Source organism: Arthrobacter bussei (assembly GCF_009377195.2).
GTDB lineage: Bacteria > Actinomycetota > Actinomycetes > Actinomycetales > Micrococcaceae > Arthrobacter_D > Arthrobacter_D bussei.
In genome coordinates this window covers 398,558-455,719 of record NZ_VJXX01000001.1, presented here as the reverse complement: position 1 = coordinate 455,719, position 57,162 = coordinate 398,558, and the positions used below count along the sequence as shown (strand labels likewise).

At 67.8% G+C, this 57,162-nt stretch carries 52 protein-coding genes, 1 other RNA gene and 1 pseudogene (1 of these 54 running past the window's edge); 29 read left to right on the top strand and 25 right to left on the bottom strand.

Annotation, left to right across the window (positions count from 1 at the left end; all coding sequences use genetic code 11):
• On the bottom strand, positions 1-102 hold the beginning of the coding sequence (locus FNH21_RS17250) for an FtsK/SpoIIIE domain-containing protein (RefSeq protein WP_152811973.1). Its footprint begins 2,502 nt before the window's first position; 102 of the gene's 2,604 nt are visible here — the first part of the coding sequence; the start codon lies at positions 100-102; the stop codon falls past the left edge of the window.
• Positions 103-104: 2 nt separating this feature from the next.
• Complete coding sequence (locus tag FNH21_RS17245; protein ID WP_152811971.1) at positions 105-1,946, bottom strand: FHA domain-containing protein; 1,842 nt, start codon at positions 1,944-1,946, stop codon at positions 105-107.
• Between the two features lie 193 nt (positions 1,947-2,139).
• On the opposite strand from FNH21_RS17245, the gene FNH21_RS02130 reads away from it, so the two are divergent.
• The 5 genes from FNH21_RS02130 to FNH21_RS02110 all read left to right on the top strand — a co-directional run bounded on the left by FNH21_RS02130 (position 2,140) and on the right by FNH21_RS02110 (position 9,208).
• Positions 2,140-4,200: an acyltransferase family protein gene (locus tag FNH21_RS02130; protein ID WP_152811969.1), complete on the top strand. Its 2,061-nt coding sequence runs from the start codon at positions 2,140-2,142 to the stop codon at positions 4,198-4,200.
• 186 nt (positions 4,201-4,386) lie between these two features.
• Positions 4,387-5,574 (top strand): UDP-galactopyranose mutase, encoded by a 1,188-nt coding sequence (gene glf, locus FNH21_RS02125; RefSeq protein ID WP_152811967.1) that lies wholly within the window; start codon positions 4,387-4,389, stop codon positions 5,572-5,574.
• Positions 5,571-7,586 (top strand): glycosyltransferase, encoded by a 2,016-nt coding sequence (locus tag FNH21_RS02120; RefSeq protein WP_152811965.1) that lies wholly within the window; start codon positions 5,571-5,573, stop codon positions 7,584-7,586. Before glf ends, FNH21_RS02120 begins: the two co-directional genes overlap by 4 nt.
• A gap of 1 nt (position 7,587) precedes the next feature.
• Positions 7,588-8,481, top strand: a complete 894-nt coding sequence (locus tag FNH21_RS02115) for an ABC transporter permease (RefSeq protein ID WP_191931527.1) — start codon at positions 7,588-7,590, stop codon at positions 8,479-8,481.
• 1 nt (position 8,482) lies between these two features.
• Positions 8,483-9,208, top strand: a complete 726-nt coding sequence (locus tag FNH21_RS02110; protein ID WP_152811962.1) for an ABC transporter ATP-binding protein — start codon at positions 8,483-8,485, stop codon at positions 9,206-9,208.
• A gap of 160 nt (positions 9,209-9,368) precedes the next feature.
• Here FNH21_RS02110 and rfbA read toward each other — a convergent pair whose 3' ends face one another.
• Genes rfbA through FNH21_RS02095 form a run of 3 tightly spaced genes read right to left on the bottom strand, consistent with a single transcriptional unit; the run spans position 9,369 to position 12,439 of the window.
• Positions 9,369-10,232 carry a glucose-1-phosphate thymidylyltransferase RfbA gene (gene rfbA / locus FNH21_RS02105; RefSeq protein WP_152811960.1) on the bottom strand — a complete coding sequence of 288 codons (864 nt, stop codon included), beginning with the start codon at positions 10,230-10,232 and terminating at the stop codon, positions 9,369-9,371.
• Between the two features lie 51 nt (positions 10,233-10,283).
• A complete protein-coding gene (locus FNH21_RS02100; RefSeq protein WP_152811958.1) occupies positions 10,284-11,204 on the bottom strand; it encodes a glycosyltransferase in 921 nt (306 codons plus the stop codon).
• A complete protein-coding gene (locus tag FNH21_RS02095) occupies positions 11,201-12,439 on the bottom strand; it encodes a polysaccharide biosynthesis protein (protein ID WP_152811956.1) in 1,239 nt (412 codons plus the stop codon). The genes FNH21_RS02100 and FNH21_RS02095 overlap by 4 nt, the downstream gene beginning before the upstream one ends.
• 169 nt (positions 12,440-12,608) lie before the next feature.
• On the opposite strand from FNH21_RS02095, the gene FNH21_RS02090 reads away from it, so the two are divergent.
• Positions 12,609-13,511, top strand: a complete 903-nt coding sequence (locus FNH21_RS02090) for a glycosyltransferase family 2 protein (protein WP_152811953.1) — start codon at positions 12,609-12,611, stop codon at positions 13,509-13,511.
• A gap of 45 nt (positions 13,512-13,556) precedes the next feature.
• On the opposite strand, the gene FNH21_RS02085 is transcribed toward FNH21_RS02090, so the two are convergent.
• A complete protein-coding gene (locus FNH21_RS02085; protein ID WP_152811951.1) occupies positions 13,557-15,563 on the bottom strand; it encodes a DUF6541 family protein in 2,007 nt (668 codons plus the stop codon).
• A gap of 122 nt (positions 15,564-15,685) precedes the next feature.
• On the opposite strand from FNH21_RS02085, the gene FNH21_RS02080 reads away from it, so the two are divergent.
• From FNH21_RS02080 to FNH21_RS02065, 4 genes are read left to right on the top strand one after another with little or no spacing between them, the layout of a single operon-like run.
• On the top strand, positions 15,686-16,711 hold the full coding sequence (locus FNH21_RS02080) for a glycosyltransferase family protein (RefSeq protein WP_152811949.1): 1,026 nt from the start codon (positions 15,686-15,688) through the stop codon (positions 16,709-16,711).
• Positions 16,704-17,465 (top strand): glycosyltransferase family 2 protein, encoded by a 762-nt coding sequence (locus FNH21_RS02075; protein WP_152811947.1) that lies wholly within the window; start codon positions 16,704-16,706, stop codon positions 17,463-17,465. The genes FNH21_RS02080 and FNH21_RS02075 overlap by 8 nt, the downstream gene beginning before the upstream one ends.
• Entirely contained in the window at positions 17,462-17,857 is a 396-nt protein-coding gene (locus FNH21_RS02070) for a DUF2304 domain-containing protein (protein ID WP_152811945.1), read from the top strand. Before FNH21_RS02075 ends, FNH21_RS02070 begins: the two co-directional genes overlap by 4 nt.
• A 26-nt stretch (positions 17,858-17,883) precedes the next feature.
• A complete protein-coding gene (locus tag FNH21_RS02065) occupies positions 17,884-18,609 on the top strand; it encodes a glycosyltransferase (RefSeq protein WP_241742699.1) in 726 nt (241 codons plus the stop codon).
• A 19-nt stretch (positions 18,610-18,628) separates the two neighbouring features.
• On the opposite strand, the gene FNH21_RS02060 is transcribed toward FNH21_RS02065, so the two are convergent.
• Positions 18,629-20,524 carry a lysozyme gene (locus tag FNH21_RS02060; RefSeq protein WP_241742696.1) on the bottom strand — a complete coding sequence of 632 codons (1,896 nt, stop codon included), beginning with the start codon at positions 20,522-20,524 and terminating at the stop codon, positions 18,629-18,631.
• A gap of 23 nt (positions 20,525-20,547) precedes the next feature.
• Positions 20,548-23,394, bottom strand: a complete 2,847-nt coding sequence (locus FNH21_RS02055) for a zinc metalloprotease (RefSeq protein WP_152811941.1) — start codon at positions 23,392-23,394, stop codon at positions 20,548-20,550.
• A 313-nt stretch (positions 23,395-23,707) separates the two neighbouring features.
• Here FNH21_RS02055 and FNH21_RS02050 point away from each other — a divergent pair, with 313 nt between their 5' ends.
• From FNH21_RS02050 to FNH21_RS01975, 16 genes and pseudogenes are all read left to right on the top strand, one after another.
• Complete coding sequence (locus tag FNH21_RS02050) at positions 23,708-24,934, top strand: TadA family conjugal transfer-associated ATPase (protein WP_152811939.1); 1,227 nt, start codon at positions 23,708-23,710, stop codon at positions 24,932-24,934.
• Positions 24,931-25,788, top strand: a complete 858-nt coding sequence (locus FNH21_RS02045; RefSeq protein ID WP_191931526.1) for a type II secretion system F family protein — start codon at positions 24,931-24,933, stop codon at positions 25,786-25,788. Before FNH21_RS02050 ends, FNH21_RS02045 begins: the two co-directional genes overlap by 4 nt.
• A complete protein-coding gene (locus FNH21_RS02040; protein ID WP_152811937.1) occupies positions 25,785-26,726 on the top strand; it encodes a type II secretion system F family protein in 942 nt (313 codons plus the stop codon). The genes FNH21_RS02045 and FNH21_RS02040 overlap by 4 nt, the downstream gene beginning before the upstream one ends.
• Before the next feature lie 134 nt (positions 26,727-26,860).
• The gene (locus FNH21_RS02035; RefSeq protein WP_241742831.1) at positions 26,861-27,067 is read left to right on the top strand and encodes a hypothetical protein; all 207 of its coding nucleotides are present in this window, start codon (positions 26,861-26,863) and stop codon (positions 27,065-27,067) included.
• Positions 27,068-27,481, top strand: a pseudogene (locus FNH21_RS02030) (TadE family protein). It begins immediately after the preceding gene.
• A gap of 94 nt (positions 27,482-27,575) precedes the next feature.
• Entirely contained in the window at positions 27,576-28,004 is a 429-nt protein-coding gene (locus FNH21_RS02025) for a hypothetical protein (RefSeq protein ID WP_191931525.1), read from the top strand.
• Entirely contained in the window at positions 28,001-28,483 is a 483-nt protein-coding gene (locus FNH21_RS02020) for a pilus assembly protein TadG-related protein (RefSeq protein WP_152811934.1), read from the top strand. Before FNH21_RS02025 ends, FNH21_RS02020 begins: the two co-directional genes overlap by 4 nt.
• A 104-nt stretch (positions 28,484-28,587) precedes the next feature.
• The gene (gene prfB / locus FNH21_RS02015; protein ID WP_055773158.1) at positions 28,588-29,703 is read left to right on the top strand and encodes a peptide chain release factor 2; all 1,116 of its coding nucleotides are present in this window, start codon (positions 28,588-28,590) and stop codon (positions 29,701-29,703) included.
• A gap of 205 nt (positions 29,704-29,908) precedes the next feature.
• Positions 29,909-30,613, top strand: a complete 705-nt coding sequence (ftsE, locus tag FNH21_RS02010; RefSeq protein ID WP_055773150.1) for a cell division ATP-binding protein FtsE — start codon at positions 29,909-29,911, stop codon at positions 30,611-30,613.
• Positions 30,610-31,524: a permease-like cell division protein FtsX gene (gene ftsX, locus FNH21_RS02005; protein WP_191931524.1), complete on the top strand. Its 915-nt coding sequence runs from the start codon at positions 30,610-30,612 to the stop codon at positions 31,522-31,524. The genes ftsE and ftsX overlap by 4 nt, the downstream gene beginning before the upstream one ends.
• Before the next feature lie 28 nt (positions 31,525-31,552).
• Positions 31,553-33,142 (top strand): peptidoglycan DD-metalloendopeptidase family protein, encoded by a 1,590-nt coding sequence (locus FNH21_RS17360; protein ID WP_338403118.1) that lies wholly within the window; start codon positions 31,553-31,555, stop codon positions 33,140-33,142.
• Between the two features lie 71 nt (positions 33,143-33,213).
• A complete protein-coding gene (smpB, locus tag FNH21_RS01995) occupies positions 33,214-33,687 on the top strand; it encodes an SsrA-binding protein SmpB (protein ID WP_191931523.1) in 474 nt (157 codons plus the stop codon).
• A complete protein-coding gene (locus FNH21_RS01990) occupies positions 33,684-33,986 on the top strand; it encodes a hypothetical protein (protein ID WP_152811927.1) in 303 nt (100 codons plus the stop codon). Before smpB ends, FNH21_RS01990 begins: the two co-directional genes overlap by 4 nt.
• 189 nt (positions 33,987-34,175) lie before the next feature.
• Positions 34,176-34,543: a transfer-messenger RNA gene (gene ssrA, locus FNH21_RS01985) on the top strand.
• A gap of 180 nt (positions 34,544-34,723) precedes the next feature.
• A complete protein-coding gene (locus FNH21_RS01980) occupies positions 34,724-34,951 on the top strand; it encodes a hypothetical protein (protein WP_055773138.1) in 228 nt (75 codons plus the stop codon).
• Positions 34,952-34,991: 40 nt separating this feature from the next.
• Positions 34,992-37,139 (top strand): alpha-galactosidase, encoded by a 2,148-nt coding sequence (locus FNH21_RS01975; RefSeq protein ID WP_152811925.1) that lies wholly within the window; start codon positions 34,992-34,994, stop codon positions 37,137-37,139.
• A 345-nt stretch (positions 37,140-37,484) separates the two neighbouring features.
• Here FNH21_RS01975 and FNH21_RS01970 read toward each other — a convergent pair whose 3' ends face one another.
• The 11 genes from FNH21_RS01970 to FNH21_RS01920 all read right to left on the bottom strand — a co-directional run bounded on the left by FNH21_RS01970 (position 37,485) and on the right by FNH21_RS01920 (position 47,355).
• The gene (locus FNH21_RS01970; protein WP_152811923.1) at positions 37,485-38,585 is read right to left on the bottom strand and encodes a carboxylate-amine ligase; all 1,101 of its coding nucleotides are present in this window, start codon (positions 38,583-38,585) and stop codon (positions 37,485-37,487) included.
• Positions 38,586-38,762: 177 nt separating this feature from the next.
• On the bottom strand, positions 38,763-39,503 hold the full coding sequence (locus FNH21_RS01965) for a metal-dependent transcriptional regulator (RefSeq protein ID WP_152811921.1): 741 nt from the start codon (positions 39,501-39,503) through the stop codon (positions 38,763-38,765).
• A complete protein-coding gene (locus FNH21_RS01960; protein WP_152811919.1) occupies positions 39,503-40,447 on the bottom strand; it encodes a metal ABC transporter permease in 945 nt (314 codons plus the stop codon). Before FNH21_RS01960 ends, FNH21_RS01965 begins: the two co-directional genes overlap by 1 nt.
• Position 40,448: 1 nt before the next feature.
• A complete protein-coding gene (locus FNH21_RS01955) occupies positions 40,449-41,267 on the bottom strand; it encodes a metal ABC transporter ATP-binding protein (protein WP_422108733.1) in 819 nt (272 codons plus the stop codon).
• A complete protein-coding gene (locus FNH21_RS01950) occupies positions 41,264-42,187 on the bottom strand; it encodes a metal ABC transporter substrate-binding protein (protein ID WP_152811917.1) in 924 nt (307 codons plus the stop codon). The genes FNH21_RS01955 and FNH21_RS01950 overlap by 4 nt, the downstream gene beginning before the upstream one ends.
• Before the next feature lie 31 nt (positions 42,188-42,218).
• The gene (locus tag FNH21_RS01945) at positions 42,219-42,980 is read right to left on the bottom strand and encodes a class I SAM-dependent methyltransferase (protein ID WP_152811915.1); all 762 of its coding nucleotides are present in this window, start codon (positions 42,978-42,980) and stop codon (positions 42,219-42,221) included.
• Between the two features lie 27 nt (positions 42,981-43,007).
• A complete protein-coding gene (hisN, locus tag FNH21_RS01940; protein ID WP_152811913.1) occupies positions 43,008-43,817 on the bottom strand; it encodes a histidinol-phosphatase in 810 nt (269 codons plus the stop codon).
• Between the two features lie 136 nt (positions 43,818-43,953).
• Entirely contained in the window at positions 43,954-44,157 is a 204-nt protein-coding gene (locus FNH21_RS01935) for a cold-shock protein (protein ID WP_043446208.1), read from the bottom strand.
• 158 nt (positions 44,158-44,315) lie between these two features.
• Positions 44,316-45,446, bottom strand: a complete 1,131-nt coding sequence (rsgA, locus tag FNH21_RS01930) for a ribosome small subunit-dependent GTPase A (protein WP_152811911.1) — start codon at positions 45,444-45,446, stop codon at positions 44,316-44,318.
• Positions 45,443-46,798, bottom strand: a complete 1,356-nt coding sequence (gene aroA / locus FNH21_RS01925) for a 3-phosphoshikimate 1-carboxyvinyltransferase (protein WP_152811909.1) — start codon at positions 46,796-46,798, stop codon at positions 45,443-45,445. The genes rsgA and aroA overlap by 4 nt, the downstream gene beginning before the upstream one ends.
• An 8-nt stretch (positions 46,799-46,806) precedes the next feature.
• Entirely contained in the window at positions 46,807-47,355 is a 549-nt protein-coding gene (locus tag FNH21_RS01920; RefSeq protein WP_191931522.1) for a DoxX family membrane protein, read from the bottom strand.
• Between the two features lie 346 nt (positions 47,356-47,701).
• Between FNH21_RS01920 and FNH21_RS01915 the strand changes: the two genes are divergently transcribed.
• Both FNH21_RS01915 and rsrA read left to right on the top strand, forming a co-directional pair.
• The gene (locus tag FNH21_RS01915; RefSeq protein WP_241742825.1) at positions 47,702-48,400 is read left to right on the top strand and encodes a sigma-70 family RNA polymerase sigma factor; all 699 of its coding nucleotides are present in this window, start codon (positions 47,702-47,704) and stop codon (positions 48,398-48,400) included.
• On the top strand, positions 48,397-48,657 hold the full coding sequence (gene rsrA / locus FNH21_RS01910) for a mycothiol system anti-sigma-R factor (protein ID WP_152811907.1): 261 nt from the start codon (positions 48,397-48,399) through the stop codon (positions 48,655-48,657). Before FNH21_RS01915 ends, rsrA begins: the two co-directional genes overlap by 4 nt.
• Positions 48,658-48,753: 96 nt before the next feature.
• On the opposite strand, the gene FNH21_RS17480 is transcribed toward rsrA, so the two are convergent.
• On the bottom strand, positions 48,754-48,828 hold the full coding sequence (locus FNH21_RS17480; RefSeq protein ID WP_369299106.1) for a 50S ribosomal protein bL37: 75 nt from the start codon (positions 48,826-48,828) through the stop codon (positions 48,754-48,756).
• Between the two features lie 161 nt (positions 48,829-48,989).
• On the opposite strand from FNH21_RS17480, the gene FNH21_RS01905 reads away from it, so the two are divergent.
• A complete protein-coding gene (locus tag FNH21_RS01905; protein ID WP_152811905.1) occupies positions 48,990-49,955 on the top strand; it encodes a zinc-binding dehydrogenase in 966 nt (321 codons plus the stop codon).
• Positions 49,956-50,031: 76 nt separating this feature from the next.
• On the opposite strand, the gene FNH21_RS01900 is transcribed toward FNH21_RS01905, so the two are convergent.
• The 5 genes from FNH21_RS01900 to FNH21_RS01880 form a co-directional block, all read right to left on the bottom strand.
• Positions 50,032-51,822: an ABC transporter ATP-binding protein gene (locus FNH21_RS01900; RefSeq protein ID WP_152811903.1), complete on the bottom strand. Its 1,791-nt coding sequence runs from the start codon at positions 51,820-51,822 to the stop codon at positions 50,032-50,034.
• Positions 51,822-52,856, bottom strand: a complete 1,035-nt coding sequence (locus FNH21_RS01895; protein WP_241742694.1) for an ABC transporter permease — start codon at positions 52,854-52,856, stop codon at positions 51,822-51,824. Before FNH21_RS01895 ends, FNH21_RS01900 begins: the two co-directional genes overlap by 1 nt.
• A gap of 8 nt (positions 52,857-52,864) precedes the next feature.
• On the bottom strand, positions 52,865-54,397 hold the full coding sequence (locus tag FNH21_RS01890) for an ABC transporter permease subunit (RefSeq protein ID WP_191931521.1): 1,533 nt from the start codon (positions 54,395-54,397) through the stop codon (positions 52,865-52,867).
• A gap of 105 nt (positions 54,398-54,502) precedes the next feature.
• Positions 54,503-56,287 carry an ABC transporter family substrate-binding protein gene (locus FNH21_RS01885; RefSeq protein ID WP_152811901.1) on the bottom strand — a complete coding sequence of 595 codons (1,785 nt, stop codon included), beginning with the start codon at positions 56,285-56,287 and terminating at the stop codon, positions 54,503-54,505.
• Between the two features lie 228 nt (positions 56,288-56,515).
• A complete protein-coding gene (locus FNH21_RS01880; protein WP_191931520.1) occupies positions 56,516-57,115 on the bottom strand; it encodes a GDSL-type esterase/lipase family protein in 600 nt (199 codons plus the stop codon).
• Between the last annotated feature and the right edge of the window lie 47 nt (positions 57,116-57,162).

The following is a 57,162-nucleotide window of genomic DNA, read 5'->3' as shown; positions in this document are numbered from 1 at the left end:
GGCCGTGGACTCGGAGGACAGGTCCGTCATGCTCCCGACGCAGTGCGGCAGAGCGGCGAGCGCCCCGAGCCCTGAACCGCCCTTGTAGTCGATCAGGAGCATGCTCAGGTGCTCAGGTGCTCGGGTGGCTGGTGCAGGGCCAGTCCGAGCACCAGGGTGCGGAGGAGCTCCGACTTTCCCGAGCCGGTGGTACCGGCCACCAGCAGATGCGGTCCGTCCCTGACGAGGTCGAGCAGAAGCGGACCGGAGGACGATCGACCAAGGCGCGCCGTCGGATGTTCCGGATCGGACACCCGCCATTGATCGGCTACGTTCTTGCGGACGGACAGCGGATTCAGCACGTCCGACCACAGCGATGCCGACGCCGGTGGAGCACCGAGCTGAGCCCCGGGTTCCGCCTGGGCGCCGCCTCCGGCCCGCCGATCAGCGGTGACCGAGCGCGCCAGAGCCCGTGCCGCCCGTTCGAAGCTATTCTCCGACACCCCGTCCGGGATGATCTTCACCTGCTCACCCTCGAGCTGGACGATGCCGTCATCTGCGCTCAGCAGGACGCATCGATCGCCGGCGGCGACATCGGCGACAGCGCCGGGGCGGGCACTGCGAGGGTTCGCGAGGAAGCGGAGGATCACGACTGTCGCTGCACCGGAAGTGACCGGGACGTCCTCGGCCTCGTGAAGCACGACGAGCAGGCCCGGCTTACGGGTGAGATCGGCGAGGGCGGCAGGATCGCGGGTCAAGACGACATGCGGGAGGAACCGGGCGTGCCGCGCCAATTCCAGCGGAGCAGCCCAGATCACCGTCACCGGTTGGCCCGCCCGTGGATGCGCCGTCTGGAGCAGCAGTGCTCGCCGCAAGCCGCGGACCGCCTCTGCGTCACCGGTGACGGTGAAACTCGTTGTTCCTCCGTCCTCTCGGCCGCACGGCAGGAGAAAGGGCACGTCGTGGAGCATGGGCGGGACCAAGAGAGCGTCGGACGCATCCGACGAGACGTGGGCACGCTGATGCGCTGTCCCGAGGCGTAGGAGGACGACGGCGGATGTCCGCTGCTTCGTCGGTGATGTCGACATCGCGCTGCGCGCCGGCCGCAGCGCGTCCAGGGCCGATCGCCCGGGGTCGGGGACTGCCACGACACGGCGCCGTCGGTCGCGATCAGCCGCTTCCTGGAGAGCGGAAGCGAAATGGGCGGCGCTCCGGCGATACGCAGCAAGCGGCACGAGCCCCGTGACCGCGGACAGCGCACTGAAGGCGAGGAAGAACCACATGCCCGTGGTCAGGGCCAACACCACGCCCAGCACCAGTGGAAGCAGCGCGGTGAGTACGAGGACCTTCGACGGCCGTTTCGGTACCCGATGACCGACGGGCAGGGGATCGAGGACGCATGGGTCCATCGACGGCGTCCAGCCCTTTCCATCCACGATGTCGATGCTGCAGCGGCTCGACCCGAAACGGAGTTCCGACGAGACATCGATCACCGCCTTCGTCACGGCGCGTCCGTCCACCAACGTACCGTTGGCCGACCCCAGGTCCTCGATGACGATGGAGTGCTGCCCGATCGTGAGCAGTGCATGGTTCCTGGACAGTCCTGGATCCGACAGGGTGATCGCTGCCCGGGCGCGCCCGATCGTGTAGCTGCCCCGGACCAGGGGGAAGACCTGACCCGCGTCGGGGCCCGAGTGCACCACGAACGCCAGAGGGGGGAGGGTCGCGGTGCTCCTATCGGGTGACTGCCCGGCGACGATCACGGAACCGGGTGGAACCCCCTCCGGCGGCGCCAGGTTCAGGGAGTCCAGGGGTCTGCCGCCGACACTGAGTGGCCCGGGATAGCCCGCTTCGAGCAGTCGCCCGGCAAGGGCTGATCCTGTAGGAAGGCGTGCGGTGTCGACGACGATGTCCTCCGTCTCGAAATCGTGGGGTGGTGCGGCCACCAGCGTGACGTGCAGATCCACAATGCCTCCCGTCGCCGTCAGGTCAGAGGCTAGGCTGCCCGGCCTGCGAGCGGGTGGCTATGAGGAAGGATGTGGACAACGTGCGCGCGACCTGCCGGCTGCTCCCTCCATCAGGGCACGGATGCAGGCCTCACAGGATCCCATCGGCACCCGCCGGTACACTCGGTGAACGTGTCTACTCTGAAGGCCTCTGATGACGGTCGTTGAATCAAGCCGAACTGTCGCTCCGCGCGGTGGCGGCAGGGCCCCCGACCGCGGCTTCAGACCTGAGGTGCAGGGGCTGCGTGCGCTCGCAGTCCTGATGGTCGTCGCCTACCACGTCTGGTTCGGCCGGGTATCCGGCGGGGTAGACGTGTTCCTCCTCATCTCCGCGTTCCTGCTGGCGCTGTCGTTCCTACGCAAGGTCGAATCCGGGAGACCGCTCGACCTCGGCCGTCACTGGCTGCACCAGTTCAAGCGCCTGCTGCCCGCCGTCGTCGTCGTGATTCTCGGTACGCTGGGTGCCACATACCTCCTCGTTCCGAGGTCGCGCTGGACGGACATCCTCGAGCAGGCCTGGGCCTCGCTGTTCTACGTCCAGAACTGGGTCCTGGCGTCGAATGCCGTGGACTACTACGCCGACGACCACAGCCTGGCGAGCCCGCTGCAGCACTTCTGGTCGCTCTCGGTGCAGGGCCAGGTGTTCATCCTGTGGCCTCTGCTGTTCGTCCTCAGCGCACTGGTGGCACGGCGCTTCCGTCTGCGGTTCCGGGGCGTCGTCCTTCTCGTGTTCGGCGCCTTGTTCGTGGCCTCGCTCGGATTCTCCGTCTGGGAGACCTCCACGAACCAGGCGTACGCCTACTTCGACACGCGCGCCCGGCTGTGGGAGTTCGCCCTCGGTACGCTGCTTGCCCTGGCCCTGCCTTTCCTCCGGCTGCCCCGGGTCCTGCGGATCATGGCGGGCTGGCTCGGTGTCGGCGCGATGCTCAGCGGAGGGTTCCTCCTGGACGTGCAGGGTCAATTTCCCGGGTACGTCGCCCTCTGGCCGCTCCTCGCGGCTGCTCTGGTGATCGCCGCGGGCCAGACTGGAAGTGCGGTCGGCGCCGACCGTTTCCTCTTATCGAGGCCGCTGGTGCGCATGGGTGATCTCTCGTACGCGCTCTACCTGTGGCACTGGCCCGTCCTGGTGCTCTTCCTGATCTGGCGTGATGCGGCCGCCCCGGGGATCCTCGGGGGACTCGTGGTGATCGCGGTCTCGCTCGTCCTCGCCTACTTGACCATGCGTTTCGTCGAGAGGCCTCTGCGGGCCCTGGCCTGGGCGGACAGGCGCCGTCGCCGTTCCGTCATCGTCCTCGCCGTGTGTCTGACCCTTGTCGCGGCGCCCCTGGCAGGATGGCAGCGGGAGATCCGCCTGGAGTCGGAACGGATTGCCGCCCAGGCGGACACGAACAATCCGGGGGCACGGATCTTCGACACGGATTATGTCGATCAGACCGACCCCGACGCTCCGCTCGTCCCGACCGCGGACGTCGGTGGTAGGGACTATGCGAACGTCCTCACCCCCTGCACGGGACGCTTTGCCACCGAGGCCGGGGCGCTCCAAGGCTTGAACTGCTCGATCATCGTCGATCAGGCCGAACCTTCCCGCACTATCGTCGCTGTGGGCAACAGCCACGTCCAGCAATGGCTCGCCACCATGAAGCCGCTCGCTGAGGAGAACGGCTGGGCACTGGTGGCCTTGGTGAGAGGAGGATGCCAGTTCGGCGGCTTCGTCGAGGCAGTTGCTGCGGAGTGTAATGAGCGGAATGCGCAGGCCAAGGACTACATCGCTGATCTCCGGCCCGATCTGGTTTTCACCACCGGTACCTACTCCGTTTCCGAACCCCCGTTCGAACTATTGCCGGGCGGCTTCAGCCGAGGAGCCAGCGAATTGATCGAGCAGGGCATTCCCGTGCTGGCCATCCGTGACAACCCGCGTTTCACAAGGAACATGATGGAGTGTGCGGAGGACTTCGGTGAGTCGGCGCAAGAATGCAATGTTCGGGAGGAGGAGGTCCGTGACATGAGTGGCGTCACTCCCATCCAGCAGATGGCGGACATCACCCCGGGACTCAAGGTCATGGATTTGAACGACTACGTGTGCTTCTCCGGTTCCTGCCCGGCAGTCATCGGGAACATGCGGGTCTACCTCGACGACAATCACCTCACGTCTACCTACGCTCGAACGCTCAGTCCCTATTTCTTCGAGCGGATGATGGCGGCAACAGGATGGTAAGTACCCCCAGGTCTACGCAGATCGGCCGACGGTAGGGTGGCCACATCTATGTCGCGGGACAAGTGCAGGGCTCGAAGCTGAGTCGCAGGGAGCGTAGGGCGAGCTGAACCGGCCCGGTGCCCGCCGGGTCAGGGTCTGGCCCGGGCTGCGGCATAATTGGGAGTCGAGTCCACCACAGGAGATATCTTGAATGCAGATTTAGTCGTCGTCGGCTCAGGCTTCTTCGGCCTGACCATTGCCGAGAGGGCCGCGAGTCAGCTGGGGCTGAAGGTCGCCGTCCTCGACCGTCGTCACCACATCGGGGGCAATGCTTACAGCGAGAACGAGGCCCGCACCGGGATCGAGGTGCACCGTTACGGTGCCCACCTGTTCCATACGTCGAACGAACGGGTCTGGGACTACGTCCACAACTTCACGGAGTTCACCCGGTACGTGCACAAGGTGTACACCCGCCACAAGGGCGAGGTGTATCCCATGCCGATCAACCTCGGCACCATCAACCAGTTCTTCCGCACGGCGCTCGGTCCTGTCGAGGCACGGGCTCTCATCCAGGAGCAGGCCGGCGAACTCGCGGGCACGGACCCGCAGAACCTCAACGACAAGGGCATCCAGCTGATCGGCCGGCCCCTGTACGAGGCCTTCATCAAGTACTACACCGGTAAGCAGTGGCAGACGGACCCCAAGGACCTGCCCGCAGAGATCATCTCCCGGCTGCCCGTGCGCTACACCTACGACAACCGATACTTCAACGACAAGTACGAGGGCCTGCCCGTCAACGGCTACACGGCGTGGATCGAGCGGATGGCGGACCATCCGAACATCGACGTCCACCTGAACACCGACTTCTTCGACGAGGGCCACGAGTACTCCCGCTCGTCCACCCTGGGCCAGGTCCCCGTGATCTACACGGGACCGGTGGACCGGTACTTCGACTACGCCGAGGGAGACCTCTCCTGGCGCACGATCGACCTCGAGGAGGAAGTCCTGCCCATCGAGGACTTCCAGGGCTGCTCCGTCATGAACTATCCGGACGAGGACGCCGCCTACACGCGCATCCACGAGTTCCGCCACTTCCATCCGGAACGGGACTACACCAAGGACGCCACCGTGATCATGCGGGAGTACTCGCGCTTCGCGGAGAAGGACGACGAGCCGTACTACCCGATCAACACCGCGGAGGACCGCGCCAAGCTCCTCGCCTACCGGGACCTCGCGAAGGGCGAGAAGTCGATGCTCTTCGGCGGCCGGCTCGGCACCTACAAGTACCTGGACATGCACATGGCCATCGGCTCGGCGCTGAGCATGTTCGACAACAAGATCGCCCCGCACTTCACCAGCGGGCAGAAGCTCGAGAGCGGCGGAGTAGACGCATGACGGAGAAGGCGACGGACGTCCTGACGGACGATGTCCAGGGAACAGGGCAGACCTGGCACACGCTGCAGCGGGTCGTCCTGCCGCAGCAGAGCCAGATGGACACCGCGGCGCTGTACATGGACACCGGCAGCGCCTTCGGTATCCAGCTCAACACCACTGACGGCAGCACCGTCGGCAGCGGCCGCGCGACCGCCGGAGCGGCCTCGGACTCCACGAAGGAGCTGCACGTCGAGGATGTCCGCTCCCGCCGGTCCACGTCCGTGCGACCGGGTGAGCGTGTCTCGTTCGGCTCGTACTTCAACGCGTTCCCTGCCAGCTACTGGCGCCGATGGACTCATCTCCGGGAGGTCCGGCTCAGGGTCCGCACGGACGGGTCCGGGGTCGTGACGGTCTACAAGTCGAACGCCAGGGGATCCCTGCAGCACGTGCAGACCGCCAGGGTTGAGGGGGAGACCACCAGCACCTTCGACCTGTCGCTCCAGCCCTTCGGGGACGGCGGCTGGTACTGGTTCGACATCGTGGCGGGGAGCGACAGCCTCGTGCTCAATGACGCCGACTGGCTCGCGGCGGGTGATGCGCCCGAGCGCGGGAGCATCACGCTGGAGATCACGACGCTGAACAAGCCGGACTTCTGCCTCAACAACCTGCGGATCCTCGCGGGCAACCCGAGTGCGATCGAGGACGTGCAGCAGATCCTGATCGTCGACCAGGGCACGCAGAAGGTCGCGGACCAGCCCGGCTTCGAGCAGGTGGCAGCTGAGCTGGGACAGAAGCTGCGCATCATCGACCAGGACAATCTGGGTGGTTCGGGCGGGTTCGCCAGGGGGATGTACGAGGCCGTGGAGAACGGCAGCGACTTCGCGCTGCTGCTCGACGACGACGTCGTGATGGAGCCGGAGAGCATCCCGCGTCTGCTCTCCTTCGCTACGCACTGCAAGTCGCCCACGATCGTCGGCGGGCACATGTTCGACCTCTACAACAGGACGGTCCTCCACACCTTCGGCGAGATCGTCAACCCCTACCGGTTCCAGCCCGACCAGCCGGTCGCGGAGCAGGTCCTCGGGCACGACTTCGCGCGGGCCAACCTCCGGCACACGCCGTGGCTGCATCGCCGCATCGACGTCGACTACAACGGCTGGTGGATGTGCCTGATCCCCACCACCGTGATCCGGGACATCGGCTTGTCCCTGCCCATCTTCATCAAGTGGGACGACGCCGAGTACGGGCTGCGGGCGAAGAAGGCCGGCTACCCGACGGTCTCGATGCCGGGAGCGGCCGTCTGGCACGTCTCCTGGATCGACAAGGACGACATGGTCGGGTGGCAGGCCTACTTCCACACCCGCAACCGCATGGTGGCCGCGCTGCTCCACAGTCCGTACGAACGCGGCGGGCGCGTCGTGCGCGAGTCCGGCTACTCGGACATCAAGCACCTGGTGTCCATGCAGTACCACACGGCCCGCGGACGGGTCATGGCGATGCGCGATGTCCTCAAGGGTCCGGATCAGCTGCACGCGATCCTCGCCACGAAGCTGCCGGAGATCCGGACCATGGCCAAGGGATACTCCGACGCCCAGGTCCAGTCGGACCCGGACACCTTCCCCACGCCGAAGATGGACAAGCCGCCGCGGAACGGACAGGGCTTCCGGGCACCGTCCTACACTACGCTGGTGCCATGGGCGATGAAGACGATCGCCCGGCAGCTCGGCTCGCCGGTGTCCGCTTCCAGCCGGGAGCGGCCCCAGGCGTTCATCGCGCACCAGGACAACAAGTGGTGGCGCATGTCGCAGTACGACAGCGCGGTCGTCTCGAACGCGGAAGGTACCGGCGCGTCCTGGTACCGGCGCGACCCGCGGGAGATGCGAGCCCTTCTGGCCGAGGCTGCCCGCTTGAACGCGGAGATCCTCCGCCGCTGGCCCGCGCTGCGCGAGCAGTACCGTGCCGCTCTCGAGGACATCACCTCCTTCGAATCCTGGAAGAAGACCTTTGAGTCCCACTCGGCCAAGGACCAGTGAGGTGTCGAGCGCTGAGCTGACGACGCCGGGCCTGGGGGGTGGCCTCCGTGACGTCCTCCGGTCGAGGTATCTCCTGCGCCTCCTGGTGGCGAAGGAGCTGAAGGTCCGGTACCGCGGGTCTGTCCTGGGGCTGCTCTGGTCCTACGTCAAACCCGGCGTCCAGTTCGTGGTCTTCTGGTTCGCCCTCGGGATCTTCCTCGGGATGAATCGGAACACGGAGAACTACCCCATCTACCTGTTCTCCGGGATCGTGCTCATCAACTACTTCAACGAGGCACTGGGTAATGCGGCTCGCTCGATCGTGGGCAACGGCGGCTTGATCAAGAAGATCTACCTTCCGCGCGAACTGTTCCCGGTCGCCTCCGTCTGGGTCTCCGCCGTGCACTTCGTGCCGCAGCTCCTCGTCCTGCTGGTCGCCTGCTTCATCGGTGGCTGGTCCCCGGGCCCCGTGCAGATCGCCGCTGCCGTCGCGGGATTCGCCATCGTCACGATGCTCGCCGTCGGTCTGGGGCTGTTCTTCGGTGCGGCCAACGTCTACTTCCGCGATTCCGAGAACTTCGTCGACATGCTGCTGATGATCGCCACCTGGGCCTCACCGGTCCTCTACTCCTGGACCATGGTCCGGGACGGGCTGTTCGACGCTTTCGGGACCGGCCGGGGCGAAGTGCTCCATACGATCTATCAGACGAACCCTTTGACCATCGCCGTCGAGCTGTTCCACTTCGCCTTCTGGATGCCGACGACGACCATGCCCCGTACAGACCCCCTGCTGGCCGTCCCGCCGAACCTGCTCGACGTGTGGACGCCGATCGGACTGGGGATCGCCCTCGTCGTGATCCTGGCCGGTCAGCTGACCTTCCGGCGGCTCGAGGGCCGCTTCGCTCAGGAGTTGTGACATGGTTGTTGCCGTCGACGTGCAGTCGATCTCGAAGCAGTTCGTCCTCCGTCACACGCGGTCCATCAAGGAGGCCTTCGTGTGGATCGTCAAGGGCCGCAAGGGCGACCTCTCACAAAAGTTCCATGCCCTCGACCAGGTGTCGCTCCAGGTCGAACAGGGGGAGTCGGTCGCCCTCCTGGGACTCAACGGCTCCGGCAAGTCGACGCTGCTGAAGCACATCTCCGGAGTCATGCTCCCCGACAGCGGTGCCGTGAGGACGAGGGGACGGGTCGCCGGCCTGATCGAGGTCGGGGCGGGGTTCCATCCGGACCTCAGCGGACGCGACAACGTCTACCTCAACGGCGCCATCCTCGGGATGACCGAGGACCAGATCAACGAGCGCTTCGAGAGCATTCTGGACTTCTCCGAGATCGGGCAATTCATCGACACGGAGGTGAAGTTCTACTCCTCGGGCATGTACCTCCGGCTTGCCTTCTCCGTGGCCATCCACACCGATCCGGAGATCTTCCTCATCGACGAGATCCTCGCCGTCGGTGACGAGCCCTTCCAGAAGAAGTGCCTCGAGAAGATCAAGGAGCTCGGCGACGCGGGGAAGACGCTCGTGGTCGTCAGTCACGACCTGGATCTGGTGGCTCGTGTCTGCAGCCGCGGCGTGCTGCTCGAACACGGCAAGGTGGTCATGGACGGCGACGTCGCGGACGTGGTGGCCAGGCTGCGCTCCTGACGGTTCCGATGCCGCGCAGGGACGTCTCCGGAGCGACGATGTCTCTGTCGCGCCGCTGACGGCCGGGTTCCGTCGGCTCGCCTCCCCAGCCGCAGGGCGACGGCGATATATGGAGCGGCGATACAGAAGACGGGGCCCGCCAGTGGCGGGCCCCGTCGTCCTACTGGCCCAGAAGTCCCAGCAGGTACGATCCGTAGCCGCTCTTCACCAACGGCTCCGCCCGGGCCTGCAGTTCCTGGTCGGTGAGGAAACCCTGACGCCAGGCGATCTCCTCCGGTGCGCCGATCTTCAGTCCCTGGCGGTTCTCCACCGTGCGGATGAAGTTGGACGCGTCGTTCAGTGACTCGAAGGTGCCCGTGTCGAGCCAGGCGGTCCCTCTCGGCAGGACCTCCACATGCAGCTTCCCCTGCTCCAGATAGGTCCGGTTGACATCCGTGATCTCCAGCTCCCCCCGCGGGGACGGCTCGAGATCCGCTGCGATCTCCACCACGGTGGAGTCGTAGAAGTACAGCCCGGGAACCGCATAGTTGCTGCGAGGCTTGGCCGGCTTCTCCTCGAGGGAGATGGCCTTACCGTTCGCATCGAATTCCACGACGCCGTAGGCCGTCGGATCGGCGACCTGGTAGCCGAAGACGGCTCCGCCGTCGATGTCGGCGAAGCGTCGCAGCTGGGTGCCCATGCCCTGGCCGTAGAAGATGTTGTCTCCCAGCACGAGGGCTACCGTCTCGTTGCCGATGTGCTCCGCGCCCAGGATGAAAGCCTGCGCGAGGCCGTCCGGCGAGGGCTGCTGGGCGTAGGTGATGGAGACCCCGAACTTGCTGCCGTCGCCGAGGAGGCGGGAGAACTGCTCGGCGTCGTGCGGCGTCGTGATGATCAGGATGTCACGGATACCGGCGAGGATCAGGGTGGACAGCGGGTAGTAGATCATCGGCTTGTCGTACACCGGCACCAGCTGCTTGCTGATGCCCAGGGTGATCGGATGAAGTCGTGAGCCGGTTCCACCGGCAAGAATAATCCCGCGCATGCATCGATTATTGCCGTCAGGCAAGGAGCGGCAAAATTACGGGCGATGCCGTCATGCGGATGGGTGCAGTCTCCGAAGCCGATCCTGTTCGAGCGGCCCCGTTCGCCCGCGGATCCCGTCGACGATGCCCCATCCGAGTGCCCTCAGCTGAAGCACGCGATCCCGCCCGAAGGCGACGCGGAGGACGTGCGCCAGCACTTCGATGAGGCAACGCCGCACCACCCACCCGGGCGCCGAACCTGCGTACGCCGCCGCGATTGCGAGGCCGTTCCTCGTCATGTAGTAGACGCGGAACGGAGCGTGCTGATTGACCGTCACGGGAACGCCTCGCCTCATGAGGGGCACACCGGCAAATGTCGCCGGTACCCGATGTCCCAGTGAGTGGTGCAGATCCGTCCCGGGGACGGACAGGACGGAGAAGCCGGCCTTCCGCAGGCGCGCCGTCATCTCGGAATCGACTCCGTCGATGATGAAGTCGGACCGGAAATCTCCCACGTCGAGGAGGGCCCGGACGGACACGAGCGATCCGGACTGGATGGGATCATGCGGGTGGCGCAGCCCGTTCGTCTCTCGGCCCGCGATCGCCACGCCATTGTTGGCAGCCGGACTGAGCACACCGATCCGCACACCGGCCGGGAGTGCACCGGATACGTAGTCGAGGGCGGTCCCGACGAAACCGACGTCCGGGAGCGAGTCCTGGTCAAGGGTGTAGAGCCACTGGGATCCCTGTGACACGGCTGCCTGCAGAGCGGTGTTCAACGCGGCAGCGATGCCTCGATTGCGGTCGTGCCGAAGGACCCGGGCGCCCAGATCATGCGCGACATCCAACACTCCGGCACTGCCGGGTCCGGACCCGTCATCGACGACGATGACGTCGAGTCCGGCTGTGAGCAGCCCGCGCACGAGCACCGTCAGATGTTCGGTCGGGTTGTAGGTCGGAATCACTGCCTGGACATGATGCGGATTGATCATGCTGCCCTTTCTTCTGGAGACTGCTTGAGCCGTCGCAACGATCTGAGTGCGGCAGGAAGAACGGCTGCGAAGAGGATCGCCTCGCTGGCCGCAACCCCGACGGCAATACCGGTCAAGTTGCCGGCGTCCGAGCGCAGGACCATCAGGGCGATGCCCACGATGGCCGACGTGATGGTGGACAGGAGGACGAAGACGTCCCTTCCCGCAGGGATGAGAAGGTTCCGGATCAGAGGGGTGCCAAGGTTGATGAAGAGGAACGCCAGTCCGTAGAGCAGGCAGGCCTCCGGTGTCGCAGCGACGTCGACCCCGAAGAGGATCGAGGAGGCAAGGGGTCCGAAGACCCAGAGAATCACCGCACCCACCAAGCCGAGCACGAGGTGCGAGAGCATCGCTGCACGGTGGCGTCGAACCTGAGCGGCTCCGTGCACCTCAAGGGTCCAGCCCTGAAAGGTGTTGCCCAGAGCGACAGTGGTGAAGAGGCCGAATCGGTAGAGCTGATCAGCGGAGGAATATACACTCGCTGCTGCCTCCGGGCCCCGAAAGGTGGCGATCGGAACCGGGACCGAGGAATAAGCGCTCCCGGAGATGTTGACACCCGCTGATCCGACCTGGCGCCGCCACTCGTTGAAACTCCCCCTGACGGTCGGACGTGCCGGGACGTCACGCCGGAAGTATGTCCTCTGGAACACGACGAGGGCAGCACAGGTGAGGGCGAGGAGCAGCCCGGGGTAGTAGGAGATGTTTTGGGTAGACGCCACGAGAGGGATCGCGATGACCGCCGAGGCGACGCGCGGCAGCGTATCGAAGACGCCCATGAGCCTGGGAGACCCGATGCCGACACAGAACCAGGCGGGGGACAGGCCCGAGACGGCTGTCGCACCCGCAACGGCTGCAGCTTGCCACCGCAACTCGGGTGCGGCGATCACGGCCGTGAGCGCGATGACGACGGGCACGACGACAACGGCCAGAGATGATCTGATCACGAGGCTCTGGCCGTACAGTTCGGCCCGGCGGGCGCTGGAGGTGGTGCTCGCAACCAGGACGGTGCCCCTGATGTTCCAGCCCCACAGGATGGCGGTGGCGCCGAACGACCCGATCGCTATCGCCGATACGATGCTGGCCCATCCCGTAGGACCCGCCACGCGCGCGATGACCGGCAGGAGGAGGAGGGGTGTCAGGATACCGAGGAGAGGGAAACCTACGAATCCACCGAGGCGCAGGATGACTGTTTTCATTGATGCCTCGTGTGCGCGACGGGTAGGACAGATGTAAGGCTACAGCGTGTACGGCGGCTGGTCGGCACGGGGCCGGAGCGGGTGACCGACGACGGTAGGATCGGATGGAGCGCGAAAGCGCTGCCGCCGTCGGGCCGACGGCGCTGATGCGAAGGTCGCCGGCGAAGACATGACTGAAGGACGTACCGAGGTTGGGTTTTACATCCCGTTCTGGGGTGATCTGGACTATCTGAGGGAAGCGGTCGAGAGCGTTATCAACCAGACGGACGACCGCTGGACGCTGACCGTGGTCAACGATGCGCACCCCGACCGCGAGGTGGACAGGTATTTCCACGACCTTGCCCATCCGAAGGTGCGTTACGAACGACTTCCCGAGAACATCGGCATCACGGGCAACTTCCGCTACTGCGTCCGAGCTGCTGTCGAAGCCCTCGTGGTTGTTCTCGGATACGACGACGTGGTGGGTCCTCGGTACGTCGCCACCGTGCTGAAGGCATTCGAGGAGAACCCGGACGCCACCATCATCCAGCCGGGTGTCGCGGTGATCGACGGTGTGGGGGAACCCGCGCGAACACTCGTGGACTCCGTGAAGCAGAGCCTCCTCCGACCGTCGGCGCCGCTGCCGATCATCCTCGAAGGAGACCGGCTTGCAGCAGGCCTCATGCTGGGTAACTGGCTCTACTGGCCGTCGCTGGCGTTCGAGCGGGAGAGCCTGAAGGCGCAGGACTTCCGCGATCAGTTCTCCGTGATCCAGGATCTCGCGCTGGTGCTGGATCTCCTGATCGCTGGAGGAAAGCTCCTCGTGATCGACGAGAGGGTGTTCTGCTACCGCAGGCACGAGGGGAGCGCCTCCTCGACCGAGCTCGTCGATGGCTCCCGATTCGCGGGTGAACGACAATTCTTCGCATTGGCTGCGGGCCTTGCCGACGGAGCGGGCTGGCGTGCCACGCGGCGTGCGGCCCGCCTGCACCTCACGTCGCGCCTGCATGCGCTGTCGCTGCTGCCTCAGGTGCTCCGTCGTCGCGATCTTCGCGGACTGCGGGTACTCCTCCGCCACGCACTGACCACCTGACGGGCGGAACGGCTCCGCACCAGGGGCCGACCGGTGCCGGAGACCTCAGCATCCGGTGAATTCGTACAGGCGTGCCTCACCCTCCTGCGCGACCAGTTCGAAGTCCGGGTCGGTGGAGATGTCCTCGATACCCGGGTAGCGGTGGGACCCACCGTGGACCTCCTTCAGACCGAAGTCGAGGACGAAGTCCACGTCGGAGCGGGAGATGGCATCACACACCCCGGGTACCGATTCGAAGTCCTTCAGCGACTGGTCGATGAGCACATCATCAGGACTGGAGTTCGACAGGACGTGCTTGTAGGTCGTGTCGCGATTCGCCAATGCGAACGCGAGGCCCGCCCCGGTCCAGGGATTCACCGCGATGGTGGCCTGCTCCGGTACGAGATCGTCAAGCTGCCCGATGAGCTCGAGCTCATCCGTCGAGACCAGCGCGGATTCAGGTGTGACTTCGTACGACACCCGGGCCGAATCGACCGCGACCCTCATGCTCCTGGTATCGAGCACCGCGGGCACCAGGACGAGGAGGACCAGGAGTGTCGATGCGGCGATGGCAACCGGACGGTGCTTCAAAAGCTCGACCCGACCTCGCGCCAGAGCATCCGCGCGGCCGACGGCCCACCGGATCGCGGTGTCGAGGCCGATGACACTCAGCGGTGCAGCGACGAGCGGGGCGATGGCGGCGAGACGGTAAGGGTCGTTGTACCAGCCTCCCGTCACGAAGCTCCGGAGGTCACTGATCTCGAAACCCGCGGCCACGATGAACACGGCCGTACTCACGGCGAAACTCCCCGCGAACCAGAGAGTCCTGCGGTCACGGGCGCAGGACACCAGGCCCACGATGGCGAGCATACTCACCGTCCATGCTGCCGGCCGTCCGAACGGCGCGTTGAGGAGAGCCTCTCCGAGCGCCTGGGACGATGTCTCCACCCGATCCCAGAACGCTGCTGCCTCGGGTGGCCGGATCGTGATCCAGATCCTCGACAGCGCGTAGGTCACCAGGGCCAGGGCGCCGGTCCACACTCCGAGCAGGTACCAGGTCCTGCTGCGGAAGGCCGCGGCCATGAGTGTCGCGTACACGGCGACCACCAGGGGGAGTGCCAGCGCGATGAGGGTCAGGGCGCCGTTCGGGTGACTGATCGCGATTCCCGGCAGGGCGAACGCGCACAGCACTGCCGCGATGCGCTTCGGCAGCGGCGAGCGGGGAGCCTGTCCGACTGCTGCTGCGACGAGTGCGAGGGCTGCCGGGACCATCGCGAAGGCGAGGACGTTCGGGTAGAGCACCCCGAAGTCGAGCAGCAGGATGGGGAACGCACTGAATCCCGAGACCAGGACCCCTGCGCCGACGATCGCGGGTCGCGAGAGACTCCACAGCTGCCGCACCAGGAACAGGCAGCTGAGCGGCCAGATGACAGCCGCGATGACGAGATTGGCGCTCGTGACGCCCACGGTGAGCGGGGCGCCGCTGAGTTCGATGACCAGGGCGACGAAACCGTGCCACGCTGCAGGATAGAAGTAGGGCGGCTGGCCTGCGGCGGTCATGGAGATGATCGTCAGCGACGACGCGTCCCCGGTATTGAGGACCCAACGGACAGCGTTGAGGTGGAAGACGTTGTCGAAGGTCTGGGAGAAGTTGTCGGGGCTGCCGAAGACCCGGGACAGTAGGACAGCGATGACGGCGGCCGCCACGACGAATCCTGCGATGAAGTACAGGTCCCGCCCGGCAGCGGCCGATCGGCTGCGGCGCCATCTCGAAGGGGTCCTGTCCTCGGGTCGATCAGGGGGTGCGGACGGCGCCGATCCGGTCCGCGACTCATCAGTAATTCCTCTCCTCCTGGCGCGGGAGCCCATCAGGACGCGGAGGATCCAGGCGACGGCCCACAGGAGGGCCGTTCCACCGGCGAACGTCAGCGGTCCCCAGGCCACCCCGAGCAGACTTGCACCGATCGCGCCGACGCCGATGAGTGAGATCGAGAGCAGTGGAGCGACGGCGAGAGCGTCGAACGTCCGCAGACGAAGTATCAGCCCGGCGACCGTCCCCGGAATCAGTAGCACGCCGAGCGCGGCGACGATGCCGGGGATGGCGGCAGACCAGACTTGCAGGATCGACTCGATGGTAATCAGTCTCGCTTTTCTTTCCGGGGCACCGTCGACTGGTCGTCACGGATCCTGGTCCCATGCGGACGCAGGGAGTGGCGTCGATTGGCGGGAAGATTTGCCGTCCCGTAGCTTTAGGCATTATGCACAGCACCAGTCGCGCGCAGGGGTTGCCTGCTGTCCAGAAGTCTAACTGTGCGGCTGTGATCTCCGCGTATCATCCACCGCGCGGCCTCGTCGACCGCGTCTCCGCGCTCGTCGCGCAGTTTCAGGTCGTCGTGATCGCAGACGATGGTGGTGGGGATGAGCACGGTGTCCTGCAGCGGTGCCGGGACGAGGGTGCCATGACGGTGGAACTGGGATCCAACCAAGGTATTGCCGCCGCCCTGAATCGAGCAGTGGAGGAGATCAAGGCTGGTCACGCCGGGATCGACTACATCGTGACCTTCGATCAGGACTCGACGCCACCGGCGGACCTCATCGCCGTCTTCGGCGAGGCGTGGGCAGAAGCCGTGAGCGCCGGTCTCCTGGTAGGGTCCGTCAGTCCCGGCCGGATCAACGGTGCGCTGATCGGACGCGCCGAACCGGGAGCAGCCTACTTCCCCGTATCGGAGCCGATCCAGTCGGGTACCCTCGTGCCGCTCTCCGTCATGCAGGAGATCGGTGGCCTCGATGAATCACTCTTCATCGACGGGGTCGACACCGACATGTACTGGAGGCTTCGGGCTCGCGGCTATGTGGCGATCGCCGCCTCGCGCGCCGACCTGTCGCATGAGTTGGGTGCACGAAGTCAGGCCGCCCTTCTCGGGAGACCGTTGCGTCGGCGAGGTGAGCCCATCATGATCATGCAGAGTGCTCCGTTCCGCTACTACTACCTCGTCCGGAACAGGCTGGAACTCGTTCGGCGATACGGACGTAGCAGACCCCTGCCGATGGTGCGGGGGCTCGCTCTCGATCTCCGTCATCTCGCAGTCGTGCTCGTATTCGGGACAGGGCGGCGCAGGAGGCTGCAGTACGCGGCGAGAGGCTTGTCCGACGGATTGCGTGGACGACGAGGCAGAATGACGACCATGGGCAACGGCGGAAAGGTGGCGGGAGATGCATAGGGGAGGCGAACCCGATATCCACCGGACGACGCCCAGACTACTGGTCATCATGCCGGCCTGGAACGAGTCCGAATCGGTCGGGGCGACCGTCCGCGAGGTCCTCGCTGCGGTGCCGGGTTGCGAGGTACTCGTCGTCGACGACGGGAGCACCGACGGCACCGCCGGATTCGCCGAGGCGGCCGGGGCGTCGGTGCTCCGGCTGCCCTACAACCTCGGGGTCGGCGGCGCCATGCGGGCCGGATTCAAGTACGCACGCCGCTGGGACTTCGACCAGGCCATCCAGGTGGACGCCGATGGGCAGCACGACCCCAAGGACCTCATCGCCGTCGTCGACGGGTTGCGGCATGCGGACATCTCGATCGGCGCACGCTTCGCGGACAAGGGGGACTACACCGTTCGAGGACCGCGTAAGTGGGCCATGACCTTCCTCGGCCGCTCGATCTCCCTCCTCGCAAGAACCCGGCTGACGGATGTGACCTCCGGATTCAGGGCTGCGAACCGGCGCGCCATCGCGCAGTACTGCGAGCACTATCCTGCGGAGTACCTCGGTGACACGATCGATTCCCTGGTCGTGGCGATCCGATCCGGTCTGACGGTCACGCAGGTGCCGGTGGAGATGCGCCCACGCCAGGGGGGTCAGCCGAGCCACAATCCAGCGAAGGCCGCGCTCTACCTCGGACGCAGTGGTTTCGCGCTGGTGATCGCCCTGACCCGAAAACGGACCGTGGTCCTCGAGGAGGAGTTCAGCCGATGAGTACCCTGTTGCCTTTCCTTCTCGCCCTGGTGATCGTCGCCTTCATCGTCTGGCTGCTCCGCCAGCGCAAGCTCAGGGAGAAGTACGCGATCCTGTGGATCGCCGTCGGGGTGGCGACCCTACTCCTGGCCGGCTTCCCGGGGCTCCTCGCGGCCGTCGCCACCGCGGCCGGATTCGTCGTGCCCGCGAACTTCCTGTTCGTCGTGGCCATCGTCCTCCTGCTGGGCGTGTGCCTGCACCTGTCCCTCGAGATCAGTGTCGTGGAGGATGAGACGCGCGCCCTCGCCGAGGAGGCCGCGATCCTTCGTAACCACCTCGAGAGGCTCGAGCGTACTGTCGCCGGTCTGGCCGCAGCTGGTCCCTCGGCGGACCCGGATCGGGACGACCGATGACGCCGCCGGTGAGAGCCAGCGTCTGCATGGCCTCGTACAACGGATCGGCGTTCATCAGCGAGCAGATCGAGTCGATCCTGGCGGACATCGGGGAGCACGACGAACTCGTCGTGGTCGACGACGCGTCGACGGACGGGACAGCCGGGATCGTCGCCGGCATCACGGATCCGCGGGTCAGGCTCATCCGCTCGCCCGAGAATCGCAGGTATGTCCGGACCTTCAATGCGGCTGCCGAACTGGCTCGAGGAGAGTACATCTTCTTCGCTGATCAGGACGATCTCTGGATTCCCGGGCGGACCGAGCGCCTCATCCGGTCGCTGGAAGTGCGTGCGGTCGTCGCCGGCAACGTGGCTCTGTTCGGTGGGCCGCCTGATCCTGCGCCCTGGTCCCTCCGGAGCCAGGACTCGTCGCATCGCGTGCGCAACCTTATCGGTACGCTCGTCGGATATCGCCCCTACTACGGGTGCGCCATGGGGTTCCGGCGGGACTTCGCTGCCGTCGTCCTGCCGATGCCACGGTACCTCTACGAATCCCACGACCTGTGGCTCTCGATCGTCGCCAATCTGGCGGGAGAGATGAGCCACGTGGAAAGCCCGGCAGTGCTCTACCGGCGTCTGCACGACGCCAACGAGACACCCCGCGGCTGGCGGGGCCCGAAGCAGATCCTCAGGGCGCGGATCATGCTGCTGCGCTGTGTCATCACGGCGTCGGCCCGCCTGCGCAGTCGCAGACGGGCCGAAACCGGACGCTAGGCCGGACTCGAGGGGATGGTCAGCGGGGCCGGACTACTCCCACGGAGGTTCCCCGCCCCGCGGCCCAGCGGCCGGTGATCGCCCTGTCGCCACGATTTCCGAAGGCGAACACGCTGTCAGCGGCGACGCGCACGTTGCTGTGGGCCAGGAACCACTGGGCGCCGCGCTTCACGCCGACCGTGCTGTAGCCGCTATTGGTCCAGTCGCCACTGACGGGGACGTCGGATGCGTTCCCGAAGAGGAACGTCCGGGCGACCGTGGCCCGGATGTTGCTGTTCGTGAGGATGAATTGCTTGGCTGCGCCGTTCGGCCGGGCTACTCCGAGCGTGTCGTAGCCGTCCCTGTCCCAATCACCGACGATGGCGACGTCCCCGCGGGCACCGTAGACGATGGTGCCGTTCGCGGGGCCCGCAGCGTTGGCGTTCCGGACGTACGCCACGCCTGAGCGGTAGACACCGATCGTCTCGACGCCGTCCCCGTTCCAGTCGCCGCAGATCGGCTGATCCGTGCCGTTGCCGAACGTGAACCTCGTTCCAGGATCACTCGTCGACATGCTGTTGCGGATCGTCCAGATGCCGCCGGAGAAGGTGGCGGGGGTGGAGATCCCGTCCCCGTTCCAGTCGCAGGAGAGCACGGTGTCGCTCGCGATTCCCATCGCGGAGCTGGCCGGAGTGGCTCCTCGGTAGTGCAGTTCGTTCACGCCCGGCTGGGCCTGCTGCTCGTTCCCCGACCCGGAGTTCCGGACGAAGGCGGAGAGCTGCTGTGCGCTTCCGTTCCACACGTTCGAATCGCCTACGAAGGGCCCGCTCGCGCTGTACTGCCAGACGGAGTAGAAGGACCAGCTGCTCGGCATCGCGCCGGGTCCGGACTGGTTGTACGCCGCGATGTGGAGGGGATGGTCGTTGAAGGCCCGCGAGTTGCCCGTGCAACGGTTCCACCAGTCGGTCGTGGTGTAGATCATCGGTACGCGGCCCGTCCGGGCGCGGACGGTGTTGGAGAAGTCCCGGATCCAGGACACCATCTGAGCCGCCGACATGTTGTAGCAGTCGTTGCCGAGCGAGGTGTAGGGGTTGTACTCGACATCCAGCAGCGGGGGTAGTGTCCGACCGTCGGCACTCCAGCCGCCCCCGTTGTCGACGAAGTAGTTCGCCTGTGCCGCTCCGGAGGTCGTGCCGGGAAGCGCGAAGTGATAGGCGCCCCGGACCATGCCGACGCCGGCCGATCCGCCGTACTGCTGGCCGAAGTAGGGGTTCTTGTATCCCGTTCCCTCGGTCGCCTTGACGTAGGCGAACCGGGCTCCCTGGTTGTAGGCGGTACGCCAGTCGACCTCGAACTGGTGGCTCGACACGTCGATGCCCTGGATGCCCGGCGGCCTCCATGTCGAGGCCGCTGCGGCGTTCGCCGGGGGCTCCGCAGCGACCTGCGCCGATGCTGCATCGACCCCGATGTCCTTCACGAGGGCGTTCAGGGTCTGCTCGCGGTCCGTCGGCGCCTGGACATCGCCCGACTCCCGCAGCCGCTTGAGCCCCTGGCCCATGGACGCTCCCAACTCGCCGATCTCCTCCTCAAGTGTCGGAGCGGGCCGGGTCGAGGCGGTTGCCGACGCCGTCGGGGAGGGCGCGGCGGTCGAACGGGATGGTGACGGCGTCGGGCTGGGTGCCGTCGACGGCGCTGCAGGGGCAGGAGCGACGCCCGCGCCGTCGGCGGGAGTCGTGGGACCGGTCGTCGACGACGGTTCCGCAGTGGCGGACGCCGTTGCGGCGGGAGAAGGCGCCGGTTCCTGGGCGCCGGCCGGTACCAGCGGGACCATCAGCGCGAAGCTCAGGGCCGCGATGGAGAGCGCACGCGGTGCGACGAGGCGTCGGCGACGTCCCGGGCTCGGAGTCCGGGGTTCAGGGGCGTGGTGCATGGTCATACTTCCTTCGGTTGTATCGGCCATCAGTAGCGGAGCGAGATGCAGCCCAGGAGGCTGTTGCCGGTCGAGTAGGGGGATGTGCCGATGCCGTAGGTACACACCTGGTAGGAGCCGCGCTGCGTGACCGGTGTCCGCGTCACATAGCCGTGCTGGCCGGAGATGCCGAGGTAGCTGTTGACATCGGACCTCAAGACGCCGGTCGGGTAGACGAATCCCTTGCGCGATCCGTTCGGATAGGTGATGTAGGTGTGGACCGTCGTCGACTGCGGCGCCATGTCGCGGTCCACGGCCCAGCCGCGGGCCTCGATCACTGCCCCGCTACTCGTCGAGTCGACGCGTACGGCATCGAGGGAACCCTTGGGCGCCTCGGCGACCCCGGTGCGCACCGTGGTGCATCCGAGCAGGGGGTTCTCCCTGGAGAACGGGCTGACGGCGATGCCGTAGGCACAGACCGTGTACGTGCCCGCCCTCGGCGCCGAGATGACCTGCTCGAATCCGTGGGACCCGCTGACATCGAGGACACTGTTGACGTCGTTCCGGGTCTTGTCGGCCAGGTAGGCAGTGCCGACCTTGCGACCGGAAGGATCGGTGACGTAGATGTGCACGGGGATGGAGGCCTGAGCGTTCTCGCGCTCCATGGTCCAGCCCCGGACCCGCAGGGTCGCCGTGGTCGCCGTCTTCTCGACCCGTACTTCGTCCAGGCTCCCGATCGGCAGGGCAGCGCCGATCTGCAGGGTCCTGCACGGGAGTGCCGTGTTGAAGTTGAGGCCGATGGCGTAGGCGCAGACGGTGTAGCGCCCCGGTGCGTCGATGCTGATGTCGTCCTGGAATCCGTGCAGTCCCGTCACCGCCAGGGCGCTGTTGACGTCTGCGCGGTTCTTGTTCGCCGTGAAGGCGTACCCCGTCCGGACGCCGTTCGGTGCGGTGACGTAGACGTGGACCGGAGTGCTCGACGAGGAGCGGGCGGGATCCATGGTCCAGCCCCTGACGTTGAGGTTCACCCTCCCCGAGGACTGCACCACCGTGACGTCGTCGAGTGCGCCGATGGGCTGCTCCGCATTACTGACCTGGATCTGCTTGCACCCGAGTTCGGTGTTAACACCGCCGATGGCGAACATGCACACCTCGTACCGGCCGGACCTGTTGACGGCGATGTCGCCGACGAATCCGTGGTTGCCGCCCAGGGACATCGCCGCGTTGACGTCCGGCCGGCTGCGGGTGGCGTTGATGACGTAGCCCCGCTTCACGCCGTCCGGACCGGTGACGTAGGCATGCGCCTCGGTGGAAGCCGACGGCTGATTGGGGTCGGCGGCCCAGCCCTGCACCCTGACGAAGGCGGTGTCCACGTTGCGGGAAGCCGAGAGGGCGTCGTACGAGCCGATCGCGGGCCGGTTGGCGAGCAGGATGCTCACGCTCGCCGCGTCATTGGTCACGGAGTCGATGCGGATACGCGTGCCGGCATGGGTGGTGAAGGTCTGTCCCTGCTGCCAGGTGAGCGTGGTGTTGCCCCAGCCCGAGCGGAGGCTGTTGGGGGTCAGGACGATCGACGCGTTGCCGCTCCAGCCCAGCACGTCCTTCTTGGTGATCTTGACTCCGCGATTACCTCCCACGGCCGTGGCCGTGTCGTACCCGACAGGGGCCCGCAGTTCGAGATAGTAGGTCTCGCCGCTGGCCGGGTCGGTGAACTTCGCCGCCCTGCCTGACGATCCTCCGGCCCAGGGGCGCAGCGTCAGGGACTGGGAAGCCGTCGGTGTGCCGAGGTTGCGGATCTCGTCCCCGCGCCCGAATCCTCCGTACTCCCACATGAAGGCATTGATGGCCGGACTGCTGACCTGTGCATAGCCCATGAGGTCGGTGGTGTCGCTGTACTCCGCGGAGTAGCAGGAGGAGTCGGCCCACGAGGAGCCCGCCCGCGGAACGTCCTGGCGGGCGTTGCCGCAGTACAGGGAGTTGGCGTGGTGCAGCCCGAGGACGTGGCCGAATTCGTGGGTCACGACGTTGTTCGTCAGGGCCGACGGGTAGGGCATGATGACGCGTCCGCTGGTCGCGCTGTCCGTGAAGCCACCGCCCAGGATGCCCCAGGACCCGTTGTAGTTGAGGTCAGCGTGGGGGACGAAGATCACGAGGGATTCGTAGGAGCGGTACTGCCAGTTCAGCTCCTTGGTCACGGTCGCCATGATGGTGCCGTAGGAGTCGGTGATCTTCGCCGCCGACTTGTGACGGAGCTCGTTCACCTTGGTGATGGAGAGGCGGCCCGCCGAGGCCGAGTTCCAGTAACCGTTCGCACTGGTGATGGAGTTGCGCGCCGCGGTCATGTTGATCGCATCGGTGTCTGCAACTGTCTTCCCCGACAGTTGCACCGTGACCAGCGTGACCTTGAAGGTGCCCGAGCGCGGCGCGATGGCGGCGCTGCCGCCTTCGTCGTCGAGGCCCAGTGGCGACGCCGTCTTCAGCGGTGTGATCGGCTGAGCGAAGTGCTCGCCGTACCGGGCGTTGGACTCAGGGTCGTCGAGGGGATTCCAGTTCAGGTCCGGAACGAACGAGGTCACCTCGTTCTGTGCGGGCGTCTTGGCGGCCGGCGACGGCACAAGGGCGACCTCCGACGGCTGCACCGTCGACGGTTCCGCGGCCCCCGTGCTTTTCCCGGTCGCAGGGACGGTCCCGGCCGGGACCGGCGCGACGGGCGCTGTGGTCGGCAGCGTCGCGGGCTCCAGCGGCTGCTGGGTGGCGACCGTGGCGGGCGAGGCCGGGGCGGTCGACGGCGGCGCCGCCGGTACTGCGTCGTTCGCTACTGCGGGAACCGCGCTGCCCACGAGACCGAAGGACAGTAGGGCGGCGCACAGAAGCCGGGCGGGGGAGGGCAAGGTCACGGGTTTCTCCAGCAGAATCCGGGCGTCAGCCAGCTGAGTGAATCCCGTGCAGACTACATTCCTGTTACAGGTGTGACTAACGTTTCTGAAGTGAAAGGCGAATCTTAGGTAAAACCTGCGTGTGTCACGGCATTTCCAGCGGCGTGTCGACGAGGTGTGGGCCACATCGTCCTGTAGGGATTCACCCGGCTCGAGTTGTACACATACTCCGAAGCATCTGTTCGGCACCGGTCGCCTTCAGTAGGGTAAGGCACGGCAGCGGACCTGGATGGCTCGGCGTCCGTCCGGCGTCCGGACAATCAGGGAGAACGGCATGGACGGTGTGCGCCTGGTCGAGGATGAGGTGCGGGAGCTCATCCGGCGACGTGGTCTCGACCCGGCGCATCAGGGCTCCGAGGTCCAACTCCTCGTGCACGATGCCGTGGCCGACTACGAGGAGCGCTCGGTTCTCGGCGTGCTGCCTCCGCTGGGCCGCCTCGATCTGGCCCGGAAGCAGGTGTACGACGCCGTGGCAGGGTTCGGCGCCCTTCAACCCCTGCTCGACGATCCTGCGATCGAGGAGATCTGGATCAACGCGCCGACCGAGGTGTACATCGCGCGGAACGGTGAGTCCGAGCTCACCGCCCTGTCCCTGACGGACCGGCAGGTGCGCAACCTCGTGGAGAAGATGCTGAAGTCCTCGGGGCGGCGCCTCGACCTCTCCTCCCCGTTCGTCGATGCCTCTCTTCCTGACGGATCACGCCTTCACGTCGTGATCCCCGACGTCACGCGGCAGCACTGGTCCGTCAACATCAGGAAGTTCATCGTTCGGGCGTCGAGGCTCGAGCACCTGGTGGAGCTCGGGACGCTGTCGCCGCAGGCAGCGCGCTTCCTTGGGGTCGCGGTCGCGAGCGGGTTGAACATCCTCGTCTCCGGAGCGACCCAGGCCGGGAAGACCACGATGCTCAACTGCCTCGGCGCGTCCATCGGGCCGCGCGAGCGAGTGATCACGGTGGAGGAGATCTTCGAGCTCCAGCTGCCGTTGCGGGACGTCGTCGGCCTGCAGTGCCGCCAGCCGAACCTCGAGGGCCACGGTGAGATCCCACTCCGCCGGCTGGTGAAGGAGGCTCTGCGCATGAGGCCCGACCGCCTGATCGTCGGCGAGGTGAGGGAGGCCGAGTGCCTCGACATGCTGATCGCCCTGAACAGTGGATTGCCGGGGATGTGCAGCGTGCACGCCAACAGCGCTCACGACGCCGTCACGAAGATCTGCACCCTGCCGCTGCTCGCCGGAGAGAACATCTCGAGCAACTTCGTCCTTCCTACCGTCGCGTCCTGCATCGACCTCGTTGTCCACTGCGCGCGGCTTCCCGGCGGTCAGCGCCGCGTCATGGAGATCATGGCGCTGGGGCGGAGGGTCGAGAACGGCGTCATCGAATCCTCGTCGATCTTCCGCCGCGTCGGCGGAACCCTGGAGCTCACGGCCACCGGCATGCCGGCGGAGGAGAAGTTCAGCGCAGCGGGCGTCGACATCGGATCCGTTCTCGGGGTCCGATCGTGAACACGGCCCTCGGAGTCGGCCTGGGCGTCGGGCTCTTCCTCGTCTGGTGGTCCTTCTGGGAGCGTCCGGTCGCACCGCGAGGCAGGCGCACCCGGCGGAGGTCGATCGACGATCTGCTAATCAGGGCAGGGGTGGAGCGTGTTTCGACGATCGGCCTCCTGGCCTCGTGTGCCGCAGTCGGCTTCTTCGTGCTCCTTCTCGGCTTCGTGCTGACCGGATCGATGCCCATCGCGCTGTGTTTCGCCCTGTTCGGGGGTTTCCTTCCCTTCGCGATCGTTCGATGGCGCGCGGCGAAGCGCACAGCGTCGCTGCGCGAACTCTGGCCGGACGCCGTCGACCACCTGCGGTCCGCCATCCGCGCCGGGCTTTCGCTGCCCGAGGCTCTGGTGCAACTCGGCGAGAAGGGGCCCATCGAATTGCGGCCCGCTTTCCGAGCCTTCGCCGCCGATTACAGCGCAGGAGGCCGCTTCGAGGACGCCCTCGATCGGCTCAAGGAGCGATTGGCCGATCCCGTTGCGGACCGCATCGTCGAAGCCCTCCGGATGACACGGGAGGTGGGCGGATCCGACCTCGGCCGACTGCTCGGCACGCTGTCGGAATTCCTGCGCGACGCAGCACGGACACGCAGCGAGCTCGAGGCGCGGCAGTCGTGGACCGTGAATGCCGCCCGGCTGGCGGTTGCCGCGCCGTGGCTCGTGCTCCTGCTGCTCTCGACCCGCCCCGAAGCCGTCCGTGCCTACAACTCGACAGCCGGTGCTGCAGTCCTGCTCGGTGGCCTGGTGGTGTCCGTCGTCTGCTACCGCGTGATGCTGCGCGTCGGAGCGCTTCCCGAGGACGAGAGGGTTCTGCGATGACTCCACCACTGGCCCTCGCTGCGCTGTGCGGTCTGGCTTTCGGAGCGGGACTGTGGCTGACGTTCGTCCGCCTTCCCCTGATGCGTCCCGCAACCCTTACCGAGCGCATCGCCCCCCAGTTGCGGGCCGTCGACGTGCAGTCACGGCTCCTGGTCCATGGCACGTCGAACGTCACTCCCTTCGGCCCGCTGGAGAGGATCCTGCGTCCGATTCTCGCGGATGCCGTCCGGTGGTCGCACCGCTTCGATCCGGCGACGGCGTCACTGTCACGGCGGCTCGATCAGGCCGGCCGGGGCCAGACACCGGCGGACTTCCGCGCCCAGCAACTTCTGTGGTCGGCGGGCGCAGTCGCCGGTTCCACGATGATGATGGTTCTCCTCGCCGCATCGGGATCCGCCGACCTGCCGCTGGCCGTGCTGATCGTCCTCGGCTGCGCCATCATGGGGTTCGTCGGCAGGGACTACGTTCTTTCATCCGACATCAAGCGGCGGGAGGCCCGCATGCTCGCCGAGTTCCCGAGCCTCGCCGAGCTGATGGCTCTCGCCGTATCGGCGGGGGAGAGCACAACAGGAGCCCTGGAGCGCATCTGCCGCACGGCACAGGGCGAGCTTGCAGGAGAGTTCGCGCTCGTGCTCGCGGCGACGAGAGCGGGAAGGCCCCTGGTGGAGGCACTCCAGGATTTCTCGAACAGGACGCGGCTGGCGCCGCTCGCCCGTTTCGTCGACGGGATCACCGTGGCCGTGCAGCGGGGTACGCCTCTCGCCGACGTGCTGAGGGCGCAGGCGCAGGACGTCCGTGACCTCGCGAAGCGTGAACTCATGGAATCGGCCGGCAAGAAGGAAATCGCCATGATGGTCCCGCTGGTGTTCGGCGTGCTACCGCTGACGGTGCTCTTCGCCGTCTATCCCGGCATAGCGCTGATCAACCTCGGCCTGTGACGACGACGAGCTCCCCATGTCCAGAGACGCCTCCGCCCTCTACTGTGGGCTCCACGATACGCATGCCTCGATCCACCACTGCACGGGCCGTCACTCCACGAATCACCACTGCAAGGGGCAATTCCATGAGAATCATGACAACTGCACAGCGCCTCACCCTGCTCCTGCTGGCGACGGGAGCCGCCCTGCTGCATCCGGCCGAGGACCGGGAACGCGGTGACGTGCCCGGTTGGGTCATGATCACGCTCATGTCCGCCGTACTGGTCGCGGCACTGCTCGCCATCGCGGGTCCGGCGCTCGAGGGCCTCTTCAACCAGGCGATCGACCAGGTCTCACCCTAGATGACGGCCACCCTCCGTCGGTTGCAGGGCAGCAGGGCCCGCGAGGAGCCGGAACGCGGCGCCGCGGTCGTGGACTTCGCGCTGATCGGCGGACTCCTGACGGTGATCTTCGTCGCGATCATCCAGCTCACGCTGGTCCTGCACGTCCGCAACACCCTGATCGACGCCGCGTCCTCGGGAGCCCGGTAAGGCACCCTCGCCGATCGCAGCCCGCAGGACGCCGTCGGACGGGCGGAAGAGTTGATCAGGGGATCGCTGGCCGACTCCTACAGCTCGGACGTCACGGTCGGAGAGAGCACGGTCGGGGGCGTGCGGACGCTCGAGGTCGTCGTCCGTGCGCCCCTGCCGGTGATCGGCCTGATCGGGCCGGCCGGTGTCATGGAGGTACGCGGTCATGCCGTCCTTCCGTCGTGATCCGACGGTCGGCACCTCCACCGGAAGAAGAGTGCCGGTCCGATCAGCACGTCCCGGTGCGGTCACGGGGGGACGGCGACTACATCGCGCACGGGTGTTGGGCGGCCTCCTCCGGGAGGAGCGCGGCAGCGCGGTCGTCGAGTTCGTCTTCCTGGGCGTCCTGCTCCTGGTACCGGTGGTGTACCTCGTCCTGACCGTGGGGCAGGTGCAGGGTGGTTCGTTCGCGGTGGTCGGGGCCGCCGATCAGGCCGCGAAGGTGTTCGTCGACGCTCCGACACCCCAGGAGGCCGACGCCCGTGCCCGGGAAGCTGCCCGCCTTGCACTCTCGGACTTCGGTTTCGCCCCGGAGCAGGCGGTCGTGGACATCGCCTGCAGCGACGAGTGCCTCGCCCCGGGCTCCACCGTCACCGTGGTGGTGCGGCTCGAGGTCCCCCTTCCCCTGGTCCCCTCCGTTGCAGGCGCGTATCCGTCAGCCGCGACGGTCGACTCCACCTCGACGCAGATCGTCGAGCGATTCGGATGAGCGAGCCGACACAGCCCGACGGGAAGGACCAGGACCACCCGGGTCAGGCCTGCGAGGACGGGCAGGTCGGGGTCCTCATCATCGGGTACGTACTGATCTCGCTGCTGGTGATCACGGTGGTCCTCGCCGTGTCCGCCGTCTACATCGGGCACAAGAAGCTGCTGTCGGTCGCCGATGGTGCGGCACTCGCGGCCGCGGACAACTACAGCATCGATGCGGGCAGCGGTGGGACGACGACGCCGTTACCGTCCCTGCAGGACGCGGGCGTGGAGCAGTCCGCCTCCGGCTACCTCCTCGCCACGGGCGCCGCGACGCGTTTCGATCAGCTGACGGTCGATCCTGCGACGGGCGCCGCGGACGGCCGGACCGCACGCGTGGTGCTCACCGCCGTCGTTCGGCCGCCCATCGTCAACTTCCTGGTGCCCGAGGGGATCCCGATCGTCGTGCAGGCTGATGCCCGCGCCCAACTCGTGCGCTGAGGGGAACGGCGCGAACAGCACGACTGCGGACGGGTGGTGACGAAGACGTCCTGCAATGCTCCTACGCCGGCCCGCCCGGACCCATGACGTAGGCTGGAACGACCATGGCAACCACTGATTTTCCCGCTGAGATCCGCGCCCTGCGCGCCAAGTACCAGTCCATCGAGCAGGTCTCCGACGTCGAGGGGATGCGCAAGGACATCGAGGAACTGAGCGAGGAAGCCGGCGCGCCCGATCTCTGGGACGACCCCGCGGCGGCGCAGAAGGTGACGTCGAAGCTCTCGCACCGGCAGTCCGCGCTCGAGCGCCTCGAGACCCTGAACAGCCGCATCGACGACCTCGAGGTGCTGGTCGAACTCGCGGAGGACGAAGGGGACGAGGACTCGCTCGCCGAGGCCGAGAAGGAACTCGTCTCCCTCGGGAAGTCCCTCGACGACCTCGAGATCGTGACCCTCCTGGCCGGCGAGTGGGACGAGCGCGAGGCCGTGGTCACCATCCGCTCCGGCGCCGGAGGAGTGGACGCCGCGGACTTCGCCGAGATGCTGCTCAGGATGTACCTCCGCTGGGCGGAGCGCCACGGCTATCCCACGCAGGTCCTCGACACCTCCTACGCCGAGGAGGCCGGACTGAAATCCGCGACCTTCGAAGTCAAGGCGCCCTATGCCTTCGGAACGCTGTCCGTCGAGGCCGGGACGCATCGTCTGGTGCGCATCAGTCCCTTCGACAACCAGGGCCGCCGCCAGACGTCCTTCGCCGCCGTCGAGGTCATCCCGCTCATCGAGCAGACGGATGTCATCGAGGTGCCGGACAACGAGATCCGCGTCGACGTCTTCCGCTCGTCGGGTCCGGGCGGCCAGTCGGTCAACACCACCGACTCCGCCGTGCGCCTGACCCACCTCCCCACGGGCACCGTCGTGTCCATGCAGAACGAGAAGTCCCAGATCCAGAACCGCGCTGCCGCCATGCGGGTCCTCCAGTCCAGGCTCCTGCTGCTCAAGAAGCAGGAGGAGGACGCGGAGAAGAAGGCGTTCGCCGGTGACGTGAAGGCGTCCTGGGGTGACCAGATGCGCTCCTACGTGCTCAATCCGTACCAGATGGTCAAGGACCTGCGCACCAACCACGAGGTCGGCAACACCTCCTCGGTGTTCGACGGCGAGATCGACGACTTCATCGACGCGGGCATCCGCTGGCGGACCAACAACCGCAACGACGCCGCCTGATCCGCTGTGCCGGTCCGACCCGGCAGCACGTACGGTGTCCGACCCGGCAGCACCATCGATGAGCGGTGTCCGCGCCGCCCCTCGCGTGCGACACACCGCCGGGGTAGCGGGCGCTTCGTGACGCCGTCGTTATAGTCGAGGAGCCGGAGCTTCCTTCCCCCATCAAATGCCCGTGCCCGGCGCACCTCATGGGCGCAGAGTAGTCATGATCAGATTCGACAGCGTCACGAAGACCTACGACCAGAAGTCGAGGCCCGCCCTCGACGGCGTCTCCCTCGACATCGACCGTGGCGAGTTCGTCTTCCTCGTCGGTGCGTCCGGGTCCGGCAAGTCGACGTTCATCCGCCTGGTGCTCAAGGAGGACCGGGCCTCGCGCGGTGCGGTCTACGTCGCAGGCCAGAACGTCGCCAACATCCCGAGCTGGCGTGTGCCGCGCCTCCGCCGCGGCATCGGCGTCGTCTTCCAGGACTTCCGGCTCCTGCCGAACAAGACGGTCTTCTCGAACGTCGCCTTCGCGATGCAGGTCATCGGCAGGAGTCGTGCGGTCATCCGCGAGACCGTGCCGGATGTCCTGGCGACGGTGGGCCTCGAGGGCAAGAACAACCGCATGCCGCACGAGCTCTCGGGCGGCGAGCAGCAGCGCGTCGCGATCGCCCGCGCCATCGTGAACCGACCCGGGATCCTGCTCGCCGACGAGCCCACCGGAAACCTCGACCCCACCACGTCCATGGGCATCATGAAGGTCCTCGACCGGATCAACCAGAACGGCACCACGGTGGTCATGGCCACGCACGACGACGACATCGTCAACACGATGCGCAAGCGTGTCGTCGAACTGCACCACGGATCCGTGGTGCGCGATGACGCCCAGGGCATCTACATCGGCGAGACCGGGGTCGTGGTCGAGTGAGGCTGGCCTTCATCCTGTCCGAGATCGGTTCGGGCATCCGTCGCAACCTGTCCATGGTCACCTCCGTGATCCTCGTGACCTTCATCTCGCTGACCTTCGTGGGCGCCGCCGGGCTGTTCCAGCTGCAGATCGGCCAGATGAAGGGCTACTGGTACGACCGCGTGCAGGTGACCGTCTACCTCTGCGTCGACAACTCCTCCGAGACCAGTTGCGCCGCGGGGCCCGTGACTGAGGACCAGCGCGCGGCCATCGAGGGGAAGCTCGAGTCCGAGCAGTTCGCCCCCTACGTCGACACGGTCTCCTACGAATCGCAGGAGGAGGCGCTCGGTCACTTCCGGGACCAGTTCGCCAACTCGCCGATCGTCGACTCCGTCACCGCGGACCAGCTGCCCGAGTCGTTCCGCGTGAGCCTCGTCGACGCCGAGAAGTACGAGGTCATCGACGAGGCGTTCTCGTCCGAACCCGGCGTCGAGGCCGTCAGCGATCAGAGGGACTTCCTCGAAGCGATCTTCCGCTACATGAACTGGGCGTCCGTCGTCGCCCTCGTGATCGCCGGCATCATGACGTTCTGCGCCATCCTGCTCATCGCCACGACGATCCGCCTGTCCGCGTTCAGCCGCCGCCGGGAGACCGGCATCATGCGCCTGGTCGGAGCGTCCAAGGCCGTGATCCAGTTGCCCTTCGTCCTCGAAGGCGTCATCGCCGCGGTCATCGGCGCGGTGCTGGCTTCGGCCACCCTGTACGGTGCATCGCGCTTCGTCATCGACGGCTGGCTGGTGAACACCTTCCCGCAGACCGCGTTCATCTCCTCCCAGCAGGTCCTGATCCTGGTTCCCGCGCTTATACTGCTCGGAGCCATCCTCGCAGGACTCTCATCCCTGCTCACTCTTCGACGATACGTAAAGGTCTAGCACCATGCCGTTCAGCGCCAGGGGACACGTGCGCTCACCGAGATCCTGGTGGGCCCGGAACGACACACAGGCCTTCGTGGTCCGTACGACGGCGGGTACGTCGATCGCCTTCGTCGTCGCCCTCGCGCTCGGCTTCAGTACGCCGGTCGTCGCCGACGAGCTCGACGACCGGAAGAGCGCCCTCGAGAACGAGATCGCCGAGGTGCAGCAGTCCATGGAGTACCTGGACTCGGACATCGCGGAGACCATCGGCACGCTCAAGACCTACCAGGGTCAGCTGCCCGCAGCACAGCAGTCGCTCGCCGACGCACAGAGCAGGGTCGAGGCCTCGGCGGGGGAGGTCGAGGCGCTCGCCGTCCGGGTCGACCTGGCGCAGGAGACCCGGAACAAGATCACCGAGGAGCTGCGGGCGGACCGGCAGGAGATGGACGAGACACGCGAGGTGATCGGCCAGATCGCCACGGAGGCGTACAAGAACGGGGGAGTCCCGACCAACGTCTCGCTGCTGCTCGGCGCCGAGGGCGTGGAGGACTTCACGCAGTCCATGGACATGGTGGACCAGGCGCTCCGCGGGCAGAACGCCGCGATGGAGCGCCTGTCCGAGCAGAACGCCACCAACGCGAACAGCCAGGCACGGCTCGTCGCCGTCGAGGCGGAGATCACGCGCCTCAAGGAGAAGGCCGACGACGCACTCGCCGCCGAGCAGGCGGCGAGGGACACCGCGGCAGGCGAGAAGGCCAAGGTGGACAAGCTCGTTGCGGACACCTCGTCGCTGTCTGCCAAGCTGCAGGCGCAGAAGCCCGTCATCGAGGCGAAGCTCGCGGGCGTCGAGAAGGCACAGCAGCAGAACAACGCCGACCTCGCCGAGCGCCAGCGCCGTCAGCTGGAGGAAGCGCGGAAGGCCGAGGAAGCCCGGAAAGCCGAGGAAGCCCGCAAGGCGGCGGAGGCGCAGAAGGCGGCGGAGGCCGCGGCCGCGGCCGAACAGGCCCGGTTGCAGGCAGAGGCCCAGGCCGAGGCGCAGCGGGAGGCGGATCGTCGCGCAGCCGAGGAGACCGCACGGCGCGCGGCGGAGGCGGAGGCGGCCAACCGACCTGCTCCTGCGCCCGTGGTCCCCCAGGTCGCCGCGCCCGTCGCCCCGGTCGCCCCCGTGGTGCCGGTCATCCCCGAGGCCCCGGTGCAGGCGCCGTCGGGCCCCGGCGCCTTCGGTCTGAACGCCCCGGTCAGCGGCCCGATCAGTTCCGGTTTCGGCTGGCGTCCCACGCCGGTCGGCACGATCGACTTCAACGGGACCGGGGGCTACATGCACACCGGGATCGACTACGGCGTGGGCTGTGGGACGCCCCTGTACGCTCCGGCTGCGGGTGAGGTCTGGTACGCGGACTCGAACGTCCTGCCGGGTGCGGGGAACAGGATCGTCCTCGACCACGGCGTGATAGGCGGCAACGCCCTCGCGACCAACTACTACCACCTGACCAGCTACGTGGTCTCCGTGGGACAGCGCGTGAGCGCCGGGCAACTCATCGGCTATACGGGGACCACCGGCAACTCCAACGGGTGCCACCTCCACTTCGAGACCATGCTGAACGGCACCCTCGTCGATCCGATCGGTTTGTTCTAGGTCGTAGGATGGAAGACACTGTTCATCCGCGGGCCTCCGCCCGCCGCAGTGTCGTTCGAAGGAGTTGTGCCGTGCCGAAGGAAAGTGGCCGGAAAGTAGTGGCCACCAATCGGAAGGCCCTCCATGACTACGCCGTCCTCGATACGTATGAGGCGGGCCTCGCCCTGATGGGGACAGAGGTGAAGTCCCTGCGCGCCGGCCGGGCCTCGCTCGTGGACGGCTATGCGGTCTTCTACAACGACGAGCTCTGGCTCGAAGGTATCCACATCTCCGAGTACTCGCAGGGCAGCTGGACCAACCATGCCGCACGGCGACGGCGCAAACTGCTGCTCCACCGCGAGGAACTGACGAAGATCTCGCAGAAGATCCGTGAGTCCGGCTTCACGCTCGTCCCCCTCCAGCTGTATTTCCTCAACGGCAGGGCGAAGGTCGAGATCGCGGTCGCGAGGGGTAAACGGGACTACGACAAGCGCCAGACCCTGCGTGAGAAGCAGGACAACCGCGAGGCCCTGCGGGCGATGCGCGAGAAGAACCTGGGCGCGTGAGCGATGTCTTCTGGGATGCCCAGGACGAGGAGGAGCCGGAGCCGTCCGAGCTGACCTACCGGCGTCCCTGGTGGGTGACCCTGGGAGCCGTCGTCGACCTCGTCCTGCTGCTGGTCGTCGTACCGGTCGGGATCCTGTCCCTCATTCCGTTCGTGTTCCTCGTCTACGTCTTCTTCGCGCAGGTGCTGGTGTGGATCTCGCCGGTCCTGCTCATCCTGAACGCCCTGATCTTCTGGTGGGCTTCACGCGCAAGCAGGCCGCGACGACGGCGCTCGCGGCACTCGGCATCGCCTTCGTGACCCTCGCCTTCGTCGTCGTCCGGTTGTGGCAGGCCCCGATCGTGATCCTCGGCCTGACGCTCGGCGGGTGACCGCCGTCGTTCTCCCAGAGCGAAGGCCCACAGCGGTCCCGGACCGCTGTGGGGTAGACTCGAGGAGTCGCCCGCCCGGTGGGACGGACGACGCAGGAATCATTTGATAACTGAACATGGGGATGACAGGTTTCGACGATGTTAGTCGCGACAGGGGAAGCGGGCCGAGGATACAGGGTTATCTCGTAAACGCTCCTTGTAAAACAATAAGTGCCGAACAAAAGCGCACTGACTTCGCTCTCGCTGCCTAAGCAGCCTAGCTAGTCCGTCAGCCCGGGTTTGCTCTCGCCCCGGATCCTGGCGTCATTTAGAGGGCCACTGCTCCTGATCCTCGTTGTAGGGATCGGGGGGACTCTTATACAACTGGGCTTGGCAGCCACTCGTCTGCACGATGGCTGGAGCCGAGAAAAACCGACGCAGACTGCGCCCGGAGAAGCCCTGACTACACTGCATCGGACGCGGGTTCAATTCCCGCCATCTCCACCACCCTCGAAGCGCTCCGCCGGTACCCGGCGGGGCGCTTCGTCGTTCGCGGGCTCGTTCGCGGGCTCGGGAGTCGAGAGGCATCCGCGACTGATGTCGCTGACGCCGCCCGTCCTTCCTCCAGTCCGCTGGCCGGAGTCCGCGGCCCGCAGCGGGCGACGCCCCGCGAACTACACTGGGAGGATGAGCTGGACAGACCGGCCGCCGTCGTGGCTCCCGCCACTGCCGCCGCCCAACAAGGGGCGTGCTCTGATCGTGCTCGGCTGGATCCTCGTCGGCGGCACGTTCGTCTACATCTTCATCATGAGCTACCTCGGCGGGACGCATACGCTCCTGACCCTCGTGCCGCTCCTCCTCGGTCTGCTCTGCCTCATCATCGGTCTGCTGCGCAGGGACAGCCGCGAGCGGTAGGCGTGTTGCCGACGGGTTAGTTACCCGATAAAAATAAAGCATGACCCCCACACCCCTCCATCTCTCGCGCGGTGGCACCAGCGTCGTGCTCGAGCCCCATCCCCTCGGGCTGCCTGTCCTCGCCTACTGGGGGGCTGACCTCGGTCCCGTGGACGGCGGGGAGCTCGAGGCGATCGCTACGGCGCAGCATTCCCAGCGCGTGTCGGGCGGCATCGACATCCCCGCGCGGCTGACCCTCGTCCCCCTGGAGTCGGCGGGCTGGCAGGGCACGCCCGGACTGGTCGGGGACCGCGCCGGCACCCACCTCTATCCGCGCTTCACCGTCACCTCCACGTCCGTGCACGACGACGGCGCCACCGCGGTGGTGGAGGCCCGCGACGACGACGCCGGGCTCGGATTGACCGCGACCCTCCACCTGACCCACTCGGGCCTGTTCACGCAACGCCTGACGCTGACGAACACGGGCGACGACGAGTACGAGGTGCGCTCGCTCGCCCTGTTCTTCCCGCTGCACCCCACGGCTGTCGAGATCCTGGACACGACCGGCCGCCATCTCCGCGAGAGGTCGCCGCAGCGGCACGCCCTCACGGCGGGGACCTATGCGCGGACGAGCCGGCGGGGGAGGCCCGGCGCCGATGCCACCGTGCTGCTCGCCGCCGGAGCGCCCGGGTTCGGCTTCGAACGCGGGACCGTACAGGGGGTGCACCTCGCCTGGAGCGGTAACCAGCAGGTCCTGGCCGAGAAGACGCCGGCGGGCGCGGCGTTCCTGGCGGCATCCGAGGTCCTCGCACCCGGGGAGGTCGTCCTGGCGCCCGGCCAGAGTTACTCCACGCCGGTGGCCGTCGGCTCCTGGGGCGACGGACTGAACGAGCTCTCCGCGCGCTTCCACCGTGACCTGCGCTCCCGCGACACGCACCCGCGGCGCCCGCGCCCGGTCACCCTGAACACCTGGGAGGCCGTCTACTTCAGCATGGACCTGGAGCGCCTGAAGGCGCTCGCCGACCGGGCGGCGTCCCTCGGCGTCGAGCGCTTCGTGCTCGACGACGGCTGGTTCCACGGACGTCGCGACGACACCTCGAGCCTCGGGGACTGGTACGTGGACGGGACGGTGTGGCCCGAGGGGCTCTCACCGATCATCGACCACGTGCGGGCGCTGGGCATGGAGTTCGGCCTGTGGTTCGAGCCCGAGATGGTCAACCCGGACTCGGATCTCGCCCGGGCCCACCCCGAGTGGATCCTGCAGCCCGAGGGACGGCTTCCCCTGCCCGGTCGGCAGCAGCAGGTGCTCGACCTCGGGAACCCCGATGCCTACGCCTACATCCTCGGGCGGCTCGACGCCATCCTGTCCGAGTACGAGATCGCCTACGTGAAGTGGGACCACAACAGGGACCTGCTCGAAGCGGCCGACGCCCGCACGGGCAGGGCCGCCGTGCACCGGCACGTCCAGGCGCTCTACGCCCTGCTCGACGAACTGCGGCGCCGCCACCCCGGTCTGGAGATCGAGAGCTGCGCCTCCGGTGGTGCCCGCGTGGACCTCGGTATCCTGCAGCGGACCGACCGTATCTGGACCAGTGACTGCATCGACCCGATCGAACGCCTGGTCAACCAGAAGTACACGGGGCTCGTGGTTCCGCCCGAACTGATGGGCATGCATGTGGGCGGTCCGGTGTCGCACTCGACCGGCCGCGCACACACGCTGCCGTTCCGCGCTGCCACCGCGATCTTCGGCCACTACGGCATCGAGTGGGACATCTCGGATCTGTCCGAGGCGGAGTACTCCGTGCTCGGCCGCTATGTCGGCCTCCACACCTCCTGGCGAGGGGACCTGCACCGCGGCACGGTCGTGCACGCCGACCTGGTGGACCCCGCCATGGACCTGCGCGGGATCGTGTCCGCCGACCGTCGTCGGGCCCTCTTCGGCTACTCCCTGACGGCGTCGAGCGCCAGCTACCCGCCGGGTCCGCTGACTTTCCCCGGCCTCGCGGCGGACGCGCAATACCTTGTCGATCTCGCCGTACCGGAAGAGGGGCATCCCGGGAACGGACAGTCACCACTCGCCTGGCTGCAGGCAGCGCTCGACGGCGCGCCCCTCCGGCTCTCGGGGCGGGCACTGGCTCGGGCGGGAGTTCAGGCGCCGGTGCTGCTACCCGAGCAGACGCTGCTGATCGAGCTGCGGCAGGAGGACTGAGGCCGGGGACGGACGGGAGCGTACTGTATGGGTCCGTCCGTCCGTCCCGGAATCGGCTCCGCCGTCTCGTCCGGTGATCGCGGGGTACGACGGCGTGCCCGTCAGGGGGGCGAGGCCGTCCGGTGCGTCCGGCGGCGCCAGGGAGGCGAGCGGGTCCGGCGGGGTCGGTGGTCCGCCCGGTGAGTAGCGGGGTCCGGCGGCACGGCCGGTGCGGGCCACGACCGGGCAGCGCATTGGTCGTAGCACGCGTGTACGCGGCCGAGAATGAACAACGGCGGGGCGGCCGGGGAGGGACGGGTGCGCGCGGGCGAGAAGGGACGAGGGCGGAGCGGGGCCGAGCGTGACCTAGGGTTCGGCCGTCAGGGTGTCGTCGTACAGTGCGAGGAGGGCCTGCATGCCGCCGTCGCCCATGGCCTCGCGCTGACGCTGGGCTCCCGTCCCGCGGGCGGCCAGGTGCGCGAGCCCCGCGCGGACCCACTCGGTGTCGCCCTCCGCCTCGAGGGCCGGGCCCACGTACTCGAGGAAGCCGGCGAGATGCTGACCGGCCGGCACCGGCTCGGCCGTCGCCAGGTCGACCAGATGGTGTGCCAGGCCGTCCCGGGCACCCTGCCAGAGCGCGGCGTCGAGCAGTTCGGGATCGGGGATGAGCGGCGGGGTGTCGGCCTCGGCATCCCCGAGGGCCGTCACGACGAGCGCCCGCGTGAGTGCCCCGAGGAGGACCGAGTCCTGGGCCTCGAGCTGCACGTCGCAGGCACGCAGCTCGAGCGTGGGGTAGTGGTCGGAGAGTCGGGCCACCCAGGTCAGGACGCCGCGGTCGAGGATCGCCCCCGACGCGCCGAGCCTGCTGATGCGCCGCTCGTAGTCCGCGGCGTCGGCGAAGTAGGGGGCCACTCCCTGAACTGCCCAGCGGCGGTAGTGGATGACCCGCCAGCTGCCGAATCCGCTGTCGCGTCCGAGCCAGTACGGCGAGTTGACGCTGACGGCCGTCAGGAGGGGGATCCATGGCCGGATGCGGTTGAGCGCCTGGACCCCGCGTTCCTGGTCGGGGATCCCGACGTGGACGTGCAGGCCGTTGACGAACTGATCGCCGACGATGCCGGGGGCGGTGGCCTTCAGGTCCTCGTAGCGTTGCTTGTCCGTCAGTTCCGGGTAGGCCTGCCGGATCCACGGGGCCGTGCCGGTCGCGGCGCCGATGCTGCCGGTGCGGCGTGCGGCCTCGGCGAACTTCCGGCGGAAGTTCAGCAGGGACTCCTCCGCCTGCGTGAGCGTGTCGCACACGGGCGTCGCCGTCTCGATCTGGCAGGACAGCAGCTCGCGCTGGATCTCGTCACGAGCGATCTCCGGACTGGCCTCGAGCAGATCCTGCACCTCGGGCGCGCGGTCCGCCGGCAGGCCCGACCGCGGTTCGAGCAGCAGGTACTCCTCCTCGAGTCCGAGAGTGGTCATCGGTGGTCTCCCTCCAGGAGCATCGGGGCCGTGCACGAGCGGGCTTCCCGCCCAGTCTATGAGGGGGCTGCGGATGGACCGTCATCGCGGCATGCCCCGCGTCACACGCGCGTCACTGCTGCGTCGTCGCTGCTGCGTGGTCCGCTGCGTCCTCACCGGCGCGTCACTGCTGCGTCGTCACCGCTGCGGCGACCGGGGTTCGGCAAGGGTGCATCCCTGATGGGGCGTGGTGCTCTCGATCCACAGGGCGCGTGCGAGCACCGCGTCGACGGTGAGCGCCCGCGCGCCGTCCACCCCGACGTGCAGTTCGAGCAGCGATCCCCCTTGCCGACGCCCGAGCCGGAGGTCCGCGTCGAGCGGGATCCCCTCGATGTCCAGATATCGCAGCACCTCGGGATCGTCGTCGCTGACGCGCACGAGGCGGCCGGTGTGCCCGTCGTCCAGCCCGTCGAGGCGGTGCGCCACCGGATAGACGACGGTGCCGTCCGCGGCCGGGATGGGGTCCCCGTGCGGGTCACGCCGGGGACGTCCGAGCTTGGCGTCGAGTCGCTCGATGAAGGCGTCCGAGACCGTGTGCTCGAGCAGTTCGGCTTCGTCGTGCACCTCGTCCCACCCGTAACCGAGCTCGGTGACGAGGAAGGTCTCGATGAGGCGATGGCGCCGCACCATGGCGAGGGCGAGCGCCCGGCCCGACGGCGTGAGGCTCACGGGCCCGTACTTCCGGTGCTCGGCGAGGCCGAGATCCACCAGTTTGGCGACCATCCCCGTGACGGAGGAGTTGGCGACGGAGAGGCGCGCGGCGAGGTGGGACGCCGTGACGTCGCCCCCCTGCCACTCCGAGAAGGCGTAGACGGCCTTGACGTAGTCCTGCACGCTGGAGGACTCGATGCTGAGCACCGAGCCCTTCCGGCCGGCCATCAGGCGCCGCTCGTCGCGGCGTCGTCGGCGCCGCGTCGCGGGGCCACGGCGGCAGCGACGGCGTCCGGTGACCGCCGCCGCCCGCCCACGGGCGATCCCGGGCGCCGCCGTCGTGCCTGCCACAGCACGCCGTCCGGTCTACCGACGAGGTAGACGACGGCGAAGACGATCGCCTGGCTCAGCACCACGGCGGCCCCGGTGGAGATGTCGAGGTAGTAGCTGGCGTAGATGCCCGTGACGGACGCGGCGACGGTGAGGACGACGGCGATCACCAGCATGCGGTCGAAGCTGCGCGAGAGCAGGAAAGCCGTGGCGCCGGGCGTGATCAGCATCGCCACGACGAGGATGATCCCTACGGCCTGCAGGCCGACGACCACCGTGAGGGCGAGGAGCCCCAGCAGGAGCGCCGAGAGGAAGCGGGTGTTGAGACCGATCACGTGGGCATGCGTGCGGTCGAACGCCAGCAGGGTGAGGTCCCGGCGCTTGAACAGCAGGATCGCCAGCGTGACGGCCCCCAGGATGAGGACCTGCCAGACGTCGCCCGACGAGACGCCGAGCACGTTACCGAAGAGGATGTGCATCAGGTCGATCTGCGACGGGGTGGCGGAGACGATCGCGAGCCCCGCGGCGAACAGTGCCGTGAACACCACGCCGATCACCGTGTCGGCCTTGAGCTTCGTCGTCGACCGGACGATCCCGATGAGCGCCACCGCGCCGGCGCCGAAGACGAAGGCGCCGATCGAGAACGGGATGCCGATGATGTACGCCAGCGCCACCCCGGGGAGGACGGCGTGGGACACGGCGTCGCCCATGAGCGACCAGCCCATGAGGATCAGCCAGCAGGAGAGCACCGCGGCGACGACGGCGGCGGCGACGGTCACGGCCAGTGCCCGGGTGAGGAAGCCGTACTGCAGGGGTTCGACGAGAAAGGCGAGCACGTCCATGTCAGGATTCTCCGGTCGCGGCGGGATGGAGGGGGCGGGGGTCGTCGTCGGACGGGGCCGCCCCGAAGGCGCGAGCCAGGTTGCCCTGGGTCAGCACCGCGGCAGGGTGTCCGTGCGCGAGGACCCGACGGTGCAGCAGGACGGCCTCGTCGCAGAACTCCGGTACCCCCGCGAGGTCGTGCGTCGAGACGAGCACCGACCGGCCTTCCTCGCGCAGGTCCCTCAGGAGTGCGGTCATGGTGCGCTCGCTCGCCTGGTCGACTCCCGCGAAGGGCTCGTCGAGCAGCAGCAGGCGTGCGTCCTGCGCGATACTGCGGGCGATGAACACGCGTTTGCGCTGTCCGCCGGAGAGGCGGCCGATCTGGCGCCTCCCGAGGTCCGTCAGGCCCACCCGCTCGAGGGCCTCGCCGACGGCGGCGCGGTCCGCCGGGCGGAGCCGGCGCGCGGCGCCGAGGCGCCCGTATACGCCCATGCCGACGACGTCGGACACCGACACCGGGAAGGTCCAGTCCACCTCTTCGGCCTGGGGCATGTACGCGACGAGCCCCGCCCTCCGCGCCGCCGCCGTCGTCCGGCCGAAGAGCTCCACCGTGCCCTGCTGCGGGGCCACGAGCCCCATCAGTGCCTTGAACAGCGTCGACTTGCCCGAACCGTTGACGCCGATCAGGCCGCAGATGCTCCCGGCCCGCAGCGACACGGAGACGTCGTCGAGCGCCTGCACGTCGTCGTAGGTCACACTGACCCCGCGGACATCGAGGATCGGGGCACCGTCCTCCGGGTCGTCGCCCGGCGGCACGTGGTCGGTGGGCATGCTGCTCATCGGGAGAGTCCTTCCGCGATGGTCCGCAGGTCGTAGCGGATGAGGTCGACGAACGTCGGCACCGGGCCGTCCGCGGTGGAGAGCGAATCGACGTAGAGGGTCCCGCCGAGACGGGCGCCCGTGGCGAGGGCCACCTGCTCCTGGGCGGACGGATTGACCGTGGACTCGCAGAAGAGCGTCGGGACGTCGTTCTCCTCGACGAAATCGATGACACCGCGGATCTGGCGCGGGGTGCCCTCCGAATCGGCATTGACGGGCCAGAGGAAGGCTTCCTGCAGGCCCACGTCCCGCGCCAGGTAGGAGAACGCACCTTCGCAGCTGACCAGCGCCGGGTCGTCGATCCCGGCGATGTCCGCCCTGAAGTCGTCGAGGATGGCGTCGAGCTCGGCCTTCAGTGCGCGGCCGTTCTCCTCGAAATCGGCGGCGTGGCCGGGTTCGAGGCGCGAGAGGGCGGAGACGGTGTTGTCCACGTATCTCTGCGCGGCGACCGGCGACATCCATGCGTGCGGATTCGCGCGCCCCGTGTAGTCGCCGGATCGGATGTCCACCGGTTCCACGCCGTCGGAGAGGACCACGTGGGACGCGTCGACCGAGTTCAGGAACCGCTCGAACCATCGCTCCAGCCCGAGTCCGTTGTCGAGGATGAGGTCCGCCTCCTGGGCGCGGACCAGGTCCGAGGGTGTCGGTTCGTACCCGTGGATCTCCGCGCCGACCTTCGTGATCGACTCCACGCGGACGTGGCCCCCGCCCACCGTGTCGGCGAGATCCGCCAGGACGGAGAAGGTGGTCAGGACCAGCGCGCGGTCGTCCTGCCGGCTCTGGTCCGGTGCTGCCCCGGCCGACGCCGCACAGCCGGCGAGCAGGACGGAGGCAGCGAAGGCGGCCAGCCCCGTCGCCAGGACGGACCGATTTTGAGGCATGCCTAAATCTAGCGTCGAGGCACGCCGAAATCTAGGGCAGGGGCAGGTTCGCGCGCCACGCATGGGTGTAGTAGGGCAGGCGGAGCACTGCTCCCGGCCGGAAGGCGAGGTAGTCCGTCAGGTACCACGAGAGGTTGGTCTCGACCCGTGAGCGCAGCGCCGGGCTCGCCCGCCGGTAGTAGCTCCGCGACCGGGCCAGGTCGACGACGTCCTCGACGGCGAGTTCCTGCGTCCAGTGCACGAGCAGCTCCTCGGACGGGCCGAAGGACGGGCCGAAGGACGGGCGGTCCTCGGGGGAGAACACGTCCCCGGCGTGCATGATCCTCGAGAGCCTGTGGACCCAGGGCAGGGAGACATCGAGCTGGTTCCACACCACGGCGAGCCTGCCGCCGGGCCTCAGCACGCGGGCGGCCTCCCGAACGGTGGCTGCGTGGTCGCACCAGTGCCAGGTCTGCGCGAGCACCAGCAGATCGGCGGAGGACCGGGGGAGACCCGTGTGCTCGGCGGTGCCGACGACGGCGGGAACCTCCGGCAGGTGCGTGGCGAGGACGGCGAGCATGTCCTCGGAGGGATCGATCGCCGTGGCCTCGATCCCCCGCTCCACGAGATCACGGGTGAACAGTCCCGTCCCGGCGCCGACGTCGACCGCCTGGCGCGCGTCCGCCGGGACGATCCAGTCGGCCACGGCAGGGGGATAGCCGGGCCGCACGCGGTCGTAGCGCCCGGCGCCCGAGAGGTAGGCGCCCGCCAGCTCCCGCCGGCGGTCGTCGTCGAGCCTGGGGCCGATGCTCATGCTGTGTGTCCAGGTGCCGGGCGGCTGCTAGAGGAGATCGTCCACATCGGGATTGAGCGTGCGGAGGACCTCGCTGTGGAGTGTCCCGTTGGTGGCGAGTGCGTTCCCGCCGTGGGGTCCGTCCTCGCCGTCGAGCGAGGTGAAGCGGCCGCCGGCCTCGGTCACGATGGGGACGAGGGCCGCCATGTCGTACAGGTTCAGTTCGGGTTCACAGGCGATGTCGACGGCGCCCTCGGCCACGAGGCAGTAGGACCAGAAGTCGCCGTAGGCACGCGTCCGCCACACGCGGTCCGTCAGGTTGACGAACTCGGCGAGTGCCCCACGCTCGCGCCAGCCGGACAGGCTGGAGTAGGAGAGCGAGGCGTCCTCGAGGCGGGAGACGTTGGAGACCCTGAGGCGCTGGGCCGCGGCGAGGGACTTGCCGGTGTAGGCGCCGGTGCCCTCCGCGGCCCACCACCGCTTGCCCAGGGCGGGAGCACTGACGACACCGACGACGGGCTTGCCGTCGTCGACCAGCGAGATGAGCGTCGCCCACACGGGGACGCCGCGGACGAAATTCTTGGTGCCGTCGATAGGGTCGATCACCCAGCGGCGTGAGCCGGAGCCGGTGCTGCCGAACTCCTCGCCGAGCACGGCGTCGCGGGGCCGGGCCCTCGAGAGCTGCCCGCGGATCGCCTCCTCGGCGCCCTTGTCGGCGTCGGTCACGGGCGTGAGGTCCGGCTTGGTCTCGATCCGGAGGTCGAGGGCCTTGAAGCGGGACATCGTCTGGTCGTCGACGGAGTCGGCCATGATGTGCGCGAGCCGGAGGTCGTCGTTGTAGCCCTGCATGAAACTCATACCGATCAACCTATCCTCCCGGCGGGCCCGCGCATGCCGGGGCGCGGCCGGCGGGTCATGACAGCGAAAAGCCACCGCGGGCTCTCGCCGCGCGGTGGCTTTCGATCCGGCACCGCGTCAGCGGTGCCGAGCAGGATCAGAGAACGGTGATGTTCTCGGCCTGGGGACCCTTGGGGCCCTGGGTGGTCTCGAAGTTGACCTTCTGGTTCTCTTCGAGGGAACGGTAGCCGTTCGAGTTGATCGCGGAGAAGTGGGCGAACACGTCAGCGCCGCCGTCCTCGGGAGCGATGAAGCCGAAGCCCTTTTCGGCGTTGAACCATTTCACTGTGCCAGTAGCCATGTTGTACATCCTTACCTGGGAGAGCGTCCCGACGTTCGGGGCTCATCGTGGTGTTCGTTAACCGCTTTACGTCAAAAGCTGTCGAACTCCAGGTGGAGGGTCAAGGCTTGAAATTTAATGCGCAAACAACAACAGATGCCAGTCTAGCAGTTCCTCGCCTACTGCTGGCCCAGCTCCTTCGCATCGTGCGCGTTGCCCCGGGGGTCGGCGATCCCGGCCGTCAGCAGCCGGCGGAGGCTCGCAAGCCGGACCGGACCCGAGTCGCCCGCGAGCCCCTCGGCGACGAAGCCGTCCAGGCCGCAGTCCACCGCGTTGTCATCATGCCGGCAGCCACGCTCGCAGCGCTCGGTCCCGGGCTCGAGGTCGGGGAACGCCTGGAGGATGCGGTCCGCGTCGACGTGCGCCAGCCCGAAGGAGCGGATGCCGGGGGTGTCGATGATCCAGGTACCGGGGGATGCGTCCGCGGCCTTCAGGGCGAGGGCGGACGACGACGTGTGGCGCCCGCGCCCGGTGACGGCGTTGACGCCGCCCGTCGCGCGGGTGGACCCGGTGAGGGCGTTCACCATGGTGGACTTGCCCACGCCCGAGTGTCCCAGCAGCACGCTGACCTGGCCGTCGAGCTCGTCCCGCAGGGCGTCCACGGCTCCGTGCGAGAGCCGTGCGGATTCGCCGTCGTCGGACGTGGCCTCGATGCCCACGCCCTCGTCCGTCCGGCTGATGATGACCCGCAGGTCGAGGTGCTCGTAGTTGGCGAGCAGGTCCGCGGGGTCCCGGAGATCGGTCTTGGTGATGCACAGCAGCGGCTCGATCCCGGCGTCGTACGCGGCCACGAGCGCGCGGTCGATGAAGCCGGTCCTCGGCTCGGGGTTGGCCGCCGCGACGACGATGACCAGCTGGTCGGCGTTGGCGACGACGACGCGCTCCACCGGGTCCGTGTCGTCGGCGCTGCGCCGCAGCACGGTGCGCCGTTCCTCGATCCGTACGAGCCGCGCCAGGGAGTCCGGTCCGCCGGACAGGTCTCCCACGAGGGCCACGAGGTCACCGGCGACGACGGCGTTGCGCCGCAGCTCCCGTGCCCGGGCGGCCACGACGATCCGCTCGCCCGGTGTGTCCTCCTCGACCACCGTGGTGTAGCGGCCGCGATCCACCGTGACCACGCGACCGATCACCGCATCGTCGTAGGCGGGACGTGTCTTGGTCCGCGGGCGCGTGCCCTTCTTGTTGGGGCGGATCCGGACGTCCGACTCGTCCCAGGCGCGCGAACCCCTGCGGTTGCCGGCCTCGCTCATGACCGGGCGCCCGACTCGATCGTGGTGGACGCCGTGGCGGTGGACGCGACGGCCGCCCAGAGTTCGGGGAACTCCGGCATGGTCTTCGCCGTCGTGCCGATGTTCTCGACCTGCACGCCCTCGACGGCGAGGCCGAGGATCGCCCCGGCGGTCGCCATGCGGTGGTCCTCGTAGGTGTGGAAGACGCCGCCGTGCAGCGGGGCGGGCTCGATCACGAGGCCGTCGGCCGTCTCCTGAACCCTTCCGCCCAGTGCGGTGATCTCGGCGGCGAGGGCTGCCAGCCGATCGGTCTCGTGGCCGCGGAGGTGCGCGATCCCGGTGAGGGTCGACGGCGTCGTCGCGAGGGCACACAGCGCTGCCACGGTCGGGGCCAGCTCGGAGGTGTCCGCGAAGACTCCGCCGGAGATCGACCGCCCGCCGGTCACGGTCAGGGTGCCGCCGTCGAGCGTCGCCGTCGCACCCATCAGGGGCAGGATGCGGCGCCATTCGTCGCCGACCTGCGTGGTGCCGGACGGCCAGTTGCGGATGCGGATGGTGCCGCCCGTGACGACGGCGGCCGCCAGGAATGGTCCGGCGTTGGAGAGGTCCGGCTCGATCGCGACGTCGAACGCGGCGATGGGGCCCGGGGACACGTGCCAGTGGTCCGGGACGGAGTCGTCCACCGCGACGCCGAGGGAGCGCAGGGTCTCGACGGTCATGCGGACGTGGTCGAGGCTCGGCACGGGCTTGCCGACGTGCTCGAGGTGCAGTCCCTCGTCGAATCGCGCGCCGACGAGCAGCAGCGCGGACACGAACTGCGAGGAGGCGGACGCGTCGACAACGAGTCGGCCGCCCCGCACCCCGCCCCGGCCCTCGATGGTGAAGGGCAACGAACCCGCGCCGCCGTCGTCGATGCTGATGCCGAGGCCGCGCAGCGCATCGATGATCGCCCCCATCGGGCGGCGGCGCGCGTGGGGATCGCCGTCGAAGGCCGTGGTCCCGGTGACCAGGCCAGCCAGCGCCGGGACGAAGCGCATGACCGTCCCCGCGAGGCCGCAGTCGACGGTTCGTGCGGCCGGTTCGCGCGCACCCGTGGGAAGGGGCGTGACACGCAGGTCGGGCCCGAAGTCGCCGTCGCCCGGCACCTCGTCGATCACGGCACCGAGCGAGCGCAGCGCGGCGATCATCAGGGCGGAGTCACGGGAGTGCAGGGGGCGGCGGAGGACGCACGGACCATCGGCCAGCGCCGCGAGCACGAGGTAGCGATTCGTGAGGGACTTGGAGCCCGGAACCGAGATGGCTGCGTCCACGGCATGCGTCAGGCGGGGCGCCCGCCACATGGTCTGGCCGGGCACCCCGCCTGGGGAGATCATCACGGAGTCTAGGAACCGACGACGTCGGCGGCGGTCTTGCGCACGGCCTTGTCGGCCTTCTTCAGCTGCTTCCGCGCGTCCTTGCCGAGGCCGGTCGCGTTCTTCTTCGCGTCCATGGCGAGGTGCTCGGCCCGCCAGGCGAGGCCCGGGCGGCCGTTGGTGTCCACGGCGGCGAGCAGGACGGCGCCGATCAGTGAGAGATTCTTCAGCAGCTGGGTGCGGCGGGCTTTCTTGCCCTCCTTCGTGGCCGAATCGGCCGAGCGGTAGTCGACGAGGGCGTTGACCGTCGCGGTGACCGTGAGCAGCAGCGCGGCGACGCGGGAGAACCGGCCGATGCCCAGCAGCAGTGCGGCGCCGACCTGCGTTGCGCCGAGCACCTGGCCCACGAGCTTCTCGTTCCCGGTGATGGCGGCGGCCGAGGGGACCACCTTCGTGACGCCGGCCAGCACGGGCTTCAGCTGCGGTGCGGTGGCTCCGGCGTTGCGGAGCCGGTCGACGCCGGAGAACACGAAGCTGCCGGCGATCATGGGACGGGCGATTACGCGGACAAGGGTCACAACTGCCTCCTGGTTGCCCGGCGGCTTCTGCCGGGCATTGCTTGGACGGATACGAAGCACGCTGAGTCTAGTTTTGCATGCCGCGCCGGGCCGTGCGATCAGTGACCGCGACGGGTGCCGAGGTTGCAGCGGCCCCGCAGCGGACCGGCTGCGGGCGGACGTGCAGGAATAGAAGGTCCCGGCCGGAGGTTGGAGAGGGTGTACAGGAACCCGAACGGAAGGGGATGCACCGATGACGGTTCTCCAGACGGCGACGATCGGCAGGCCGGATTTCCAGCTGTCGACGACGGTGCAGCGCGCCGGCGCCCCGGCGTCGCGACGGGGCGGACGCGTAGACTTCGACTCGATGAATACAACAGCCCCCGCAGGCAGCAACCAGGCCGAAGACGCACAGCTGGACGTATCGACGGAGTCGGAGTCCGACCGCAAGGCGCGCTTCGAGCGTGACGCGATGCAGTACGTCGACCAGCTCTACTCGGCCGCCATGCGTATGGCCCGCAATCCCAGCGATGCGGAGGACCTGGTGCAGGAGGCGTACACCAAGGCGTTCTCCGCCTTCCACCAGTACAAGCCGGGCACCAACCTCAAGGCGTGGCTGTACCGCATCCTCACGAACACCTACATCAACCTGTACCGCAAGAGGCAGCGCGAGCCCCTGCAGTCGCACTCGGACACGATCGAGGACTGGCAGCTCGCGAAGGCCGCCGAGCACACGTCGATGGGGCTGCGCTCCGCCGAGGCGGAGGCGCTCGACCACCTGCCCGACTCGGACGTCAAGAGTGCGCTGCAGGCCATCCCCGAGGAGTTCAGGCTTGCCGTCTACTTCTCCGATGTCGAGGGCTTCGCGTACAAGGAGATATCGGAAATCATGAACACGCCCATCGGGACCGTCATGTCCCGGCTGCATCGTGGCCGAAAGCTGCTGCGCGAGCTTCTCGCGGAGTACGCCTACGAGCGGGGTCTCGGGGACGGCACAGGCGCCAGGGCCCGGGTGACGGCCGGCGGCGCGAAGGCAGCGGGCACAGAACAGGAGATGGAGAAATGAGCGATTGCGGGAGCATGGGCGACTGCGCCGACTCGAGGATCGAACGGCTGTACGAGTACCTGGACGGTGCGCTGTCGCATCAGGACCTGGTGGACATCAAGGACCACCTGGACGGGTGCCCGCAGTGCGCGGAGGAGCACGATCTCGAGTGCGTGATCCGCTCCGTGGTGAAGCGGTCCTGCACCGAGGTGGCGCCGTCCACGCTGAAGGCCAGCATCCTCGATCGCATCAGCCACCTGAAGATGGTGGACCACTGACCCTGCCGGCGGGGTACGTCATCCGACCGTAGAACGACAGAACCTCCGGACCCTTCGGGGCCAGAGGTTCTGTCGTTGTGCATCTCACGCCTGGACTCAGGTGTTGGGGCGCTTACCGTGGTTCGCGCCTCCGCGCTTGCGGTCGCGACGCTTGCGTGCTCGCTTGCTCATGGGCTGCCTCCTTCTTCTTCAGGCACTGTAGTCGTGCAGAACTGCACCCCAGTCTCCCATACGGCAACGGGCGTCACCTAAACAGCGGGGCACCGTCCCCTGCCCGCCGGGGAGGCGGCCCCTAGGATGGTCGGACCAGCCACGACCGAAGGAGCTTGTGCATGCGTGCTGCCTATGTAGCCACCCAGTCCGCGGAGGATCCCCTCGCCGGCCTGACCGTCGGGGAGCTCGAGCTTCCGGAGGCACCAACCGGTTTCCGCCGCGTCAGGGTCGTCGCGTCCTGCCTCAATCATCACGACCTCTGGTCCCTGCGGGGTGTGGGCCTGCCCGGGGAGCGGCTCCCGATGGTGCTCGGCTGCGACGCGGCAGGGGTCGACGACGACGGCGACGAGGTGATCGTGCACGGCGTCGTGTCCTCCGCGGGCTGGCGGGGCGACGAGACGCTGGACCCGAAACGTTCGCTGCTGTCGGAGCAGTACCCAGGCACCATGGCGGACGAGGTCTGGGTGCCCGAGCGCAATCTCGTGCCCAAGCCTCCCGAGCTCACCTTCGAGGAGGCGGCCTGCCTCCCGACGGCCTGGCTCACCGCCTACCGGATGCTGTTCACCGTGTCGCCGGCCGCGCCGGGTTCCACGGTCCTGGTGCAGGGCGCCGGCGGAGGGGTCGCGTCCGCGGTCATCGCGCTGGCGGCTGCCGCCGGATTCCGCGTGTGGGCCACCAGCCGGAGCGAGGAGAAGCGCCGGCGCGCCCTCGACCTGGGCGCGGATCGCGTGTTCGACGACGGCGCGCGCCTTCCCGAGCGCGTCGACGTGGTCTTCGACTCGGTGGGGGAGGCGACCTGGGGCCACTCCCTGAAGTCCCTCGTGCCGGGTGGGACGATCGTGACCTGCGGGGCGACCAGCGGCCCCGCGCCGTCGGCCGATCTCAACCGGGTGTTCTTCCTCCAGCTGCGGGTGCTCGGTTCCACCATGGGCACGCGGGAGGAGCTGATCCGGCTGACGCGTTTCCTCGTGACGACCGGGGTCAAGCCGGTGATCGACAGCGTGCTGCCGCTCGAGGACGCCGCACAGGGCTTCCGGCGCATGCTGGACGGCGAGGTGTTCGGGAAGATCGTCTTCCGCCACTAGCCGCTCCGGCTCCGTCCGGACCGGCCGGAACACGAAAGGGACCCTCCGGCATGGAGGGTCCCTTTCGCCTGCTGCGTCAGTCCTGGTCGGTGGCTCCGGCGGCGAGGATGGCGGTGCGCTGCTCCCGCCGCAGGGCCTGCACCGCGGGGTCCGGGACCGGAGCGGCGGCGAGGAGCCTCCGGGTATAGGCGTCGCGCGGGTACTTCAGCACCTGCTCGGTGCTGCCCTGCTCCACGAGGTTGCCCTTGTTGAGGACAGCGATGTGGCTGGCCAGGAGCTCGACGACGGCGAGGTCGTGACTGACGAACAGGCAGGCGAAGCCCCGCTCGCGCTGCAGCTCCTGCAGGAGCTCGAGGACCTTCGCCTGCACGGACACGTCGAGGGCCGAGGTGGGTTCGTCGGCCACGAGGAGGTCAGGCTGCAGCGACAGGGCCCGGGCGATCCCGACGCGCTGGCGCTGGCCACCGGAGAGCTCGTGCGGGTACCGATTGCGGAACGCCACCGGCAGCTGCACGTCCTCCAGCAGGGAGGCGACGCGCTTGTCCAGTTCGCCGCGGCCCAGCTTCTCGTGGAGGAGCAGCGGTTCGCCGATGCTGTCACCGATCGACAACCTCGGATTCAGCGACGCCGCGGGATCCTGGAACACGATCGCGAACTTCTTGCGCAGCGGCAGGAGCTGCCGCGCCGTCAGCTCCGTGATGTCGGTGCCGCCGATCCTCACCCTGCCGCCGGAGGTCCTGATGAGGCCCGTGACCGCGCGCGCGATCGTCGACTTGCCGGAGCCCGACTCGCCGACGAGACCCATGACCTCGCCGGGGTTGATGGTCAGCGAGACGCCGTTGACCGCCTTGAAGGGAGGCTGACGGAAGCGCCCCGGGTACTCGATGTCCACATCCGTGAGTTCCAGGGCCGGGACGACGCCCGACGCGGTGTGCGTCTCCCGGGCGCGGAGGGCGGCCTCGGCGTACTCCTCGTGGATGCTGAGATGCCCGTCCACCACCTCGACGTCGGCGAGCACCCCGCCGACCTTCGAGCCCAGGTGGGGGACCGCCCCGAGGAGCTGCTGGGTGTACGCCTCCGTCGGGGCGGCGAACAGCCGGGCCGTGGGAGCGGCCTCGACGATCCGGCCCTTCTCCATGACCACGACGTGGTCCGCGAGATCGGCGACCACGCCCATGTCGTGGGTGATGAGCAGGACCGCGCTGTTCAGCCGCTTGTTCAGCTTGCGCAGCAGGTCCAGCACCTCCGCCTGCACCGTGACGTCGAGCGCCGTCGTCGGTTCGTCCGCGATCAGGAGCATCGGGTCGTTGGCGAGGGCGATGGCGATCATGGCGCGCTGGCGCTGACCGCCGGAGAACTGGTGCGGGAACGAGTCGTAGCGGCGTTCCGCCTCGGGGATCTCGACCATGCGCAGCAGCTCGATGGCGCGCTTCTTCGCCTGGGCGGGGGAGAGCTCGGTGTGCTGCTCGACGGCCTCGCGGATCTGCTCACCGACGGTGAGGACCGGGTTGAGCGCCGTCATGGGCTCCTGGAAGATCATCGCGATCTCATTGCCGCGTACGCGGCGCAGCGTCCCCTGCGGGGCGCCGATGAGCTCCTTGCCGAGCATCCTCGCACTGCCGTGCGAGCGTCCGTTGCGGGGCAGGAGCCCGAGCAGTGCCATGGAGGACATGCTCTTGCCCGAGCCGGACTCGCCGACGATCGCGAGGATCTCACCGGGGTGGATCTCGTAGGAGACGTCCTCGGCGGCCATGACCCACTCGTTGTCGACGTTGAAGTCGACGCCGAGTCCCTTCACGGCGAGGATGGGGCCGTTCCCGAGGGGGACCTGCTCGTCGGAGATGACGACGGAACTGTGTGCTGCCATTACTGCTTCACCCTTGTCTGCTTGGGGTCGAACGCGTCTCGCAGGCCGTCGCCGATGAAGTTGACGGCCAGGGCGATGCCGATGATGAAGGCGCCCGGCCAGAGGAACAGCCACGGCCGGACCGTCAGCGCGGAGCGGTTGTCGTTGATGGCCTTGCCGAGCGAGGTATCCGGCGCGACGACGCCGAGACCGAGGTAGCTCAGTGCGGTCTCCAGCAGGATGGCTCCGGAGATGGCGAGGGTCGTCGAGACGATGATCACCCCCACCGTGTTCGGCAGGATGTGGCGGAAGATGATGCGGAACGAGCTGGCGCCCACGGACTTCGCCGATTCGACGAACTCCTTCTCCCGCAACGACAGAAACTCGCCGCGCACGAGCCGCGCGAGGCCTGTCCAGGTGACGACACCGAGGAACACGGCGAAGGGGATGATCCCGGCCTTCGCGACGATCCCGGCCACCGCCGCGGCGATGACGACGGTGGGGATGGTGATGACGACGTCGGTGATCCGCATCAGGAACGCCTCGGTCCAGCCGCGGAAGTATCCGGCCAGCGCGCCGACCGTGGTGCCGATCACCATGGCGACGAGCCCGACGATGAAGGCGATGATCAGCGAGGTCTGGGTGCCGCGCATCGTGAGCGCGAAGTAGTCGCGGCCCAGGACGTCCTGCCCGAACGGATGCTCGCCGAGGCTGAAGGGCCACAGCGTGAGCGTGGGCCGACCTTCGTTGAACCGGGGAGCGAGGACGTCGTATTCCTTGTTCCACCAGCCCGGGAGGCCGGCGAAACCGATGGAGCTGAAGGCGAGGATGAAGATGAGGACCAGCAGGGCTATGCCGGCGAGGGCGCCCTTGTGCCGGAAGAACCGCTCGCGGATCAGCCTGCCCTGGCTCTTGGCCTCCGTGGTGCGGATGCGGTCCGTCTGGTCCCTGGTGGGCCGGGCCGTCGAGATGTCCGTGTCCTGGCTCTGCAGGGTCATCTCGGACAGCTCGACGGATGCTCGGGAGTCGTCCCGGTTCTTGTCGTGTGGAGTCATGGGGGGTCCTAGCTCAGGGTGATGCGCGGGTCGAGGAAGGCGTAGGCGATGTCGGCGAGCATGTTGAACAGCACGGCGGCCGTCCCGACGACGAGGAAGAAGGCCATGACCGGCCCCGGATCCACGTTCGCGATGCCGTCGACGAACATCTTGCCCATGCCGTTCCAGCCGAAGACCTGCTCGGTGATGACGGCGCCACCGAGGACGCCGGCGAAGTCGAACGCCATCAGCGTGGTGATCGGGATCATCGCGTTGCGGAACGCGTGCTTGACCAGCACGGTCCGTTCGCTGAGGCCCTTGGCCCGGGCGGTGCGGATGTAGTCCTGGTTCATCACGTCGAGCTGGCTCGCGCGGGTGTAGCGGGTGTAGGTGGCGAAGGAGATCAGAGTGAGGGCGATCGTCGGCAGGATCAGGTGCAGTGCGTAGTCGAGGTTGATCTCCCAGAACGTGCCCTCGAGGTTGGCCGACTGCGATCCGGTGGTCGGGATCGGGCGCCCACCCGCCTTGGCGGACAGGGTGGGGTAGGCCTGCAGGAGGCGGTCGAGCACGATCAGCAGGCTCACCGACACGGCGATCACGGCCCCGATCTTGGCGGCCTGCGCGCGGAACGGACCGCCGACCACCCCGGCCACGACGTAGGAGACGACGGCCAGGGCCACGACGAGCACGATGACGAGGAACCAGTTGGGATCCGACAGGAGGGGGATCGAGACGAGGTAGCCGACGAAGCTCACGCCCGCAGCGGCGAGGGCGGCGTTCAGCACGCGACGACGGCGGAATCCGGCGAGCAGGGCGGTCCACAGGACGGCGATGCCCGCCGCTGAGACGAGCATGCCCACGACGCCGAAGCCGGGCGCGACGAACCAGCCCGTGACGAGGAGCAGGTAGAGCGCCAGCGCGGTGGCGACGGCGGCGATGCCGAACACCATGAGGCGACGCCGCCGGTCACCACCGACGACGATCGCCCAGACCACGCCGGCGACCACCCCTATCAGGGCGATCGTGAGGTAGGAGAACTGCGGATTCGCCAGCCAGGTGTTGAGGTCGATCGCCAGGTACTGCTTCAGCAGCGTGGAGAGCCAGAACAGGGGCAGGGAGAACAGCAGGAAGGAGATGAAGGTGACCGAGTAGTCGAAGGTGCTGTACTGGCGGATCGCCGTGACGATCCCGACGACGACACCGAGGACCAGGGCCAGCACGGTGGCGACGACGACGAGTCGCAGCGTCGAGCCGATGGCGTTCTCGAGCTGGGGGAGGACGGCCGCCCCGGTGCGGTCCTGGCCGAGCGTGCAGCTGATGCCGCCCGGGACGAGGCAGTGGCCGACGTCCTGGAGCCAGAGGAAGTAGCGGGGGATGGGCGGGACGTCCAGGTTCATGGCTGCAGTCCGTGCCGCGATCGTCGCGGCCTTCTCGGGGCCGCTCGTCTCACCGAGGTCCTCGAAGGGGTCGCCCGACGAGATGGTGAGGAAGTACATCAGCGTGGTCGCTGCGAGCATGATGAAGAACGAGATGATCGTCCGCTTGGCGATGAAGTAGAACACGTGGGGGCTCCTAGGAAACGGTGCAGGCTGGCGCGGCGGCCGGGCACAGGGACGGGCAGGCCCGTGGGAGCCTGCCCGTCCTCATGCGTCAGCCGGAATGAGCGATCAGTTCTGCTTCGTCCAGCTGTAGGCATTCCAGGTGATGCCGGTCTGCGTCGGGTTCAGTTCCACGCCCTGGAGCTTGGAGGAGTACCCGATGATGTCCGCGTTCGCGTAGAGCACCACGTTGTACTGGGTCTCCGCGAGGCGCTGTTCCATCTCGGTCTTGAGCGGGACGACCTGCTCCTCGTCGGTGTTGGTGACGATCTCGCTCCACAGGCGGTCGACCTCTTCGTCGGCGTAGCCGCCGAAGTTCTGTGCACCCTCGGAGATGTAGATGGACTCACCCGAGGCCACCAGGCCCGAACCGGACCAGCCGAAGATGACGGCGTCCCAGGACCCGGGCTGCGAGAGCTTGGCGCTCCACTCGGCCTCGGGCTGCGGGATGATCTCGAAGCCGGCCTTGTCACAGGAGTCCTTGACGAGAGCGACCATGTCGGCGCGGAGCTGGCTGGTCGAGGCGAACATCAGGGAGACCTTGACGGGCTCGGTCTTGCCGGCCTCGGCGAGGAGGGCCTTCGCGCCTTCGATGTCGGCGGTCCCGTCGCCCTGTGCGGCAGGGGCACCGTCGAGGACCGTGTCGTAGTCGGGCTGTCCCGGCTGGTACTCGCGCAGGTTCATGACCGTACCCTCGGGGTCGATCGGCGTGACGAACTTGTCGACCATGTCCGCGCGGGGAACGCAGGCCTGGAAGGCCTGGCGCACCTTGACGTCCTCGAAGACGGCTCCGGGACGCTGGTCCAGGTCGATGTGCGAGAAGGTGAGCGACGTCCCGGTGTCGACCGTGACGTTCTCGCCGATCTGCTCGAGCGCCGCCTTGGTATCGACCGTGGGGCTCGAGGGATCGATGACGTCGACGTCACCGTTCTGCAGGGCCTGGACCGCTTCCTCGTCCACGATGGTCTTGAAGACCATGGTGTCGGTCTTGCCTGCGCGCTCCTCGCCCCAGTACTGGTCGTTCTTGACCAGGGTCAGGGTGCCGTTGACCGCGTTGTCCAGCTTGTAGGGGCCGGAGGAGGGCAGCAGCGCGGTGTCGGGAAGGGTCGGGAGATCCACCTCGTAGTTCCAGCCCGCGTTCCAGAACTCGGCGACCGGCTTGAGGGCCTCGATGTCGTCTGCCTGGATGGCTTCGACCAGTTCCGCGCCGTCGCCCTCGGGTGACATGCCACCCTGTTCAGCGGCGATGTGCGCCGGCATCAGTGTGCCCGGGGTGAGCAGCGCTTCCCAGTCCGCGTAGGGCTCGGAGAAGACGGTCTCGAACTCCTTGGCTCCGGGCTCGCCCTCGATCTTCTCCATGAGGGCGAAGCCGTTGGTCGACGCAGCCTGGAAGATGTCGGCTTCCTCGCCCGTCTCCGGGTCCGTCTCGCCGCTCGGGTGGGTGCCGGACAGGGCCGCCCAGGTCAGCAGCACGTCGTCGAAGTCGATCGGCGTGCCGTCGGACCACACAGCATCTTCGTTGATGGTGTATTTGACGGTCAGGGGATCGTCGCTGGTCTTCTCGTACGTACCGAACTCGGTGTTCGGCTCCAGTTCGCCTGCGGCCGTGAAGGCTGCGAAGCCCGCCGACGTCAGGTTGTCCACGTAGGTGTTGTAGACCGAGTTGGTGCTGGCGGTGTTGCCGTTGTAGCCCGTGGGAGCCTGGCTGATCGCGATGTTGATGGTGGTCGCCAGGTCTTCCGAGGCGCCTTCCGACGCCGGGGTCTCAGCGGTTCCGCCCGCCGATCCACAGGCGCTCAGCATGAGCGCTCCGATGGACAGTGCGGCGAGCGTCAAGGTGCGCTTATTACGCATTCGATAGTCCTTACTGTGCTTGGCGCGAGGGACGCAGTCATGACCCTCGAGGCGGATTGCGGCAGTGACGGCAATCACACTGGGTCAGCATAGCGAACGATCGTTGCCTCTAGACACTCAGTGAACCATTGATAACCCATTCGTTACCTCTGTGAAATATAAGGTTTCTGAGGAACGCAAAAGCCCCGACGACGGCGTGTCATCGGGGCCTTCCTGCGCGAAGCGGGTCTACTCTGGCGCGGGCACGTCGAGCCATTGGAACCAGCCCCGGTGCAGCACCAGCCACGCCATGAGGCCGTATCCGGCCTGCCCGGGGGTGCCGCCGTTGGCGGCGAGGTCGTGCCGCCACTGCTCGTGCGCCAGCAGCGGGGTGAACGTATCGACGAAGACGTGCTTGCGTCGCGTCGTGACGTCTCCGAAGGCTGCGGACAGATCGGCCAGGCGCCTGTTCCGCTCGGCGTCGAGGCCGGGGGGCGGCCCGACCACCAGGACCTTGACGCTCGACTGGGACGCGCCGTCGAGGATGTTCGCGAGGTTGAGCCGGCTGCGGGCGGTGGAGAGGTCGAGATCGAGATCGCGGTCCGACAGGCCGATGACCAGACGGTTCTCGTGTCCATCCGCGAAGCGGCGGCCCGCCTCCTGCAACCAGCGGTTCGCCAGCGCTTCCGTGCCCTCGGCGGGCGCGGGGAGGCTGAAGGCCTCGATCACGGCGTTGTCGGGGCGCGTGCGGGCCATGACGCGACCGAGCCAGCCGAGGGCGCGGGGATCACCGATCCCCGCGAGGAGTTCGTCGCCCACTGCTGCTAGCCGGATTCTGCGTTGTTCCACTGGTCCCTCGGTGTGCTGGTCGTCGGTGTGCGGGTGGGTCCGGCGGC

What these genes read in the sequence shown, in the direction of transcription:
- FNH21_RS02130 (WP_152811969.1), top strand. Translation starts at nt 2,140, where the DNA reads ATGACGGTCGTTGAATCAAGCCGAACTGTCGCTCCGCGCGGTGGCGGC.
- FNH21_RS02120 (WP_152811965.1), top strand. Translation starts at nt 5,571, where the DNA reads ATGACGGAGAAGGCGACGGACGTCCTGACGGACGATGTCCAGGGAACA.
- FNH21_RS02110 (WP_152811962.1), top strand. Translation starts at nt 8,483, where the DNA reads ATGGTTGTTGCCGTCGACGTGCAGTCGATCTCGAAGCAGTTCGTCCTC.
- rfbA (WP_152811960.1), bottom strand. Translation starts at nt 10,232, where the DNA reads ATGCGCGGGATTATTCTTGCCGGTGGAACCGGCTCACGACTTCATCCG.
- FNH21_RS02100 (WP_152811958.1), bottom strand. Translation starts at nt 11,204, where the DNA reads ATGATCAATCCGCATCATGTCCAGGCAGTGATTCCGACCTACAACCCG.
- FNH21_RS02095 (WP_152811956.1), bottom strand. Translation starts at nt 12,439, where the DNA reads ATGAAAACAGTCATCCTGCGCCTCGGTGGATTCGTAGGTTTCCCTCTC.
- FNH21_RS02090 (WP_152811953.1), top strand. Translation starts at nt 12,609, where the DNA reads ATGACTGAAGGACGTACCGAGGTTGGGTTTTACATCCCGTTCTGGGGT.
- FNH21_RS02080 (WP_152811949.1), top strand. Translation starts at nt 15,686, where the DNA reads ATGCGGACGCAGGGAGTGGCGTCGATTGGCGGGAAGATTTGCCGTCCC.
- FNH21_RS02075 (WP_152811947.1), top strand. Translation starts at nt 16,704, where the DNA reads ATGCATAGGGGAGGCGAACCCGATATCCACCGGACGACGCCCAGACTA.
- FNH21_RS02070 (WP_152811945.1), top strand. Translation starts at nt 17,462, where the DNA reads ATGAGTACCCTGTTGCCTTTCCTTCTCGCCCTGGTGATCGTCGCCTTC.
- FNH21_RS02065 (WP_241742699.1), top strand. Translation starts at nt 17,884, where the DNA reads ATGGCCTCGTACAACGGATCGGCGTTCATCAGCGAGCAGATCGAGTCG.
- FNH21_RS02060 (WP_241742696.1), bottom strand. Translation starts at nt 20,524, where the DNA reads ATGACCATGCACCACGCCCCTGAACCCCGGACTCCGAGCCCGGGACGT.
- FNH21_RS02050 (WP_152811939.1), top strand. Translation starts at nt 23,708, where the DNA reads ATGGACGGTGTGCGCCTGGTCGAGGATGAGGTGCGGGAGCTCATCCGG.
- FNH21_RS02040 (WP_152811937.1), top strand. Translation starts at nt 25,785, where the DNA reads ATGACTCCACCACTGGCCCTCGCTGCGCTGTGCGGTCTGGCTTTCGGA.
- FNH21_RS02035 (WP_241742831.1), top strand. Translation starts at nt 26,861, where the DNA reads ATGACAACTGCACAGCGCCTCACCCTGCTCCTGCTGGCGACGGGAGCC.
- FNH21_RS02020 (WP_152811934.1), top strand. Translation starts at nt 28,001, where the DNA reads ATGAGCGAGCCGACACAGCCCGACGGGAAGGACCAGGACCACCCGGGT.
- prfB (WP_055773158.1), top strand. Translation starts at nt 28,588, where the DNA reads ATGGCAACCACTGATTTTCCCGCTGAGATCCGCGCCCTGCGCGCCAAG.
- ftsE (WP_055773150.1), top strand. Translation starts at nt 29,909, where the DNA reads ATGATCAGATTCGACAGCGTCACGAAGACCTACGACCAGAAGTCGAGG.
- FNH21_RS01980 (WP_055773138.1), top strand. Translation starts at nt 34,724, where the DNA reads ATGAGCTGGACAGACCGGCCGCCGTCGTGGCTCCCGCCACTGCCGCCG.
- FNH21_RS01975 (WP_152811925.1), top strand. Translation starts at nt 34,992, where the DNA reads ATGACCCCCACACCCCTCCATCTCTCGCGCGGTGGCACCAGCGTCGTG.
- FNH21_RS01970 (WP_152811923.1), bottom strand. Translation starts at nt 38,585, where the DNA reads ATGACCACTCTCGGACTCGAGGAGGAGTACCTGCTGCTCGAACCGCGG.
- FNH21_RS01965 (WP_152811921.1), bottom strand. Translation starts at nt 39,503, where the DNA reads ATGGCCGGCCGGAAGGGCTCGGTGCTCAGCATCGAGTCCTCCAGCGTG.
- FNH21_RS01960 (WP_152811919.1), bottom strand. Translation starts at nt 40,447, where the DNA reads ATGGACGTGCTCGCCTTTCTCGTCGAACCCCTGCAGTACGGCTTCCTC.
- FNH21_RS01955 (WP_422108733.1), bottom strand. Translation starts at nt 41,267, where the DNA reads ATGAGCAGCATGCCCACCGACCACGTGCCGCCGGGCGACGACCCGGAG.
- FNH21_RS01950 (WP_152811917.1), bottom strand. Translation starts at nt 42,187, where the DNA reads ATGCCTCAAAATCGGTCCGTCCTGGCGACGGGGCTGGCCGCCTTCGCT.
- FNH21_RS01945 (WP_152811915.1), bottom strand. Translation starts at nt 42,980, where the DNA reads ATGAGCATCGGCCCCAGGCTCGACGACGACCGCCGGCGGGAGCTGGCG.
- hisN (WP_152811913.1), bottom strand. Translation starts at nt 43,817, where the DNA reads ATGAGTTTCATGCAGGGCTACAACGACGACCTCCGGCTCGCGCACATC.
- FNH21_RS01935 (WP_043446208.1), bottom strand. Translation starts at nt 44,157, where the DNA reads ATGGCTACTGGCACAGTGAAATGGTTCAACGCCGAAAAGGGCTTCGGC.
- rsgA (WP_152811911.1), bottom strand. Translation starts at nt 45,446, where the DNA reads ATGAGCGAGGCCGGCAACCGCAGGGGTTCGCGCGCCTGGGACGAGTCG.
- aroA (WP_152811909.1), bottom strand. Translation starts at nt 46,798, where the DNA reads ATGATCTCCCCAGGCGGGGTGCCCGGCCAGACCATGTGGCGGGCGCCC.
- FNH21_RS01915 (WP_241742825.1), top strand. Translation starts at nt 47,702, where the DNA reads ATGAATACAACAGCCCCCGCAGGCAGCAACCAGGCCGAAGACGCACAG.
- rsrA (WP_152811907.1), top strand. Translation starts at nt 48,397, where the DNA reads ATGAGCGATTGCGGGAGCATGGGCGACTGCGCCGACTCGAGGATCGAA.
- FNH21_RS01905 (WP_152811905.1), top strand. Translation starts at nt 48,990, where the DNA reads ATGCGTGCTGCCTATGTAGCCACCCAGTCCGCGGAGGATCCCCTCGCC.
- FNH21_RS01900 (WP_152811903.1), bottom strand. Translation starts at nt 51,822, where the DNA reads ATGGCAGCACACAGTTCCGTCGTCATCTCCGACGAGCAGGTCCCCCTC.
- FNH21_RS01895 (WP_241742694.1), bottom strand. Translation starts at nt 52,856, where the DNA reads ATGACTCCACACGACAAGAACCGGGACGACTCCCGAGCATCCGTCGAG.
- FNH21_RS01885 (WP_152811901.1), bottom strand. Translation starts at nt 56,287, where the DNA reads ATGCGTAATAAGCGCACCTTGACGCTCGCCGCACTGTCCATCGGAGCG.